Origin of the sequence: Ereboglobus luteus (genome assembly GCF_003096195.1) — a bacterium.
In the GTDB taxonomy this organism is placed as follows: domain Bacteria; phylum Verrucomicrobiota; class Verrucomicrobiia; order Opitutales; family Opitutaceae; genus Ereboglobus; species Ereboglobus luteus.
In genome coordinates, this window is the sequence record NZ_CP023004.1 from 1,239,216 (window position 1) to 1,296,886 (window position 57,671).

31 protein-coding genes (2 of these 31 cut by a window edge) are annotated in these 57,671 nt (G+C 58.8%); 16 read left to right on the plus strand and 15 right to left on the minus strand.

Translation table 11 applies throughout. From position 1 onward, the window contains the following. On the minus strand, window positions 1-4,936 hold the 5' portion of the coding sequence (locus CKA38_RS04545; protein WP_108824432.1) for an immunoglobulin domain-containing protein. The gene continues 3,362 nt to the left of window position 1, outside the view; 4,936 of the gene's 8,298 nt are visible here — the first part of the coding sequence; the start codon lies at window positions 4,934-4,936; its stop codon lies off the left edge, out of view. 371 nt (window positions 4,937-5,307) lie between these two features. On the opposite strand from CKA38_RS04545, the gene CKA38_RS04550 reads away from it, so the two are divergent. Next, complete coding sequence (locus CKA38_RS04550) at window positions 5,308-6,018, plus strand: tRNA-uridine aminocarboxypropyltransferase (protein ID WP_236919253.1); 711 nt, start codon at window positions 5,308-5,310, stop codon at window positions 6,016-6,018. Here the strand turns inward: CKA38_RS04550 and thrH are convergent. From thrH to CKA38_RS04565, 3 genes are all read right to left on the minus strand, one after another. Next, window positions 6,002-6,607 (minus strand): bifunctional phosphoserine phosphatase/homoserine phosphotransferase ThrH, encoded by a 606-nt coding sequence (thrH, locus tag CKA38_RS04555; protein WP_108826412.1) that lies wholly within the window; start codon window positions 6,605-6,607, stop codon window positions 6,002-6,004. The two genes, CKA38_RS04550 and thrH, sit on opposite strands and share 17 nt — an antisense overlap. A gap of 123 nt (window positions 6,608-6,730) precedes the next feature. Further along, a complete protein-coding gene (gene smpB, locus CKA38_RS04560) occupies window positions 6,731-7,207 on the minus strand; it encodes an SsrA-binding protein SmpB (RefSeq protein ID WP_108824434.1) in 477 nt (158 codons plus the stop codon). 115 nt (window positions 7,208-7,322) lie between these two features. Then, window positions 7,323-7,526: a DNA-directed RNA polymerase subunit omega gene (locus tag CKA38_RS04565; protein WP_108824435.1), complete on the minus strand. Its 204-nt coding sequence runs from the start codon at window positions 7,524-7,526 to the stop codon at window positions 7,323-7,325. Between the two features lie 883 nt (window positions 7,527-8,409). On the opposite strand from CKA38_RS04565, the gene CKA38_RS04570 reads away from it, so the two are divergent. Both CKA38_RS04570 and CKA38_RS04575 read left to right on the plus strand, forming a co-directional pair. Further along, complete coding sequence (locus CKA38_RS04570) at window positions 8,410-24,744, plus strand: autotransporter-associated beta strand repeat-containing protein (protein ID WP_161554725.1); 16,335 nt, start codon at window positions 8,410-8,412, stop codon at window positions 24,742-24,744. Window positions 24,745-25,507: 763 nt separating this feature from the next. Continuing rightward, window positions 25,508-34,657: a pertactin-like passenger domain-containing protein gene (locus CKA38_RS04575; protein WP_152032673.1), complete on the plus strand. Its 9,150-nt coding sequence runs from the start codon at window positions 25,508-25,510 to the stop codon at window positions 34,655-34,657. A 68-nt stretch (window positions 34,658-34,725) separates the two neighbouring features. On the opposite strand, the gene CKA38_RS04580 is transcribed toward CKA38_RS04575, so the two are convergent. The 3 genes from CKA38_RS04580 to CKA38_RS04590 form a co-directional block, all read right to left on the minus strand. After that, window positions 34,726-35,796 carry a uroporphyrinogen decarboxylase family protein gene (locus CKA38_RS04580; RefSeq protein WP_108824438.1) on the minus strand — a complete coding sequence of 357 codons (1,071 nt, stop codon included), beginning with the start codon at window positions 35,794-35,796 and terminating at the stop codon, window positions 34,726-34,728. Window positions 35,797-35,887: 91 nt separating this feature from the next. Beyond that, entirely contained in the window at window positions 35,888-36,532 is a 645-nt protein-coding gene (locus CKA38_RS04585) for a cobalamin B12-binding domain-containing protein (RefSeq protein WP_108824439.1), read from the minus strand. 297 nt (window positions 36,533-36,829) lie between these two features. Beyond that, a complete protein-coding gene (locus tag CKA38_RS04590; RefSeq protein WP_108824440.1) occupies window positions 36,830-37,222 on the minus strand; it encodes a hypothetical protein in 393 nt (130 codons plus the stop codon). A gap of 457 nt (window positions 37,223-37,679) precedes the next feature. On the opposite strand from CKA38_RS04590, the gene CKA38_RS15285 reads away from it, so the two are divergent. Then, on the plus strand, window positions 37,680-38,453 hold the full coding sequence (locus CKA38_RS15285) for a hypothetical protein (RefSeq protein WP_152032674.1): 774 nt from the start codon (window positions 37,680-37,682) through the stop codon (window positions 38,451-38,453). Window positions 38,454-38,497: 44 nt separating this feature from the next. On the opposite strand, the gene CKA38_RS15290 is transcribed toward CKA38_RS15285, so the two are convergent. Continuing rightward, window positions 38,498-38,698 (minus strand): hypothetical protein, encoded by a 201-nt coding sequence (locus CKA38_RS15290; protein ID WP_152032675.1) that lies wholly within the window; start codon window positions 38,696-38,698, stop codon window positions 38,498-38,500. Between the two features lie 117 nt (window positions 38,699-38,815). Here CKA38_RS15290 and CKA38_RS15660 point away from each other — a divergent pair, with 117 nt between their 5' ends. Continuing rightward, window positions 38,816-38,971, plus strand: a complete 156-nt coding sequence (locus CKA38_RS15660; protein ID WP_161554726.1) for an IS110 family transposase — start codon at window positions 38,816-38,818, stop codon at window positions 38,969-38,971. Next, entirely contained in the window at window positions 38,971-39,423 is a 453-nt protein-coding gene (locus tag CKA38_RS04595) for an IS110 family transposase (protein WP_108824441.1), read from the plus strand. The genes CKA38_RS15660 and CKA38_RS04595 overlap by 1 nt, the downstream gene beginning before the upstream one ends. Here CKA38_RS04595 and CKA38_RS15295 read toward each other — a convergent pair. Continuing rightward, window positions 39,420-39,848, minus strand: coding sequence for a hypothetical protein (locus CKA38_RS15295; protein WP_152032676.1), 429 nt, complete (start codon window positions 39,846-39,848; stop codon window positions 39,420-39,422). The two genes, CKA38_RS04595 and CKA38_RS15295, sit on opposite strands and share 4 nt — an antisense overlap. A gap of 215 nt (window positions 39,849-40,063) precedes the next feature. After that, entirely contained in the window at window positions 40,064-40,402 is a 339-nt protein-coding gene (locus CKA38_RS15300) for a hypothetical protein (RefSeq protein ID WP_236919154.1), read from the minus strand. A gap of 597 nt (window positions 40,403-40,999) precedes the next feature. Here CKA38_RS15300 and sugE point away from each other — a divergent pair. Then, on the plus strand, window positions 41,000-41,326 hold the full coding sequence (gene sugE / locus CKA38_RS04600; RefSeq protein ID WP_108824442.1) for a quaternary ammonium compound efflux SMR transporter SugE: 327 nt from the start codon (window positions 41,000-41,002) through the stop codon (window positions 41,324-41,326). 29 nt (window positions 41,327-41,355) lie between these two features. Here sugE and CKA38_RS04605 read toward each other — a convergent pair whose 3' ends face one another. Next, the gene (locus tag CKA38_RS04605) at window positions 41,356-41,943 is read right to left on the minus strand and encodes a flavoprotein (RefSeq protein WP_108824443.1); all 588 of its coding nucleotides are present in this window, start codon (window positions 41,941-41,943) and stop codon (window positions 41,356-41,358) included. A 225-nt stretch (window positions 41,944-42,168) separates the two neighbouring features. Between CKA38_RS04605 and CKA38_RS04610 the strand changes: the two genes are divergently transcribed. The 7 genes from CKA38_RS04610 to CKA38_RS04640 all read left to right on the plus strand — a co-directional run bounded on the left by CKA38_RS04610 (window position 42,169) and on the right by CKA38_RS04640 (window position 51,418). Next, window positions 42,169-42,894, plus strand: a complete 726-nt coding sequence (locus CKA38_RS04610) for a hypothetical protein (protein WP_108824444.1) — start codon at window positions 42,169-42,171, stop codon at window positions 42,892-42,894. 371 nt (window positions 42,895-43,265) lie between these two features. Then, the gene (locus CKA38_RS04615) at window positions 43,266-44,171 is read left to right on the plus strand and encodes an SDR family NAD(P)-dependent oxidoreductase (RefSeq protein WP_108824445.1); all 906 of its coding nucleotides are present in this window, start codon (window positions 43,266-43,268) and stop codon (window positions 44,169-44,171) included. Between the two features lie 146 nt (window positions 44,172-44,317). Continuing rightward, a complete protein-coding gene (locus CKA38_RS04620) occupies window positions 44,318-46,036 on the plus strand; it encodes an exosortase/archaeosortase family protein (protein ID WP_108824446.1) in 1,719 nt (572 codons plus the stop codon). Between the two features lie 32 nt (window positions 46,037-46,068). Continuing rightward, complete coding sequence (gene rny / locus CKA38_RS04625) at window positions 46,069-47,661, plus strand: ribonuclease Y (protein ID WP_236919155.1); 1,593 nt, start codon at window positions 46,069-46,071, stop codon at window positions 47,659-47,661. A gap of 251 nt (window positions 47,662-47,912) precedes the next feature. After that, on the plus strand, window positions 47,913-48,287 hold the full coding sequence (locus tag CKA38_RS16290) for a hypothetical protein (RefSeq protein ID WP_236919156.1): 375 nt from the start codon (window positions 47,913-47,915) through the stop codon (window positions 48,285-48,287). A gap of 197 nt (window positions 48,288-48,484) precedes the next feature. Then, complete coding sequence (locus CKA38_RS04635) at window positions 48,485-50,467, plus strand: OPT family oligopeptide transporter (protein WP_108824448.1); 1,983 nt, start codon at window positions 48,485-48,487, stop codon at window positions 50,465-50,467. A 255-nt stretch (window positions 50,468-50,722) separates the two neighbouring features. Continuing rightward, window positions 50,723-51,418: a DUF4412 domain-containing protein gene (locus CKA38_RS04640; RefSeq protein WP_161554727.1), complete on the plus strand. Its 696-nt coding sequence runs from the start codon at window positions 50,723-50,725 to the stop codon at window positions 51,416-51,418. 99 nt (window positions 51,419-51,517) lie between these two features. On the opposite strand, the gene argJ is transcribed toward CKA38_RS04640, so the two are convergent. After that, window positions 51,518-52,840 (minus strand): bifunctional glutamate N-acetyltransferase/amino-acid acetyltransferase ArgJ, encoded by a 1,323-nt coding sequence (argJ, locus tag CKA38_RS04645; protein ID WP_108826414.1) that lies wholly within the window; start codon window positions 52,838-52,840, stop codon window positions 51,518-51,520. 87 nt (window positions 52,841-52,927) lie between these two features. Further along, window positions 52,928-54,074 (minus strand): peptide chain release factor 2 gene (gene prfB, locus CKA38_RS04650; RefSeq protein ID WP_192881149.1). Its coding sequence is split into 2 segments (ribosomal slippage): window positions 52,928-54,001 and window positions 54,003-54,074, totalling 1,146 coding nucleotides; the frame shifts between segments, so codons are not numbered across the junction. On the opposite strand from prfB, the gene CKA38_RS04655 reads away from it, so the two are divergent. After that, entirely contained in the window at window positions 54,018-54,257 is a 240-nt protein-coding gene (locus tag CKA38_RS04655) for a hypothetical protein (protein ID WP_108824451.1), read from the plus strand. The genes prfB and CKA38_RS04655 overlap by 57 nt on opposite strands. Before the next feature lie 95 nt (window positions 54,258-54,352). After that, the gene (locus CKA38_RS04660; protein WP_108824452.1) at window positions 54,353-55,783 is read left to right on the plus strand and encodes a KamA family radical SAM protein; all 1,431 of its coding nucleotides are present in this window, start codon (window positions 54,353-54,355) and stop codon (window positions 55,781-55,783) included. Window positions 55,784-55,838: 55 nt separating this feature from the next. On the opposite strand, the gene pheA is transcribed toward CKA38_RS04660, so the two are convergent. Beyond that, the gene (gene pheA / locus CKA38_RS04665; protein ID WP_236919158.1) at window positions 55,839-56,912 is read right to left on the minus strand and encodes a prephenate dehydratase; all 1,074 of its coding nucleotides are present in this window, start codon (window positions 56,910-56,912) and stop codon (window positions 55,839-55,841) included. Window positions 56,913-56,936: 24 nt separating this feature from the next. After that, window positions 56,937-57,671 carry the 3' portion of an SMC-Scp complex subunit ScpB gene (scpB, locus tag CKA38_RS04670; protein WP_108824454.1) on the minus strand. Its footprint extends 405 nt past the window's final position, so 735 of the gene's 1,140 nt are visible here — the last part of the coding sequence; the start codon falls outside the window, past its right edge; its stop codon occupies window positions 56,937-56,939.

A 57,671-nucleotide genomic window follows, 5' to 3' on the forward strand; every position in this document is an offset into this window, starting at 1 on the left:
TGTTTCCGTGCCCGGATATGCCGAGAACATTATATTGGTTGCCCCCTGCGACCCATAAGGATTTATCCGCTTTCACATACATGCTATGACTGCCTCCAGCGGCGATGGAAACGACATCGGAATCGACTTGTATGGGTGTCGTGCGCAGCCTGACCTTTGGGCTGCTGATTCCCGAGCCGAGCTGTCCCGATGAATCATTTCCGCAAGCGTATACACTTCCATCTTTCATAAACATAAAAAGACAGTTTCCTCCTGCGCTTGCCGAAAGGATGTCCCGCGCCATGCAGACGGGGGTTAAAAAGTCCTTATAGGGCATTCCCGGAAACATACCGTTGCTGTTCGTCCCCATTCCCCACAAGGAACCGTCCGTTTTGACAAAGATACTCGCGCTGGTCGTGGCGAGCACCTGAGCAACGTCAGTTGCCACTTGTTCGTATGTGTATTTATTCCATGTGGATCCCTCCCCAAGCTGCCCCGAATAGTTACAGCCTGAGGAAAAAAGCGCCCCATCGGTTTTAAGGATCACCGAGTGGTTTGCGCTGAGCGAAACGGCGCTTACGTGCGCGGCGGTTTGCCTCGGAGTGGGGTTGGCGTCGGAGTATGATCCGACCGAGCCGTCGCCAAATCCCCCATAATAGTTGTGCCCGAACTGCCAGAGCGTGTCATCATTCTTTATATATGCCGATGTGTATCCGGAAGCGCACACAAATTTGACACCGGATGCAATTTGAACTGGCACGCGGCGCGCCGTTGTCGTGCCATCCCCAAGCTGACCGTAAGTATTTTCTCCCATGCTCCACAATGTGTTGTCTGTCTTGAGAAAGAGAATGTGGGCGTCACCCGCGGCCACGGCCCGCACCGATGTCGCGATCTGCACAGGCACGTTTATCCTGGATACGGCATCCGCGCTTATCTGGCCAGAGCCATTAGACCCCATGCCCCAAAGAGAACCGTCCTCCTTGATAAAGGAGGACCAAGTGCCTGCCGCCGCGATCGTGGCGACCCCCTCGGCTATCTTTACGGGGGTTGCCGTTGATGTGTATGACCCCGTCCCGAGTTGCCCGCTCCCGTTGTTGCCCACAGTCCACAACGTGCCGTCATTCTTTAATATTAATGTATGCAGTCCTCCCGTCGCCACGGCTTTTATGTTATCCGCGATATAAGTCGGAATGTCTGCTTGGAGCAATGCGTTGTCGCCAAGCTGACCCGATGCGTTTGAACCAACAGCCCAAAGTTCGCGTATGGGGGTTCCGGCGGCAGCCTGGGTGATCGTGTGCTCAAGACCCGCTATGCTTATGATGGCAACGCGTTCAATCGGAAGCGGATTGGGGGCCACGGTTACTTCTATCGTGGCCGTAAAGCACCCTTCGTTTTGGGAAAGGGCCAGCCATGTCGAGTCAGTTGACGCAGTCCACTTGGTATTTGTGCGTGCCTGCAATTGATAAACCACCCGCCCGGGGCCAATATGCTTTTTAGACGGAATAAGCGCCACCGCGTTGCCGTTCTCCATCGGTTCGGCGCTTATGACAATCGCACTGCTCGTTGCGGAGCCTGCAATATTGGTGGCAACGACATGATAGGTGCCCGTATTGCCGGGCTGAATGTTCGGCACGGTTAGAGACGAGCGCGTCGCACCATACATTTGCGCGCCGTTTTTGCACCATGAGTATGTCGGCGCTGGATTCCCTTCCGCAACGGCTAACAGTATCGCGTTACCCCCGGCATACACCCGCTGGTTTTCCGGTTGCACGATGATGCGTGGCGGTATTGCTGGTGTCACAACCACGCTCACTTCATTGCTGGTGACGCTTCCTCCAGGATTCGTGACAACAACCTTATATTCACCCGCGTCGGAAAGGGAGGCGATTGTCTTGCCATAGGATATGCCCGTGGCCCCCTGTATGGGCTGGCCGTCCTTGAACCACTGGCAAGTATAGTTGCTCTGGCTGGAAGCACGCGCTTCAATGGATATATATTTTCCTTCGCAGAGGTTTATCGGCGACGGTTGTTGTGTGATAATCGGCACAGGGGGGAGGTTAACTGTGAGCGTAGCGGGAGCGCTAACGAGTGTTCCGCTGGAATTCCAAACTTTGACAGTATATTCCCCGGCGTAAGACATGTCCGGATTCCATATATAATACGTTGCCGAGGTGGCGCCTTCGATATCGACGCCGTCTTTCTGCCATTGATAACGCAAAGCCTGCCCTGTTGCATACACAGACAGGCTTACCCTGCCGCCCCCGTCGAGTGCCGTTGCACTGACCGGCTGGCTTGTAATCATCGGCGGCACTGGCGGCAGGATAGTGATAATGGCGTCGGCGCTGGTAACACTGCCCCCGGCATTGCTGACCGTGACTGCATACGTCCCGCTGTCGGATACAATATACTTCGATATGTTGAGCGCGCCGGATGTTGTGCTTGTGATTCGCTGGTCTGATGGAGTTAAAGCGACGCCATTCTTTTTCCATTGATAGCTTGGCGGAGTTACGCTGCTAGCGGACACAGTCAATGTCACTGATCCATAAGACCAATCGAAGTCGCCTTCCGTTTTTGTGATGTCTTCCGGTTGCGCGGTGATCACCGGCGGCGGCGGAGGGGTCACATCAAGGGTCGCGACGGCACTGGTTGTAGAACCGCCCTGATTTGACACAATCACGCGATATGCCCCCTTGTCTGCATCCGTGGGATTGTATATTTGAAGATATGATGATGCCGTCCCATAGCGTTTACTGGAGATATCGGCGATATTGGAACCGTCCTTTTGCCATTGATACGTGAAGTATCCGGCTCCGGTTGCGCTTACCGAAAAATACACCGAATACGTGTGGTTGGCGATTGCGGTTGCGTTTTGCGGTTGCCCGGTGATCACCGGCGGGGGCGGGGCTGTGACTGTTATGGCCGCCGCGTTGCTCGTGACTTCGCCGCCGGCGTTGCGGACTTTTAGTGTATATTGTCCGGCGTCGGACGCCGTCGGGGAGAGAACGGTGAGCGTCACGCTGGTGACATCCGGATGCTGCGCGTTGGAAACAAGATCGACGCCGTTTTTCTGCCATTGGTAACGGAGCGTGCCACCGCCGCTCGCGGCGGCCGTCAGTGTGAAGCTGGCGTCTTCCGTGGTGGCGGTTTTGGATTGCGGGTGCGTTGTTATCGTTGGCGCGACGATTGCCGGCGCTGTGCGGCCTATGAGTGTGTATTGTCCGATGCTTCCGTAAACCGGATAGCCTTCATATATGCCGTCACCGTATGCCGCGCCTTTTAATTTTATATAATATTTGCCCGCGCTGAGTTTTTTCTCAATGAGCGCGTTAAGCGCGAGCGAGGGATTGTCGGATGCAAGCACCGTGCCAGTGGCGTTTTGGAGCTGCATGGAAATGTCGAACTTGGGCACGACATCGTTCGGCGCGGCGGAAAGGGACACTGTTTTTTCAGCGGTTAGCGTGAAGGTAAACCATGCCTCGTGCGCGCTTGTTGTAATCACACCTTGCTTGGTTGTATTGCCCGATGCGGGAATTGTGATCGCGGTCGCGGTGGCGCGGGTTTTGCCGACACCGTCGTTGTAATAGGTTATGCCGTTTGTCGCGCTGGTGATAATCGCAAGATCGTCCTCGGTGTTGCTGGCGTAGGCGTATTCGCCTTTGCTCCATTGGTTCACGTTTCTATAGGACGGATTGCCCATGATCGGCCCCCAGGACATCGCGCCCGAGCCGTGGCCGCCGAAATATTCCTGACGCCCGCGCGGGCTGGCAGCGCTGAGTCCGTCGTGGCGCAGGCCGAAGGTATGGCCGAGCTCGTGCGCGGTGACGAGCGGGATGTAGGAATACCACGAGGGCACGAATATCCAACAGGGCGTGTCGTTCGCAAACATAACGCCCGCGCGAGTGAAACTGTTGACCAATGCGACGCCGCGCACGCCTGTCGAATTGGTATACCATTGATAGGTCGGCGTGATGATGCAGCGCATGCGTTTACCAACGGGCGTGGAGGCGTAGCGCGCGGGATCGGTTGTGACGTCGATGTTGAAGGGGCTGTAGGCTTCGGCGACGCCCTTCCAAGCTTCCTCGATTTGCGCCTCGGTTAGGTTGGCCGCGGCGGCATAAATTGTGTCGCCTTTATTCCAGTAGGGATCGGTGACGGTGGCGCCGTCGAAGTCCAGATAAAGAACCGCGGGCGCGGATGGGCGGCTGCTGCGGATGGGCACGCTCGCCAACGCCACGGGCGCATCGGCGGGAGCGGCGGCGAATGCTTGCGCACTATCCGGAGCGCGGCCGGCATCATCGGGGCTCTCTGGAGGATCTTCGTAAGGATGGCAGATCACATCGGAGAGGGCGGAGGCTTCGATGTGCGAGAGGCCGCCTTGCGCGCCGGGTTCGATCGTGTAGGCGAGCTCGACATCGCGCAGGAGGATCATGCCCATGAGTTGGGATTGCTGGTTGAGCGTGAGGGCAAAAGAACCATTGGTTTTGTCGGGCAACGAACCGCCGAGGCGAAGCACGCCGTTGTCGTTTTGGACGAGGTTCACATGACCGCGCGTGATTTCCCCATTGGGGAGCGCGAGCTCGATGTCGTCGCCCGCCTTGACGTTGGGGAGCGAAACGGCGGCCGCGCTTGTGTCGAGATCGGCGACGACGACCGAATGCGTTGCGTGCGCATGATGCGCGTCATCCGAATGAACCGCGGGCGCGGGAGGTTCGACATTGCGCGGCGTGAGTTGCCAAAGCGCGTCCGCGGCGAAGGTCTTGGGCTCTTGTTGTGGCGACTGAAAAGCAGACTGCGCCGGTGCCGCGAGATCGGATTGCGCCACCACTCCGGACGCGGACTTCGTTTGCGCTACGGTTGGCGTGGTTCCTTGTTCCCGGCGGGCAAGGAGCAAGACCGCGATGACGATGATGAGCGCACAAACGGCAAGACCGACGATTTTAATGCATACGCGTTTCATGAGAAAATGGCCGCGATTGCGGCATGTTAAGATTAGGGTTTTGGGGCGGTTTTATGGGAGGCCGAAACAAAGATGCTGATACTTTCCGATTCGGGCAGAAAAACTATTGCGCCACCCGCGAAACGGAAGCCTAAAAAAAGTGTGATTGGCGGCCAAAGCACAACCCTTTGAACACATCAAAAAATGCCGAGTCTGTTGCACGTCTGAAGGAATTATATCTTGAACAGGATGCCCGTCTTGCGCGGATCCCGGAGTTTAGACTCAAGCCGCGTTTCTGAAATGCGGGGTGGATGCGGGCCGGAATCGCGCGCCGCAGGTTCCGCTTGCGCCGCGCGGCGTGTTTCGCGCTACTTTGAAACATGTCCCGCGAAATGTGTTACCGCTGCTTCTGGCCGAAGGCGCAATGCTGGTGCCCGAGTATCCAACCAATGGATACACGCACGCGCTTTGTGTTCCTGATGCATCCGAAGGAGTTCAAGACGGAGAAGGCCAACACGGGACGCCTCACGCATCTTTGCCTGCCCAACAGCAAGATATATATGGGGGCCGAGTTCGATTCGCACGAGGAGGTGCGTGAACTTTTGCGCGATCCCCGGTATTATCCCGTTCTCGTTTATCCGGGGCCGGCGGCGGTCAATCTTTCGCAGCCGCAAACCGCCCTCTCCACCGAAACACTCGGCGGCCGCACGCTGCTCGTGCTGTTGCTCGACGCCACTTGGGCGGGCGCGCGCAAGATGCTTCGCCTTTCGACAAGCCTGCAGCGCCTGCCGCGAGTCATGTTCACACCGACCACGCCAAGCCGCTATGTCATCAAACAGCAACCGCAGGAAGGCTGCCTTTCCACGCTTGAGACTGTCCACGAGTTGCTGCTCGCGCTCGAGCGCGCCGGGCTCGACACCTACTCGAAACCCGATCAACTGCTGACGCTTTTCCAGCGCATGCAGGATTTCCAAATCCGTTGCGCCAACGACCCCTCGCTGCCCAGTTATCGCAAAAAACCCTACGGCGATCCGAAGACGCGCACCGTTTCAAAACGGCGGGTGTATATAAAGCAGGAGCGCGACCCTACAGCTCGGCCTTGAACGCGGCGAGCAGTTGCTCGTAAGTGTCGAACGCGCGAAATTGCGGGAAGCGGTCGATTACGTTTTGCGGCGCGTGGAAAAGAAATCCGGTTTCGGCCTCGCCGAGCATCGTGGTGTCGTTGAACGAATCGCCGGCGGCAATCACGCGATAGTTCATCGCCTTGAGCGCGGCGACCGCCTTCTGCTTTTGCTCGGGCGTGCGGATTTGATAATCCACAATGCGGTCGTTCTCAACGATGAGGCGGTGGCAGAGCAGCGTCGGCCAGTTGAGCTGGCGCATCAGGGGCTGCGCAAATTGCTCGAATGTGTCCGACAAAATCAGCACTTGGGAAAGCGTGCGCAGCTCGTCGAGAAATTCCCTGCCGCCGGGAAGCGGGCTGAGCGTGGCGATCACGTTTTGAATGTCGGAAAGTTTCAAGCCGTGGCGGTCGAGGATTTCGAGCCGGCCGCGCATGAGTTTGTCGTAGTCGGGTTCGTCGCGCGTGGTGCGTCGCAGCTCGGGGATTCCGGTTTTTTCGGCAACGGCTATCCAGATTTCGGGAACGAGAACGCCTTCGAGGTCGAGTGTGATGATCGCTTGTTTTTTCACGCGGGGCCGAGTGTTGAAAACGTAACGCGGACTGCCAAGCCTGCTTTGCGCGGTTTGAAAACAAAAAATAGCCGGGGATTTGCGGCCCGTGCCGTAAAAATCATCCCGGATGGACACCCTGCCCTACCTTCTGCGTTTCCAGATTTTTTCCACCTCGCGCATCTCGGCTTTTCGTTTGAGGTCGTCGCGCTTGTCGAAGAGCTTTTTGCCGGAGCAGACGGCCATTTCCACTTTCACGAGGCCTTCCTTAAAATACATGCGCAGCGGCACGAAGGCGCGGCCGGCGACTTGGATCTCCTGCGCGATTTTGCGAACCTGGTGCTTGTGCAAAAGGAGTTTTCGGATGCGGCGCGCGTCGTGATTCCAGATATTGCCGAACGAGTATTCCTCGATGTATGTGTTATGGAGCCAGAGCTCGCCTTTCTCAAACCGGCCGAAGGCGTCGTTGATCTGGGCCTTTCCGGCGCGAATGGATTTCACCTCGGTGCCGCGCAGCGCGATGCCGCACTCGTAGCGTTCCTCGATAAAATAATCGCGCCCCGCCTTGGCATTGCGGATTTCGGTGTAGCGGGAAGTTTCTTTTTTGCGGGCGGCTGACATGGCGCTGTGTGCTTTCCTAATGGTTCACGCCTTTGCCCGACGATGATTTATTGCCGCAGTATGGATGCGGATTGCGCCAAACACGGTGGGTTTGCGCGCGGCGGCAAGGGAGGCGTCAGACGTTTTTGGCGACTTCGTAGCTGATTTTGCCTTCGATAATTTCACGCAGCGCAAGATCCTCGGGTTCGAGTTTTTCGAGCGACTCGACCAGTGGACGGCTGCCGTGCTTGAGCTGTTTCACGCGGCGCGACACCACGTTGATGAGCACGTTGGGATCGGTGATGACCTTTTGGGCGTCTTTTAAATATTCGTCTCTCATGGCTGGACTTTTGCTCTGGTGAAAACCGCCTAGCAGATGGTCAACGCCTTCGTGCGTCAAGGGTTTTATACTGTGCCGACATTTCCGCGCGCCCGATTGCGCAGCCAAGGAACGCGGAACAACTAAGCACGACGCGGCCGCATAACCGCCAAAAGGCGCAAGATGTGCAAGGAAGATGAACGATTAAATGGACTGGTTTTATGCGGAAATCTGCACAATCCGCGTAGCCGCAATCATGGCGTTCATGGGCGGCACGGGTGCCGCAAAACCGCAATTTTGTCTTTTGAACTTATATGGAAATCAACTTTGAACCGCAAATGAACGCGGGATGCGAATGCTTCTCCAAGGTCGACTTCCACCTATCCTACTTTCAGACATAAACTTGGGGATGATCGAATGTTGTCATTTTTTGTAAAAAACAACATAAATCCTTATTGTTGATAATTTACATAAAAAATTGACAGATGGTTGAGCTTTTTGTTTCTTAGACCCCACAATCAATGACGGCAAATAGCTGTCTCAACTCCGGCACAAAACCGAATTAAAGCAGGTGTTACTCATTCGGAATTGTGTGTTATATTTGTAATTAGATATACATCAACAAGATACACATATTAAAATCCGTAAAAATAATATGAAGAGCCATTGGGTCGTCACGATACTGCTCCTGAAAGTGCGAGAGCGTGATTTGGTATTTCATGTCGTTTTAAGTCTTCATTTTCGGATGCTCGCAATTTTCTAATTTATTAATAATCAAATAAAAACGTCGATTTTAACATTAAAAATCATGAATAAAAACCCTGTTGCCATACGTTCGTGTGGGTCCATTGAACTTCGTTTGCCAGTGCTTGCGGTTGGCGTGCTGGCTTGGTTGTCCGCATCCATGCTTCAAGGGCAGGTTTCCGGCACTTTTGCCGGCAGCGGCACAAACTGGGGTGATGCCGCCAACTGGGCCGGGGCCAAGATGCCCGGCTCGACCGCCGGTGATACCGCGTTGTTCAATGCCGCCTCGAACTCCTCGCTCGCGAACAAGACCATTTCGCTCGGCTCGGCGCGCACCATCGGCACGCTCAATGTCATCGGACCCAATTCGGTCGATCTGGCCCGTTCCCTGACCATCGGCTCGGCGGCCTCGCCGTCGCTCATTTTTGACAACGGCGCCTCGTCCGCCGTCATCAATCTGTCAGGTGGCCTTAACCTGAAATTTGGCGCTGACATAATCGCAAACAGCAACCTCGTCATTAATAACAACAGCGCGGTTCTCGGCAAAATCTCCATCCTCGGCGCGCTCAATGCGGGCTCCAAATCCATCACTTTTTATAACGACACCAGCTCGGCCGACATCACCGTGTCCGGCGCACTGGCAGCCGGCTCAATCATAAAGAACGGCGAGGGAAAGCTGATTTTCAACTCCGCGTCACCCGCGTCAATCACCGGCCCGATCGCTCTCAACAATGGCGCCATTGTCATTGGCGGCGACAACGTCCTCGGCTCCGGGGTTTTCACGCTTGGGGCAAATGGCAACGAGAAAATGATTTCCCTCTCCGGCAGCATCAGCCGCACCCTTTCCAATTCGCTGGATATTTCGGCATCCGACCTTGTTGTCAGCCGCGAGGATATCCACACAGCGGAAGGTCTTAGCACGCTCACTTTTGATCCGGCCACCGCTTCGCTCACCAGCATTGGCGCCGGCGCCCGCACGATCACCGTCAACGCCTTTACGGGCCTGGCGTTTGGCGCGAATCAGTCGTTTTCCGGCGGCACGCTCGTCAAGGAGGGCTCGGGCGTGCTCACGCTCGGCGGCGCGAACAGCACGTTTTCAGTGCTCGATGTGCGCGCGGGCACAGTGGTCGGCTATATTGGCGGCACGCCGGTGAACATCGGCGGCGGCTCGGGCCTTTTCGGTTCGGGCACCATTCGCGTTGATGGAGGCAACACCGTGCTTGAGGTTCGCGGCGCCAGTGCATCCGACACGCTCAACATTATCAACGGGGCGCACATCTCGCTCACGGACGAGGCGACTTTCCGTCTCACCAACGCCACACTCGGCCTCATGGGCGGTGTCATCGATCTCGGGAGCAGCGGTATTTTCGATTATCAAGGCAGTGTCATACTCGGCAGCACCTCGATTTTGGGCGCGCCGGCCGCGGGTTTCGATTTCGCGGGCAATGTTGCGTTTGACGCCACGCACACCGGCATCGCAGATAACGCCTCCTATCGCATCAATCTTGCCGGCACGGGCACGCAGGTGATATCGCGCACGGCAGGTGGCGCGGTCACTGTTTCCGGCACGCTCGTCAAGAACGGCTCGGGCGAGGTTGTGCTCGATTCCTCCATCACGTCATTCAACACCACCAACGATTTTCAGCTCGCGAACGGCATGCTCACCCTCACGCAAGCCGGCCAGCTCGCCTCCACCGCCACCCTCGCGTTTTCCGGCTCATCGGCATCGCTCAACATCGGCGGACACAACCAAGTGCTCGGCGGTGTGAAAGTTGGCTCCGGCGCGGCGGCGCTCATTTACATGGGCGGCGCGGCGGACACCGCCACGTCGCTTAATCTCGGCGCGCTGTCCTTTGGCAACACGACTTCGGTTTTGCGCATACGCGATTACACGGACGGGACATTGCTGGCGGGCGCGCATGACATTGTGACGGCGTCCAACGGTGCCTCGCTTACATCGGAGCTCGGTCAGATTTGGTTCTACGGTTACAACAAGGGCGCGAGTTGGAACGGCTCCGAACTCACGCCCGGCAGCGGTCTGCTTGACAGCAACTGGGTCGGCGCGGCGTCGGGCAATTTGCGCTGGTTCGACCCGGCCAATTGGGAGCTTAACGACGAGTATGCCATCCCCAACTCCCCCGGCGCCACGGCGCGCATTATCAGCGCCAACATCCCTGGCGGTTTCCCCAGTTATACAACCATCAATCTCGATGGAAACACGGTCACGCTTGGGCACATTTATTACAACGGCATCCCACGCTCGCGCATCACAAACGGCACCATCGTTTTCGACACCGGCGTCTCCGGCTCGAACGCCACTTATTATACGAACAGCACCCAGGACATGTTCAGCACGACCAGTTCGGCCCTCAAAGTCATACTCAAAAGCAATCTCGAATTTACGGGACCGAACACCGTGTTTATTTACAGCCCCATCACCGGCACCGGCGGCATCATCTTGAAGAACGGCAATTTGCGCTTCTACGCGGCCAGCTCCAACGGCTCTTTTTCCGGCGGCATTGACATCTATAATAGCCGCTCTATCGGCATTGAGGGTGCCAACTCCACCGGTTACACGACCTACTCCGGCTTGGGCAGCGGCACGGTTACCATTCACGGCACGGGAGGCATTTACGGCATGGCGGTGGACGGCGTCCACCGAAACATGGTGCTTATCAACAACCCGATCGCCTTCGATCTGGTTTCGGGGAGCGCGACACTCAATGCGTATGCGATCTATCTCAACGGCACCAGCAACATCGCCCTATCGGCCGGCGAACGGGTCTATATCAATGCCACCGACAGCACCACCTCAACCAGCTATGCCAGTAGCAATTCGGTGATTCTCGGTTCGAACTTCAGCTTTACCGGCGCGGGCGGCGTGACCTTTAGCGGCACTTCGCACAAGCGCATTTACAGTGGCAACAACACCTTCACCGGCGGGTTGACCCTGGCGAATGGCACCCTGTGGGTCGACGCGGGCAGCAACAACATCGTGATCGGCGAGGTGAGCCCCGGCAACAATTACATCGGTGCGGGCAATGTCACGCTCACCGGCGGCTCCCTGTGGATGAGCACCAGCGGCAGCATGTTGATCAACGGCGGCACATTGAATATCGCCAGGGGCACTTTTGGTTACGCGCCGGCAGGCGGCATGTGGCTCAACGCCGGCATTATCACGGGCACGGGCACGCTTCGCTCCGATCGCGACATGATCTTCAACGGCGGCACCCTCTCCCCGGATGTTTCGCTCACATTCCTGGGCGGCGTCACCTCGAGCGTTCGCGCCACAAACAACGACATCCATGCGGGCGTGATCAAGGTCAACAATGTCAGCAAAGGCGAAAGCGGAACCAAGATTTTGGATGCCAGCATCAAAAGCCTGGAGGCCACAGGCCGGGTCTCCGCAAACATGGGCTCGCTGGTCGTCAGCGCATCAAACCAGTTGATCTCGCCCATCCTCAGCCTCAATGGCGGCATGCTGGCCCTCGCGGACAATGTGACCAACAACACCATCAACGCGCTCTATCTCGGAAGCGCCGGCGGCATGCTCTCGCTGGGCACTGACAGCGGCCTGGAGTTTTTAACCACCGGCACCGGCGCGAATTGGTCCACCACCGCCACCCTGCTTCTCCAAAACAGCAACGGCGTTTGGACATTCAACGGCAACGGCTCGTATGTCCGTTTCAGCAACTCCAGCGTCCAAACTTACCTCACTGGCACCTTGTTGGAAAACATCGCCTTCACCGGCTTTGAAAATGGCGCGAGAATCGAGAGCGACGGCACCTATTGGTATTTGATTCCCGATGGGGATGCGACCAACGAATGGTCCGGCACGGGCGGCAACAATAATTGGAGCACCGATGGCAACTGGCTAGGCGATGCGCCCAACGCCACTGGCGCCAGCGCCTCCTTCCGAAACCTTGATGAAAACATCTCCGGCAAAACCATCCTCGTGGACGGCGAACAAACCATCGGAACCCTGAACGTCCAGGCCTCCGTCACCGCCACGATCGGCGGCTCCGGCACGCTCGTATTCAGCAATACCGGCAACGCGAACGCCACCATCACCGCCGCCGGCAACAGCAAGCACTTCACCGCGACATGGCGGCTGAATTCAAACACCGACCTCCGCGTCACCTATCCCACGTATCAATCAACCGTGCGCCTGGCCAACAGCATCACCGGTGATGGCGATCTGCGCATCGTCGGCTCCGGCTATTCGATCAATGCCGCCGGCAACAACTCCGCATGGACCGGCAACCTCATCTGGGACGACACCGTCCGCATCAGACTCGACTCGGGCAACCAAAACGTCCTCACCGGCTCCGGCACCTTCTTCATAGGCGACGCCGGCAGCGCAAAGACCTACACCATCGAAGCCGTGGGTGGAGCACGCACACTCAACCTCGCCGGCGGCTGGGTCCTCAACGGACACCTGGCAACCGGCCTGCAACCAAATACCTCGACTTACTACAACCTAACCATCAACGGCGCGGGTTATCTCAGCACCGGGCAGCACACCATCATATCAAACTGGAACGCCTCCGGCACAAACCCCCTGCTCACCTTTAATGGTGTGATCAGCGGCCCCGGCGGCATCACCACCAGCGGCATCGGACGCCTCGTCTTCAACGCCTCCAACACTTACACCGGCGACTTCGTCTGGGACAGCGGCCTCGCCGTGACATTGGGAGCGGACGACGCGCTCGGCCGCGGCACCTTCCGCATCAACTCCTCGTATGATCCCAAACCCATACAATACTGGTCCGTAACACCCGCCGCCGGCGTCAAGCTTTCCAATCCCCTCGTCGTCTCAGCGGGCAACCATCAAATATACCTCACCGGCAACCCATTGTGGTTTGACGCCAACAGCGGCGACTTGGGTGTCTCCAGCACCTTCACCGGAACCCTGGGAATCCGGGGCGGCACCATCATATTCGGGAAAGACCACGTCATCGAAGGCACCGGCGGTTTCGATAATCAAGGCACGGGGGTCGCCAGCTACCAGTATTGGCTTGGCGGGGAAAACACCTTCTCCGGCAACTTCATCACCAACATAAACACCACCAGCTACACCGTCATCGGCGCCAGCTCCACCCAGGACGGCGGCGGTGTCGTCACCAAGGGTCCCATCGGCACCGGCGCCCTAATCCTCAACGCCCAAGGCCTCGCCGTTTACAGCGACACCGATCTCGTCACCACCCAAACCCTTGGCAACACCATCCTCATCAACACCGCCTACGGCCTTTCCTACTACGGCGGCCGCACCATCGCCGCCCTCGGCACCAACCACGCCGACACCCTCGTTCTCAGCGCCAACACCCTCGGCATGCGCAACGGCGCGGAAACCATCTTCAACATCACCTCCGGCACCCTCGTCGTCGCATCTAAAATCCTCGACGGCTCCGGCACGCCCTATCTCCTCGCCAAAACAGGCGCGAGCGTGCTCGAACTCGCCAACACCGACAACGAAATCTCCGCCGGCATCGATGCGCGCGCCGGCACTGTGCTCATCCGGGCCGCGAGTGACAACGAGCAAGTCGGCACCGGAGCCTCCGCCTTCGGCACCGGACGCCTGCGCACCTCGACCGTCACCAACACCGGCAACGCCGGCGCCTTCGAGGTTGTCGCCGTTGACAGCGGCACCGTTACGCTGAATGGCACGGACCGCATCATCCTCAACAACAACGGCCAGTTCCGCGTCACCGGCAACAACGCCACCACCGTGCTCGCCTCCGGCGCCGCCCTCACAAGCACCGGCGCCGCCGGGCAGGAAGGCTCGCTCGTCGCCGGCCTTTTCCAAACCACCAACGGCACCCTCGGCGTGAAACTCAACACCGTCAACTGGACCCTCGGCGCCGGCACGGTAACCCTTGCGCGCTCAAACCTTCTCGCCGGTGCGCAGGACATCTATTTCACCGACAACAGCCGGCTGAACATCAACAAAACCGCGCAGACCATCAATGGCGCGATCCACGTTTCCGGCAGCGCGATCATCGACGTTTCCGGCGGCTCCGCGCACAACCCCGTCTCAATCCTCACCGGGAACATATCGGTCAATGCCACCGACAGCCTGCTGACATTCCTCGGATGGGATGCCGACCCGATCACCGGGCTTGGCTCCACGCTCATACGCTCGAGCCTGGTTGAAGGCGCGGTGATCAATGGCGTGAAACTCGGAAGCAATGCGGCGACCTCCGTCGTGGTTCAGCGCAACGACAATGGCATCCGTGTGCTCCTGCCCTTCGACCAGATATTCGTGTGGAATGGCACGGCCGGCAACTCCCAGTGGGCCATGAACAACTGGATGAAGCAGGACGGCCTGCACCTGCCCGATGCGCAACCCAATGCAAAAGGCGCGTATGTCACATTCAACACCGAGCTCGCCAATCTCAACGGCGCGACCATCACGCTGCCCTCCTCGCGTTATCTCAACAATTTGGTTTTTGCCGGCGGATCAAACACACCCTACGCAATCGGCGGCCTCGGTGGCGCCTCGTTGGTTTTCCAAGGGCTGACCGCCGACGCATCAGGCTTTATCGTGCAAACCGGAGTGAGCGACGTCACCATCAACGCGGGCATCCAGCTTGAGTATGACACCACGGCCGGCAAGGGGAAGAACCTCTCCATTGAGCAAAACGGCGCCGGCTGGCTCATCTTCAACAGCAAGATCGAGGGCCCCGATTCCATCGTGACGGTGAGCGGCACCGGCGCGGGCGCGGTCGTGTTCAATGCCGCGAACATGTTCAGCAAAGGCTTCGTCGTTGAAAGCGGCGAAGTGCACATCGGCGCCGACAGGCTCAACACCGGGGACGGCGGCCCGCTGGGCGTCGGCGCGATCATGGTCGTGGGCGGCACATTGCGCGCCACCGACGGCGCGGGCAACGACGCGAATCGCACGCTCATCAACGACATCGTGTTCGCCGGCGACCTGACGGTCGCGGGCACGGGCGCGCTGTCGATCACCGGCGCGGGCACGATCGTCGCGGACGCGACTGTGACCGTCACCGAGGCAAGCGGCACCTTTGTCCTCGGCTCCGAGGGCGAAACGCTCTCCGGCACGAACAACCTGTTCTTTGAGGGTGAGGGTCAGACGGTGGTGGTCTCCGAACTGGACCTCGGCGTGGTGAACGTTTCCGGCTCCCTCACGGAGCTCGACGGTGTCATCAGCGGCACGACAAAGATCATAAAAACCGGCACCGGCACGCTGCTGCTGCTCGCGGAAAACACGCACAGTGGCGGTGTGGTAATGCAAGGCGGCATCACCGGCATCAACAACAACTCCGCACTCGGCACCGGCACGGCGATGCTCGGCAGCGGCACGCTGCGCCTCGACGCGAACAACCTCTCGCTCGCCAACAATTTCAGCCTCGACAGCACCGGCGAAGTGAACACGCAAACCCACACCGGCACCCTCACGGGCGTGATCAGCGGCGCGGGCAACATCGCCAAGGCCGGCACAGGCGTGCTCACCCTTACCAACGCCGCCAACACACACAGCGGCACCATGCTCGTGCAAGCGGGCACACTCGCGCTCGTCGCGAACAACGCCGCCGGCGCCTCGACGATCCATGTCGATTCGGCCGCCCGTGTTGACCTTTCCTACACCGGCAGCCTCGCCAATGCGGTGAGCGGCGCGGGCGTGCTCGAAATCAACGGCGACATCCTCGTCAACGGCGGTGCCGCAAGCAACGCCTTCACCGGCACCTGGGCGGTCAACGACACCATGCGAATCACCGGATCGGACGCGCTCGGCACAAACAGCAAAATCGCCCTCCCCGGCCTGCTGCAAACCACCGGCACGGCAGACATCACACTCAACAACGCCCTCACCGGCAGCGGCACGGTGCAGTTCAACGGCAGCGGCACGCACGCGTTCGGCTCCAGCGTCGGCTCCGCCTTCACCGGCCTCGTGGATGCGCGCGAAGGCGTCTTCACCTGGGACACCGATGCGAGCACGGCCCTCGTAAACAACGCGACACTTAAGGCAACCGGCGGTCGCGTTGACATAGCCGGCGGCGCACAAAACGCGGGCACCCTCGTCGCCAACGGCGGCACCTTTGCATTCACCGGCACGGCCAACGTCACCGACTTCGCCATCACCGCGGATAGCGCAGTCCACTTCGACCAGGACAAGCTCTCCGCCAAGTCGCTCCTGCAGCAAGACGACGCCACCACCGAAATCCTCGTCGTTTCCGCCAACACCTGGACCGGAACCATCGACGACCTGCGCCTCGTGAACAACTCCGGCGCGACCCTCGGCGCCAGCTCGACCCTCGCGGCCACCAGCGGCACCGACGCGCTTGCGATTTACAGCAACACCCTCGCCACGAGTGACAACAAAACCCTGACACTCGCCTACCGCCTGACCGAACTTCAGCTCCAAGCCGGCAAAACCCTCGACCTCAACGGCGACACCACAACACCCGACACAGGCGACGAACTCAACGCCCTGATCAGCGGCGTGGGCAGCCTGCAAATCTCGGCCAACAACGCCATCACGATCAAAACCGCCGCCACCCACACCGGCATGACCACAACCGCCACCGGCACACTCAAGGCCGGCGCCGCCGATCTCCTCGCCACCTCGGCAGTCCTCGTCAACAACGCCGTATTCGACGCAAACAACCTCAACCAAACCCTGCAAAACCTCCAGGGCAGCGGCACACTCCTCTATGGAAGCGGCACGCTCACGTTGCAAAGCGGCTCCTACGCCGGCCTGCTCGACGGCACGTCGCTCCTCGACAAAACGACCGACGGCACGCTCACCCTCTCCGGCAGCAACACCCACAGCGGCACCACCCGCGTGAGCGCGGGCATCCTCCGCGCTACAAACGCCGGCGCGCTCGGCGCCTCCGCACTGAACATCGCCGCCCCGGCCACCGCGGAACTCTCCGCGATCACCGGCACGCTCGCCAACACCCTCGCCGGCAGCGGCACCCTGCGCGTCGTTGACAACACCTCGGTGAGCCTCACCGGCAACGCCTCCGCATGGAGCGGCGTCACCAACGCCGATTCGGGCCGCCTCTATGTGAACACAACTCTCGGCGATTCCGCCGCCCGCCTCAATGTTTACGCAAGCGCCACGCTCTCGGGCACCGGCAACATTTACGGCCACACGGTGATCAACGGCGGCGTGCTGGCCCCCGGCAACAGCCCGGGCAAGCTATTCTTCACCGGCACGCTCCAACTCTCCAACGCCACCTTCGAATACGATCTCAGCAACATCACCAACCCCGGACACATCGACCAAGGCGCGTTGAACATCAACGACCGCACGGATGTGACCGGTGATGTGATCCTCACCGGCATGAGCACGATCAACGTCCTGGTGGCTCTCACACCGCTAGCGAAAGGCGAGTATGACCTCGTCTATTACACCGGCACGCTCATTGGCGATGCCTCCAATCTCAAGTTCGGCGCGATGAACGGCATTGCCCCCACGGGCACCGACGCCGCCAAGTATCTGGTGAGCACGGGCGAGGACCACTACATCAAGCTGCTCTACGATTTCGGCTACTTCACCTATTGGGACGGCGGCACCGGCACCAACTGGAACAACAACAAAGTCGACGGTGGCAGCGGCACTTGGTATGCGCCCGCCGGCTCCATGACCTACACCGCATGGAGCGGCTCGGGCGGCTCGCCCAACGGCGAATGGCTCGACGCCGGCTTCGCGATCTTCAAGGGCGACGCGGGCACCGTCACCGTGGACAACAGCACCGGCAGCGGCACGATCGCCTTCTCCGGCGCGCAATTCAAGACGGACGGCTACCTGCTCACCGGCGGCACGCTCACCACCGGCGGCACCGACGCCGTTGTGCTCAACATCGACAGCGCCGTCTCCGCCACCATCGCCACCACGATCACCGGCACGCACAACGTGGAGAAAGATGGCGCCGGCACGCTCGTTCTCGCCGGCACCAACACCTACACCGGCACAACCAGCATCATCGGCGGCGCACTCGTGACGACCAACGAACACGCGCTCGGCGCGAACGCCGTGAACCTCGCCGCCAACGCCACCCTGCGCGTCGCCTCCGGCAGCATGACCTTCGCCACCGCGATCACCGGCGGCGGCCTCCTGGAAGTCGATCTCGCCAGCGCGACGGACGCCTTTGCCTTCGCCGCCACCACCGGCACCGCCTTCACCGGCACGGCGAGCTTCAACAACAGCGCGTATCTCCTGAACAACAACACGCTGGCCAACGCCACCGCGAAACTCAACGCCGGCAACACGACCACCGTGGCCACCGGCACGCAGCACATCGGCAACCTCACCGCCAGCGGCGGCGCGCTCGGCTTCACCTACGCCACCGGCACGCAAGCCGACGGCATCATCCGCACCGGCGCGTTCGACGCGATCAGCGGCACGGTCACCGTTTCGAACACCAACCCGTCCACCGGCACGACCGGTCTGTTCGCAAGCACGCTCCTGCAACAGGACGAGGGACTCTCCGTGCGCCTCCTTAACGCGACGACCGTCAGCAACACCAACCTGACCCTCGCCGGTGGCGCGACCACGACCGCCGACATCCGCGACGGCGTGGTGACGACCGCCACGGCCACCTACACGCAGGCGCTCAACTACACCGGCGGCCTCGCGGTCGATTACGCGCTCACGCAGCTCGACCTCGTCGCCAGCCGCACCACCACGCTCTCCGGCGACACGACCGACACCGCCGCCGCCGAACTGCACGCCCAAATCACCGGCGCGGGCAATCTCGCCATCAACGCCACCAACGCGATCACGCTCAACAACGCCGCCAACACCTACACCGGAAAAACCATCGTCAACACCGGCACCCTCGTGCTCGGCGTTGACAATGCGCTCGGCAACACCAGCGAGCTGACCATCGCCTCCGGCGCCGTTGTCGACACGAATGGCCGCGCGCAAACCATCCGGAACACCAATCCCAACACCAGCATCATAAACGGCTGGCTCAACATCCATGATGGCTCCGTGATCAAATACAGCGGCACCGGCGGCACCGACAATATCCTGTTGAGCATCGGACATCAGTCGGGCGCAAGCGGCACGGTGACAGTGAGCGGCAACGGCTCGCAGCTGAGCCTCAATGAATCGCCGAGTTACATCGTCAACCAATTCGTCATTGGCAACAGCGGCACCGGACTGCTCGACATCAAACAGGGAGGTCTCGTGAATATCAGCGGGGCCAACAGCTCCATCATTGCCGGCTATACCGCCGGTGGCGTGGGCACCATCAACGTGAGCGGCAACGGCTCGGAACTGAACACCGACAACCAAATGCTCCTGGGCTTCGGCGCCAATTCGGCCGGCCACCTCAATATCTCCGACGGCGCCCAAATGACCACCAGCAGTTTCCTTTACATCGGCAAGCACGCCACCGGCACGGGTGCCGTCATGGTGACCGGCCCCGGATCCCGGCTCAATGCGCAGGGAAAAACCATTAGTGTTGGAGACAAAGGCACCGGCACGCTCACCATCGAGAACAGCGCCTTGGTTGAGGCGGGCACTCTAAGAATTGGCGCCGCCGCCACTGCCAATGGCACCCTGAACCTTGACGACGGCGTGCTTTCCCTCGGCAGTTCGCTGATCAAGTCCAGCACCGCCACCGGCACCGCCTTCATCGACAGCGGCACGTTGCGCGCCAGCGGCGCGGCCCTGACAATCAGCGGCTTCGCCGGCGACGAGTTTTACATCAAAAACGGCGGCGCGTGGTTCGACACCAACGGCGCGCGCATAACGGGCTCCAGTGCCATCGCCGGCACCGGCGCGCTGAACAAAGTCAACACCGGCACGCTCACGCTCTCCGCGTCGAACAGCTACGCGGGCGGCACCGAAATCAACGAAGGCACCCTGATCATGGGCAACGAAAACGCCCTTGGCTCCGGAACGGCCAACATCGTCGCCGACGCCGAGCTGCGCATTTCCATATCCAACACCGTCACCCTCGCCAACGCGCTCAAGGGCTCGGGCCTCCTGAATATCAACCTCAATGATGCCGACCGGACCTTTGATTTCGGCGCTACCGGGGCCGCGGCCACCGGCGCCTCCTTCACCGGCACCGTGCGACTCGCCAACGCCACGCTTAACCTCGGCACCGATGCGGCGCACACAAACAACGCCCTCGCCCTCGCCAGCTCGATGCTTGAATTGCGCTCCGGCGCCATCCTCGCCACCAACTCCGAAACCCGCCACCTCGGCGGCCTGGACATGGGCGCGGGAAGCGTGACCCAAATCGACATGACCGCGATCGTGCCGACGCAAGTGCTGCAAACCGGCACGCTCGCCGTGGACAGCGGCGCGAAGATCGCCTTCAACGGCTACACTGGCACCACGCCGGTCATCTCCTCGACCAACCCCGTCAACTTCCTCGACCAGGACGGCCTGACCGCGCACGCCACGCTGCTCATCGCCACCGACAACCTTCTCACAGACAATATTCACGTTGCCATCACGCAGGAAGACGGCGTCACGCCGATTACCTTTGGCCAGCAAATCGACTACGGCGCGGCCATCGCCACCTATAATTACACCGCGCTGACCGGCACCCAGGCACAAGCCCACTCCGGAACAGTCAGCGGCACCGCGGGCCTCTACTACGATTACCTCCTGACGACCCTCGACATCAAGAGCGGCACAACCCTCGTCCTCGACAGCACCGCCGCCACGGACAAAACGCTCTCGGCCCTCATCACCGGCTCGGGCAACCTCGAACTGGTCGCCGGCTCCGGCCACATCATCCTGAGCCATAGCAACAGCTACACCGGCACGACCACGATCACCTCGGGCACGACCATACTCGACGCAACCGACGCGCTCGGCCAGACCGCGCACCTAACCGTCACCGACTCCGCCGCGCTCGACCTGGGTGGCCACAAGCAAACCATCACCAATGGCGCGCAAATCGACGGCGGCCTCTACAACAGCCACACTCACGCCGCCATCACGGGCAGCCTCGGGCTTGGCGGCCTGGTGAGCATCACCAGCACCAACGCCGGCTTCGCGGCGAACGTCGGGGTCACCGGCACGACGACAATCAACAACACGCAGGCGCTGGGCAACAGCGGCACGGCAAACGTGACCGGCGAACTCGTCCTCGACAGCGCCACCGGCACGCTCGCCAAGCAAGTCGCGGGCACGGGCACGGTCTCGCTCATCGCCAGTTCGAGCGTCGCGCTCACCGGCACCAACACGCTCTCGGGCGAATGGAACATCGCGCAAGACACCGCGCTGCGCGCCAGCAGCACCGCGAACCTCGGCCTGGCCGACATCCTCCTGGACGGCCTGCTGAGCTTCGAGAACGCGGCCGACGAAACCCTCGCCAACAACCTTAGCGGCAGCGGCACCTTCGCCAAGGAAAACACCGGCAACCTGACAATCAGCCACTCGAACGCCTTCGCCGGAGCGACGCAAATCGACAGCGGCACGCTCACCCTCGCCGACCTCGGCGGCGTCGGCACAAGCACCGTCGCCAACAACGCGATCCTCGACCTCGCGGGCACGGGCACCTTCGCCAACACGATCTCGGGCACCGGCGTGAACCTCGTCTCCGGCAGTGTGAGCCTGCGCGGAACCAACACCGCCTTCACCGGAACGCTGCGCGTCACCGGCACCGCCGACATCACCGACAACGACCAAGTCGGCGGCGCCACCGCGCACACCGTCATCGCATCCAATGCGAAACTGGCCACCACCGCGACCAGCTTCATCCACGACCTGACCGGCGACGGCATCCTCGCCATCAACTCGGTGAGCGGCACCTTCGACTTCATGGCGACAACCGGCAGCGCCTTCGCGGGCACGGTGACGCTCGACGCGACCGCGCTCACGCTCAACACCAACCACAACACCGAGGCGCTCGCCAGCGCGACGCTCCAGCTCAACACCGGCGGCATCCTCCACTCCAACGGCGAAACCCGCCGCATCCACGGGCTGACGCTCAACGGCGGCGCGCTCTGGCTGCCGATGAACGGCGTGGACCCGGTCGAGGTGCTCAACGTCGGCACGCTCTCCATCGCCGACCTCGGCAGCACGGTGGTCTTTGAAAACTACACCGGGGGCACGACCGCGATCATCGACTCGACCGTCCAGAAGAACTGGCTCGACCAGGACAACCTCACGGACAACGCAACACTGCTCGTCGCCGCCGACACGCTCGCCGAGGCCGCGCCGCGCCAAATCGCCATTTACAAGGCCGACGGCACCGCGCTGTCCAACGGCCAGACAATCGAGCACGACGAAGTTTACGCCATCTACAACTACACCGCGCAAACCACCGGCAGCGCCAGCGCCCACACCAGCGGCAGCCTCGCCCCCGGCCTCTACTACGACTACGTGCTCACCGAGCTCAACGTGAAGCAGGACAAAACCCTGCAACTCACCGACGCCGGCGCGACCGACGACACGCTCTCGGCCGCGATCACCGGCGACGGCAGCGTCACCTTCACGACCGGCTCGGCGATGACCCTCACCGGCTCGAACACCTACACCGGCACCAGCACGCTGATCAGCGGCACGGTGGTCGCCGGCGTGGACAACGCGCTCGGTTCCACAAAACTCATCCTCGTGGAAATCCCCGCCACCTTTGACCTGAACGGCAAGGCGCAAACAATCGCCGAGGGCGGCCGCATCGACGGCCACCTCGCCGGCACGGGCACGCTCACCCTCGCCTCGGGCACCCTCGCCATCAACAGCGCCAACGCCGACTACAGCGCGCAAACCAACATCGGCGCCCCCGCCACCGTGCACGCCACCGACGCCGGGGCGCTTGGCACCTCGCACGTCCAGCTCGACGGCGTGCTCAAGGTTGACGCCACCGGCACGATGCAAAACACCCTCGCCGGCTCCGGCCAGTTCCACGCCTCGAGCGGAGACATCACCCTGGTCAACTCCAGCGCCTCCTTCCACGGCACCGGCACGGTCACTTCCGGGCGCCTCACCGCGACCGAAATCGACGCGCTCGGCGACGCGCCGATCGGCGTGGCCGCCGGCGCGGGCTTCGAGCAACTCAACGTCACCGGCACGCTGCAAAACGCCCTCTCCGGCGAAGGCACGCACCTGGTCACAAACAGCACGCTGCGCCTCAACGATCCGCTCAACTACACAATCGCCAGCACCACGCTCGACTCGAACTCCGCGCTCATCCTCGAGGCAACCGGCTACGCCTTCGGCACCCTCAACATGAACAACGGCGTGCTCGCCTTCGCCAACCTCGCCGACCGCGCCCGCATCGCCACCCTCGGCGCCTCCACCGGCAACATCGTGATGAACGCCGATCTCTCCGCACTAAGCGAAGGCATCAACAACGCCGCCACCATCGCCAACTACCTCGACATCGCCAACGCCGGCGCGGGCACGCACAACGTCTTCATCGAGACAAACGGCACGCTGCCCTCCGCGCTCAACGCCTCCATCGAACTGATCGGCGTGGACGCCGCGAGCAGCGCGACCTTCACCCTCGCGAACAACGCCGCCGGCAAACTTGAGTATGACCTCACTGTCTTCGAACTGGTGCGTGGCGACCTCAGCGACTATACGCCCAATGCGAACATGTGGTATTTGAGCGACCGCAACCTCAGCCACGCCGCCGACGCGATCATCAACACCGCCTCGACCCTGGCGATCGACTGGAACTACTCGCTCGACTCGATCCACCAGCGCCTCGGCGACATCCGCCTCGGCCTCGAGCACGCCTCCCTCGGCAGCGTCTGGATCAAGTCGCGCGGCTACCGCCTCAACGCCACGAACGAACTCTCCGGCATGTCCTTCCGCCAGTATGGCTGGGGAGTGACCGGCGGCGCGGACAAATCCTTCGGCACCCAAACCGGAGTCAGCCTGCTCGGCGGCTTCATCGACGCCGGCGGCATCAACCGCGAGTTCGACAACAACGGCAACGGCCACACCACCAACGTCGGCATCGGCGCCTACCTCACACTCATCAAAAACAACGGCTGGTTCGCCGACATCACGGCCCGCGCCGACCGCTACTCGAACCGCTTCGAGGCGCGCTCCTACGACGGCACGACGACCAAGGGCCGCTACAACAACAACGCCCTCGGCCTCTCGCTCGAAGCCGGCCGCCGCCTGCAGCGCACCGACGGCTGGTGGATCGAGCCGACCGTGCAAATGAGCGTCCTCTGGCTCGACGGCGCGAGCTACACAACCGAGGCCAACGCCACGCACCGCGCGATGAAAGTGAAGATCAACGACTCGATGAACACGCAATACCGCGCGCTGTTGCGCTTCGGCCGCCAGATCAAGGACAGCCGCTGGCACCCCTACGGCAAGCTCGCCGGGGTGGCGGTTGACTCGGATCGCGGCGCGATCAAGGCGCACGGCAAAACCTTCCGCACCGACTACGACGGCCGCCGCGTTGAGTTTGGCCTTGGCACGAGCTACCGCATCGACACTGCCTCGCAACTCTACATCGACTACGAATACGCCAAGGCCCAGGCCTACGAACGCCCCTGGTCCATCAATCTCGGCTACCGCAGACTCTGGTAAGCAAAATCCCGGGATCGCAGGGCATCCTGCCCGCAGGATGCACGCGCCGCGCAAACCGCAAAACCTGCGGGCAAGATGCCCGCGTTCCCGGGCGCGGTGTGATTGAGAAATCACGGGGGGCATTTCGCTATGCTATTGCATTAACAATCAAGCATTAGGCATATATTTGAAACATTTGGTCAGCCCACGTGGAGCGCTATTATGTGTCGGTTTTTTGTTTTATTTCATCCTATTTTTTCAACAAAACAGTAGTCGTTGTTCCTGAAATTGATACGATTTGTTCCAAAATTTTTAATAACATAACTATATTAACGGCAATATATTACATACCCTGCTGTTTATTGATCGATGGTTGATGGAAAATTATTTTTACTGCGATATTTGTGCTTAAATTGATGAAATTTTAAGTTGAAATAGATTTACAGTTTTGTCGTAGTTTTTACTCAAAATTATAAAAGCATGATGATTTCTTGTAAGGGAGGGTTTTCTTGGAAGATTGGGCAAATTGCCAAATCTGTCCGCAATAAGGACGATTTGTCTCGTTTGGTTTGTTTGCCCGCATGCGAAAAATAAGCATTTTTTTGTGATTAACTAATTCTAGTGACGCTATTTGTCACATTTAGATCGTAAAAATACGGTCATTTTCAACCGCAGTCAAAACCTGGCCGTAAACTGAAACAGGCCATCAATTTATATTATGATACACATAAGTCCATTGCGCAGGATCCTCGATAAATCGTCCATTCTGACCAAACATCGCCGCATGCTGATACTGGTGGCGGCGTTTGGCTGTGCTTCCGTCAATGCGCAGCCCAGCAGCTACGATGTCGACAACTCCACGATTCCAATCACGGGCAATGTCACCGGGGATCTTACCCAAAAGGATGCGGTAAAAGTCACGGGAAGTGGCAACACCATCAATGTTGGCTCGGTGAATCTAACCGGAAAGGGCCACCAAAATTGGAGTGAGAACCTATATGAGGGCGGCAATGGCCTTGCGATCAAGGGCGATGGCAATAACCTGACCAACAACGGCTCGATTGGGGGTGGCAGTGTGGTGCAAAGCAATCCCGGTAATTATGGCGGGCATGGCGTCCTTGTTGAAGGTGACGGCGCAACCATAACCAACGAGACCTCCTCGATCATCATAGGCGGCACGGCCCAGTGGGCGCAAAACACGCCCGGCTCCACGGGCGGTGATGCCATCAAGATACAGGGGAGCGCAGGCAACGGCAGCGTTGTCATCTCCAACGGAACCAATGCCCTGGTCCAGGGCGGCAAGGCGTTTGATTCCGCTGCGGATGGGCGTGGCGGAGCCGGCATTAATATTTATCAGGCAGACGCCGTTACCATTGACAATGAAATGGGTGGCGTAATCGCGGGCGGCGAGACGCACGGAATCGGCAGAGGAAGCGCGTTTGGCGGAGCCGGCGTTCATATTGATCAGGGAGGCGTCGTAACCATTAACAATAAAACAGGTGCCGTAATCCGGGGCGGAGCCGCTCACAATAACTCAGCCGCCCATACTTCCACTTCCGGGGATGGCATGCACATCGTGGCGAACAGGGTCACGATAACCAACGAGGCGGGCGCTCTTGTTCAGGGCGGCACCACGCAACATTCCGGATCCTTCGGATATGGCGGGCGCGGCATGCACATAGAAAGCAATGACACAACCGTGTCCAATTCGGGCACCATTGCCGGCGGACTTGCCGGCAACACCAAAAATGCCGCGGGAGGGGATGCCCTGTATATATTGGGAAATGATGCGATTCTGGATAATTCCGGAGTGATCATGGGCGGGGGCGCGACATTCCCACTAGTCGGCACCTCCGAGACAGGCGCCGGCGGGAGTGCGGTCATCATTGAGGGAGATTCATTCAAGAGCATATCCAATACGGGGACCATTGCCGGAGGAAACGGCATTATCTCAAATGCGCGATATTCCAACACGGGCGGACATGGTTTGATGATAACGGCAACCGCGCAAGCGGCCAACCCGGGAAGCATAACGAACTCCGGGCTCATAGCCGGGGGAACTTCCCAAAACGGGACTTATGGCAGCGGCGGTCACGGCGTTTACATGAATGGGAGCATCACCAATTTCGAAAATAGCGACACCGGCCGCATCACCGCGGGCTCGGCCAGCGCGACGGGCACCAGCATGGGTGGAAGCGGCGTGATTATTAATGGCGCGTCGTATGGGAAAATAATAAACGACGGTATAATTACCGGTGGCGCGGCGAACAACGGAACGAACAGGCAGGCAGGGCATGGTCTCTCGATCACGGCAACGAACCAGGCGATCGGTGTTGGCGTTATAAAAAACTCGGGCACGATCACAGCCGGGAGCAGCGCAAGCGGCGTCATCGGCACTGGCGGACATGGTGTTCATCTGGACGGAAATCTCGCGAGCTTCGAAAACGAACTCGGTGGCCGCATCACCGCGGGTTCGGCCAGCGCATCGGGCACGAGCACCGCCGGAAGCGGTGTGACGATCACCACGGATTCCTTCGATGCGATCACCAACGCCGGATACATCTCGGGCGGAAATGCCTACAGCAGCGGCTCGGGAACCGCGCAGGCAGGCCATGGCATTGCCGTGACGGCAACCAGTCAGCTAACAGCTTCCGGAAGCGTGAAGAACTCGGGCACGATCATTGCGGGAAATAATTCCGGTGGGGCGTTTGGCGCCGGCGGCCATGGTGTCTCGATTGAAGGAAACCTTGAATATTTTGAAAACACGGCGGGCGCGCAAATCACCGCGGGCTCGGCCAGCGCGACGGGCACCAGCATGGGTGGAAGCGGCGTGATTATTAATGGCGCGTCGTATGGGAAAATAATAAACGACGGTATAATTACCGGTGGCGCGGCGAACAACGGAACGAACAGGCAGGCAGGGCATGGTCTCTCGATCACGGCAACGAACCAGGCGATCGGTGTTGGCGTTATAAAAAACTCGGGCACGATCACAGCCGGGAGCAGCGCAAGCGGCGTCATCGGCACTGGCGGACATGGTGTTCATCTGGACGGAAATCTCGCGAGCTTCGAAAACGAACTCGGTGGCCGCATCACCGCGGGTTCGGCCAGCGCATCGGGCACGAGCACCGCCGGAAGCGGTGTGACGATCACCACGGATTCCTTCGATGCGATCACCAACGCCGGATACATCTCGGGCGGAAATGCCTACAGCAGCGGCTCGGGAACCGCGCAGGCAGGCCATGGCATTGCCGTGACGGCAACCAGTCAGCTAACGGCTTCCGGAAGCGTGAAGAACTCGGGCACGATCATTGCGGGAAATAATTCCGGCGGGGCGTTTGGCGCCGGCGGCCACGGTGTCTCGATTGAAGGAAACCTTGAATATTTTGAAAACACGGCGGGCGCGCAAATCACCGCTGGAGCGGCCAGCGCGTCAGGCACGAGCACCGGCGGCAGCGGCGTGACGATCACCACGGACTCCTTCGATGCAATCACCAACGCCGGATACATCTCGGGCGGAAATGCCAACAGCAGCGGCTCGGGAACCGCGCAGGCAGGCCACGGCATTGCCGTGACCGCGACCAGTCAACTAACGACTTCCGGAAGCGTGAAGAACTCGGGCACGATCATTGCGGGAAATAATTCCGGCGGGGCGTTTGGCGCCGGCGGCCATGGTGTCTCGATTGAAGGAAGCCTTGAATATTTTGAAAACACGACGGGCGCGCAAATCACCGCTGGCGCGGCCAGCGCATCAGGCACCAGCATGGGCGGAAGCGGCGTGATCATTGATGGCGCATCGTATCGCGAAATAATAAATGCCGGCATGATTACCGGTGGCGCGGCGAACAACGGAACGAACAGGCAGGCAGGGCATGGTCTCTCGATCACGGCGACGAATCAGGCGGCCGGTGTTGGCGTTATAAAAAATTCAGGCACGATCACAGCCGGGAGCAGCGCAGGCGGCGTCATCGGCACTGGCGGACATGGTGTTTATCTGGACGGGAATTTCGCGAGCTTCGAAAATGAACTCGGCGGGCGCATCACCGCGGGTTCGTCCAGCGCATCGGGCACGAGCACCGCCGGAAGCGGCTTATACATCGATGCCGATTCATACGGCGCAATAATAAATGCCGGAATAATAAGCGGCGGAGTCGCGACCAACGGCACTCTCAGGCAGGGAGGCCACGGAGTCACGATGACCGGGGCCGGCATGGCTGTTGCTACGGGAACCGTGAAAAATTCCGGGGCGATTTCCGGAGGTTCCATCTCGGGTGGCATGGAAAATATCGGCGGCGACGGGATCAATGTGACAGGAAACCTCGCCCGTTTTGATAACGAAAGCGGTGCCCGGATTGTCGGAGGCTCAGTCGGCGGTTCGGGGACAAGCACCGCCGGAAGCGGCGTGTCCATTGCCGGGAACATTTTCGGCGAGGTGCTCAACGCCGGCCTCATTGCCGGTGGCACTATAAACGGCGGCAATAATTCCATCGTGCTCAGACAGAGCGGAAACGGGCTGTCGCTGATCGCGACCGATCGGTCTGTCATTTCCGGCACCGTAAAGAACAGCGGCACAATTGCCGCGGGTAATATTTTTGGAGACCCATGGAACACGCGGTTCGGAATCGGAGGCCATGGTGTTTATGTGGACGGAAATCTTGCGCGTTTTGAAAATGACAGCACCGGATTGATCACAGGCGGCTCGTCCGCGACAACGACGGCGGGCAGTGGCGTGCTGATCGTCAGCAGCTCTTTTGGTGAAATGCTCAATAAAGGCGATATCATCGGCGGCAATATTGCAAACGGCGGACAGGCCGGCCACGGTGTTCATATTCAGGGGGATGACGCAACCGTGACAAACATGACTGATGCAAACATATCCGGCGGCGACGCGATGTGGGTTAGCAGCACGGGCGGCCATGGTATTTTTATAGAGGGAAACAATGTCACGGTTTCCAATACTGGAGGTCGCATCGCCGGCGGCGCGGCGCACGACGCCGATCCCATTGCCCGCGGAGGGCATGGCCTGAGCATTGCCGGGGCCGACGCGACGGTGAATAATACGGGGGATATCACGGGCGGCGCCGCGTATAGCGCCCCGGAATCCGCGGCCGGGCATGGATTGCATATTTCGGGCACTGGAGCCATCGTGAATAACAAGGGAAATATCACAGGAGGCATCGCCCGCGGAACGGCTGACGCCGAGGCGGGACACGGTCTGGCTATTGAAGGCGCGCTGACATCGCTGAACAACACGGGCCTCATTATTGGAGGAACCACGATGGATGCCGATAATGGAACAAGCGGCCACGGCCTGCACCTGGAAGCCTCGGCCCCGGATACCACTGAAAAAATAATAACCAACACAGGCACGATTACAGGCGGCCATGCGTTGAGGCTCACATCCGCATTCAGCGGCCACGGCATATACTTGGGCGGCGATTATTATTCGATTATTAACAAGGATGGCGGCCTGATTGAGGGCGGCACGGCAATCGAAGCCCGGACAACCGAAAGCGGCCACGGCATCCATGTTTTAAACAATAATATAGTTATTACAAACACCGGCAATGCCCGCGTCATCGGCGGCGAGGCAGGCTGTTCGGGCGGCGGTTTTGCCAGCACGGCGGGCCATGCCATTAATATAATCGGCGATGCCGTCGCGGTCAAAAATTCGGCGGGAGCCTCGATCTCCGGCGGATTCGCCGGAGGGGGTGAGGATCATGCCGAAAATAACGCGGGAGCCGGCATTCAAGTGCTCGGTGACAACGCCAATATAATAAATGAGCACGGAGCCGTAATAATGGGCGGCAACGCGGATTCCTACATAAAGAATGTCTTCACAAATGAATGGTATGTCACGACAAACAACGCCGGCGCGGGTATTCATATTGGCAAGGACAGCGCCGTCATCGAAAACAAGGAAAGCGCCCTTATTTCCGGCGGAACCGCAACAGGACTGTATAAAAGCGGCACGGCCATCGCACTTGCCATAAACCAAGGCGGACACGGGGTTGATATTGATTTCCAAGCTTCCGGCACGGTTGACGCGGGAATGTTTGTCAATGGCGGCACCGTAAAAGGCGGCGACTCCCTGTGGGCGGCGCAAGGCATCGCGGGCAGCGGCATTAATATAAACGGATACGTAAAGGTTTTCGATACCGGTTCGGGTGCGGTGCATGGCGGCAATGCCGTCGGTGTCATCAATGATTTGGGCGCAAGCGCGTCCGCCATCGGCGGCCACGCATTATATATAAACGACGCCTCAACCTCGGCCTCCGAGGTGAAAAGCACGCATCTGCTCGCCGGCGGCGACGCGACGGGAGCGCAAACAAACGAAGGCGGCGACGGCGTGCGGATCGACGGCGCAAACTACAATATAACAAACTCCGGCACGATCCTCGGCGGCGCGGCCACGGGAGGCACTGCGCACACCGACGGCTACGGCATCAATATTAACGCCGCCACCGACTCCGCCCAAATCACAAACACCGGCGAAGTCTCCGGCGAATCGGGCATCCGCATAACAAACGCCACAAGCGGCACAATATACAACACCGGCACGATCACGGCGACCGGCACGGCCAACCGCGCGATCGAACTGGCCTCCGCAAACATCATCTCGAAGTTCGACACCGGCAGCGTGCTCAACGGCGACGTCCACAGCAGCGGCACCGGCAACAAACTCGTCTTCCAAGGCACCGTGACCGAGGACAGCTACTTCCGCTCCGATGCGACCGCGAACAACTTCGCGCAGCTCACCGTGCAAACCGACGGCACCAGCAACACGCACTGGACGCTGACCGGCAGCACCACGCAACTCGACGGGGTGAACGCCATCGCGATCAACGACGGCGCGAACAACACGACCGCCACGCTGACGATCACGCCCGCCGATGACGCCGATTACAACTTCGCGCACGCCCTGAGCGGCGACGGCACCCTGGAAATCGCCCTCAAGCAAAGCGCCAACATCATCAGCTTCGGCACCGTCACCGGCAACGCCTTCACCGGCACGGTCGCGCTCGGCACCGGCCGGTTTGTCCTCGGCGGCACCGCCAACTCGCAAGGCGCGACCAACCTCGCCACACTCGAAAACGCCACGCTGCGCATCGACGCGGACAACCGCACCGAAGTCGAGGGCACCGGCGCCATCGCCGGCCTCTCATTCAACAGCGGCACGCTCGCCGTGCGCACCTCCAACACCACCGGCGTCAACCACGTCGAGGATCTGCTCACCGTGTCCGGCACGCTCGACACCACGGGCGGCGGCACCGTTGAAGTCGCCCTCTCCGGCACCGCCTTCGGTCCCATCCCCGCCACGCCCCCGAGCGCGCCCGCACTCCTCGACCAGGACGACTACGTCGACAGCGGCACGGCGGGCATGGTGCAAGGCCCGCTCGTTGCCGTGGACGTTGACAACGGCGGCACGGTCACCGGCATCGGCACGCAACTCACCATCGACTTCATTCCGTCCTCGAGCAGCACCGGCACCATCCCCGGCTCGGTCAGCTCGACCAGCGCCTACGTGCAATCCGGCACGCACGTCGCCAACCTCGTCTACGACTACTACGGCGCGGTCACTGGCAGCGGCATCTACCTCAACTACGGCCTCGCGGAAATCGACGCGCTCGACGGTCAAACCGTGGTCGTCTCCAACGACGGCGCGGCCAACGACACCCTCGGCGCGATCCTCTCCGGCGACGGCGGCTACACCTTCACCGCCACCGGCAACAGCAGCATCCGCGTCGGCAACGTGAACAGCAACTACACCGGCACGACCACGATCACCTCCGGCACCGTCATCACGATCACCAACGGAGCCTTCGGCAACACCGACTACCTCGTCATCAACAACGCCGGCGCGCTCGACCTCAACGGCCGCACGCAAACCATCGCCAACGGCGGCCAAATCGACGGCATCCTCCACGGCAGCGGCAGCCTCGGCTTCGGCGGCCTTGTCACAATCACGAGCACCAACACCACCTTCACAGCCGACGTCGGCGTCACCGGCACGGCGGTGCTTCACAACACCAGCGCCCTCGGCGATTCCGGCACCCTCTTCAACGACGGCCTCGCGCAGTTCACCGCCGCCACCGGCACCTTCTCCAAAACGCTCGCCGGCGCCGGAAACACCGAACTCGCCAACAGCAGCACCGTGTCCGTCTCGGGCTCAAACACCGCCTACAGCGGCACCTTCATCATCAACACCGGCAACCGCCTGGTCGCCGAAACCGACGCAAACCTCGGCGCGGCGAACATCACCGGCTCCGGTGTCTTCGAAAAACAAAACGCCGCCACCACGATCACGATCGGCCACGCCAACAACGGCTTCACCGGCACCGCCGCGGTTACCGCCGGCCGCCTCGCAGCCACCACAATCGACGCCCTCGGCACCGCCGAAATCGCCGTCGAAGCCGGCGCGATATTTGAGCACCTCAATGTCACCGGCACGCTGCAAAACAAACTCACCGGCGCGGGCACGCACCACGTGACCAACAGCACCCTCACGATCGACGACGCCGCGAAATACAAAATCACGAACACAACCCTCAACCAACCCTCCACGTTGTGGCTCGCCACCAACGGCGTCACCATCGGCACGCTGAACGCAAACAGCGGCACGCTCGCCTTCGCAAACCCCGTTGACACGGCCACGATCGGAGCACTCGGCAGCGGCACCGCGAACATCGTCATGAACGCCTACCTCGCCCAGGCGACCATTGGCGTCAACCCCGCCGGCACCGTGGCCAACCACCTGACAATCGACGATGCCGGCAACGCGACCCACTCCGTTTACATCAACGCCCTGAGCGAGCCGCCCCTCGCGCTCAACATGGCCATCGAACTGATCACCACCGGCACGGGCGCCGCCACCTTCCTCTTGGCAAACGAAGGCGGCAAACTCGAATACGACCTCACCACCATCGAACTGGTCAAGGGCGACGGCTCGCGCTACACGCCCGACACAAACATCTGGTATCTCTCCGATCGCAACCTCAGCCACGCCGCCGACGCGATCATCAACACCGCCTCGACCCTCTCGCTCGACTGGGCCTCCGCCATGGACTCCCTCCACCTGCGCCTCGGCGACATCCGCGCCGAGTGGCGCGAGCAACCGGCCCGTGACTCCGGCAACATCTGGGTGCGTTCCCGCGGCTACCGCATCAACGCCGCGAACGAACTCTCCGGCATGTCCTTCCGCCAATACGGCTGGGGCGTGACCGGCGGCGCGGACAAATCCTTCGCCGCCGAAAACGGCGTGAACCTCCTCGGCGGCTTCATCGACATGGGCGGAGTTGACCGCAAGTTCGACAACGACGGCACCGGCCGCACCCGCAGCGTGGGAGTCGGCGCCTACATTACCCTGCTCAGGCAAAACGGCTGGTTCCTCGACGGCATCGCCCGCTTCGACCGTTACGACAATGATTTTGACGCGAAAGCGGCGAACGGCCGCGTGACCCGCGGCGAATACACGGCCAAGGGCCAAAGCCTCTCGCTCGAAGCCGGCCGCCGCCTGCAACGCACCGACGGCTGGTGGCTGGAGCCCGGCGTGCAAATGGCGGTCCTCTGGCTCAACGGCGCGAGCTACTCGACGCAAGCCACGTCCGAGCAGCGCGCGCTCAAGGTGAAAGTCGGCGATTCCGACACCTGGCAATACCGCGCGCTCATGCGCTTCGGAAAACAAATCCCCAACAGCCGCTGGACGCCCTACGGCAAACTCGCCGCCGTCGCGGTGGATTCCAACGGCGGCAGGATCAAAGTGCACGGCAAGACCTTTAGCGCCGATTACGACGGCCGCCGGATTGAGTTCGGCCTTGGCACGAGCTACCGCCTCGACGACCTGAGCCAGCTCTACATCGACTACGAATACGCCAAGGCCGCCGCCTACGACCGCCCCTGGTCCCTAAACCTCGGCTACCGCCGCCTCTGGTAAGCAGTCCCTTCCTGCAATCACTCATCCTCCAAAGGCCGTCCCGTTCTGAGACGGCCTTTTTTGTGCCATCACGCCTTCATGAAGGCGGCCACCTTGCTCATGATTTCGGCCTCGCTACCGGGGACGCTGAGGACCTCGCACTCGGTGCCGAGGATGAAGGGGTGCCCCGTGGCGCGCATTTTCTCCAAGAGTTCGCGCGCCATCGCGGCGACGGTTTCGGCGGTGAGTTGCGGCGCGTAGAAATTTTTGCTGGGCAGGTTGCCGTAGATGACGGTGGTTTTCGGAATCAGCGCGGCGTCCTCCCAGAGTTTGCGCGAGCCGCCAAGGCTGATAATCGCCGGGTTGAGCGCGCTGAGGCGGCGCACCATTTCGTCCGTGAGTTCGCCGCAGTCGTGGAAGATCAGGTCGACGTTGTGCTCCGCAAGCAGCGCGGCGAAACGACGCATGGGTTCCATCACGTATTTTTCAAAAACGGCGTAGTTGGTTTCCTCCTGCTGCTTCGGGGAAAAATAAACCAAGTTTGCCGCGGGTTCGCAGACGAAGATCGCCTTGGCGCCGGCGGCGATTTGCGCGCGCAGATATTCATGGATGACGTGCTCGCCGAGCGCGAGAAGACGCTCAACCATGGCGATGTCGGGTTCGTCCCCGGCGGTGATTCCAGTGCCGGCAAGAAATACGGGCATGATCGGGTCGGTGACGAGCTTGGTCATCAGCGAAAAAGGGCCGATGCACATGCCGATGGGGAGGAGGTCCGTGTGCGTTTGCGCGATATGCGTGATCGCGTCACACGTGGCGCGCATGCGCGGGACGAGTGGGATGCCGGGGAGCTCCGTTGCGAGCGGGGGAAGCTTGGGCGGGTTTTCCATCGAGGTCGACGGCGGCTCAAAATGATAACTTTCGATTTCGTCCTCGGGAACATCGCAAGCGCGCAACAGCGCGTCTTTTTCGAGCGTGAGGTCCATGAGCGGAATCGCGAGCGGGCAGTTGAAACGGCGCGCGGTTTCGGCAATCACGTCGCCAAGACGTTTTCCGTCGAGGAGAATGGCGTCATGGTCGATGTGCGCGTGGAGAATGAGGTGCGCGCCGACGGGTGCGCGAAGTCCCCTGGCGGCGAGGTCGGTGTAAAAGGTGCGGTTCATGTGTGTGTTGAAAAATTAGGGCACGCAGTGGCGATAGGCGCGGACAGGAATGTCCGCGCAACATGTCAGAATGGGACACGCGGTTTGGGCGTCAGGCGGTGGCGCCTATGAGCTCGCAGGCTTTGTCAACGGCGGAGCCGGCGTCGGAACTGTAACCGTCCGCGCCGATTTCGTCGGCGAATTGCTGCGTGATCGGCGCGCCGCCGATCATGACCTTGGTCTTCGGGAGATTGGCCTCCTTGATGAGGGCGACGGTCGATTTCATCGCGGGCATCGTGGTGGTGAGAAGCGCGGAAAGCCCGACGAGGTCGGCGTTGTGCTCCTTGGCGGCGGCGAGGAATTTTTCAGGCGTCACATTCACGCCGAGATCGACGACGCGGAAGTTCGCGCCCTTCCACATCATGGCGACGAGATTTTTGCCGATGTCGTGAAGGTCGCCCTGCACGGTCCCGATGACGGCGGTGTATTTCGGAACGATGCCGGCCTTGGCGAGAAGCGGCTCGAGCATGCCCATCGACTCCTTCATGGCGCGAGCGGCAATGAGCATCTCGGGGACGAAGATTTCGTTGCGCTTGAATTTTTCGCCAACGATGCCCATCGCGCTGACGAGGGCGTTGTCCACGATTTCCTGGAGGGGAATGTTTGCGTCCAGCGCCTGCTGCGTGGCGGTCTTTGCGTCTTTGCTTTTGCCGCCAATGACCGCGGCGGAAAGTTGTTCGAGGATTGGGTTGCTCATAATATCAGGGTTTTATTTGCGGTTGAGGGCGCAAACAATACCAGAACCGCCTCCGGTTTGCTTGCACTTAAGTGCGCAAACTTTGGATTTTCGTGCGAAGAGACACGCAAACACACGCCGTCAAGAACGCCAGCAGACGCGAAACTTGCGGGAACACCGCTTGCCGACGAGAGGGCCCTTTAGTTCGCCTGGCGGCGACCAAAAGGGCAAGATCAACAAACATCAACCAGCCCTCTTCGGATGTTCACAATGTCGGATCTTGCGGTGGCAACCCTACATTGTTTGCGGCAGAACAGTTCATTTCTTGGCTTTCTCCCAGCAATAAAACGACCAAACCGTCACGATTAATATAGATATAATAACTGTGATTATTACAGCCAATGCAGTCACCCTCCGTTTCTTATTCCATGTCTCAAATTCGCATGCATATGTTTCGATATTTTTTTTATTAAATATAAAAATCAAATTAATTAATGTTACAATTATGCATACCGGAACCCCGTCCAGCCAAAATTTTGAGCCAAAGATGTTAATTCCGGCATGCATCTCCAGATTTACAAAAATATCAAAAACCAAAAATAATAATATTCCAGTGACTATTATACAAGCCTTAACATCGGCCAGCGAAGGGAGATATTGAGTTTTGTAATATTTTAATAATCGATAGTATAAATATATATATAACTTCATGATAAACTCAATCGTATTGAGACCTTGCACGCCATAGCGCCCCTATAATTGAGCCGATTTATTCGACTGTTTCAAGACGATTAGCTTGATGCGCATAACCGAAAGGGTCAGGACGTTGCTTGGTGATTTTCATAGTCGTTAATTTGATTTCTACTCATGCTACCTGTCCTCCTTTGCTGTCCTGCCAGAACCTTGTAGCAAGGTATGCGAGGCTTACGCATTAAAAAAATAACTCAATAGAATTACAAAACATATTAAGATGAATATTAATTTCACATATCGAAATAGTTTTTTCAACCTTGGAAGCATTCGATGGTATTCGCCGTCTCGCTTACGGTAGGCAATATATGTAAGGATACACCCGGAAACACCTATGGGAAAAGCAACGGAGGAACCCATCAAAAATGAAATTAAATAATAATAATCTACACTCCCTGTGATTTTTCGGGGCGGGAAAATGCACAAGTATAAAATTAACAAAACAGAAGCTGTTAACATGAATATGAAAAAAGACATATATATGATATATCTCTTCCTATCATATTTATCTTCGGGTTCGAATTTCATTTATTATTCAATATTTAAAAATTGTTATCATTATGCCATGAACGATGCTGAAATTGTTTATCACAAGAAACACTGTGTGACGTGTGTGCTGGATGCGCAAGGCCGCAAACCTTTGTGCGGCGCGGCTCGAGGGCCAACTCGCCCGGAGCCGTTGCGCGTTAATTCAGGACGCCTGCCGGCCTTTGCGTCTTTGTTTTTGCCGCCAATGACCGCGGCGGAAAGCTGTTCGAGAATTGGGTTGCTCATAATATCAGGGTTTTATTTGCGGCTGAGGGCGCAAACTTTGGATTTTCGCGCGAAGAGACACGCAAACGCACGCCGTGCCAAACGACAGGCAGCGCGATGCCTGCGGGAACACCGCATGTCGACGAGAGGGTCCTTTTGTTCGCCTAGCGGCGATCAAAAGGGCAAGATCAACAAACATCAATCCACCCCCTTCGGATGTTCCTCTTTATTAGGCGTTTTGACCACTTTGTCTATTGGCCAATTTGTCAACACTTCATGCCCTTTTATTGATGCATTCTTAATAGTTTCTCGGATGGATTCGAAGCTTTTGGCATCCAAGTATTTCATTTCAGATTTTCTATTTTTGTATAATAATTCTAAAACGTATCCAGTTTCGCTTTTCTTGGCACTGCTTAACAATGATTGTAGCTTATTATAGGCGTTAGCATCTATAGAAAATTTAGGGGCAGCGTCATAGCGTGCCTACCAAAAGGCATCATGCTCTTCTTCGACGGCAACCACAGGCAATATTTCACCTTCAAACCATACAATTGTCGGTATATGTGCACGCGGCACGCCTTCATAACTTAACATTATCATGTCAGGTGTTTTTTTATCTGACGTTTGGGCAACGCATCCAGCGGTTATCAGAAATAAACTTATAAAAATGAAAAAAGTTCTCATGGAGGGATAACAGAAGGGGTTAGGTAATATTTTTATAAGTCATTCGGAAGGAAGGGGACAGGTAGCATGAGAAACAGAGTCGAGAACCGAGGGTAATCGGGGTAGACTCTGGCTGTCATGAACTATACCGGGATTGATTATCACAAGCGATACAGTGTGGCGTGCACGCTTGACGCGCAAGGCCGCAAGTTGAGCGAGGCGCGGATCGAGGCCAACTCGCCCGAAGCCTTTGAGCGTTATTTCAAGAACCTTGGCGGGAAAACACGGTGGTGATGGAGGCGTGCTGGAACTGGGCGGTGCTCTACGAGATGCTTGAGGAGATCGAACATGTCGGGCAAGTCGTGCTCTCGCACCCGGCGAAGAACCGCATCATCGCCGAGTCGATGCACAAGAACGACCGCTTCGACGCGCACGCCCTGGCGACACTCTTGCGCGGCGACTTCATCAGCCGCGTGCATGTGCCCGCCAGGGACGTGCGCGAGAAAAAGAACAACATGAGGCAATGCCTGTGGCTGGTTCGCATGCGCACGATGGTGCGCAACCGCATCCACAGCCTCATCGACCGGCATCCGCGGCTGGAGCGGCCCGCCTTCAAGGACGTGTTTTGCAACCAAGGCATTCACTGGATGCGCACCGTCGCGCTACCCGGCAACGAGCGGGCGATGCTCGACGCGGAGCTGCCCCGTTTTCGCCTCCACCGTTTTCGCCTCCCCAAAAGCTTTTAAGGATAATCTTCAAAGAAAAGAACTTCTATGATGCCTGTAGGGAGTGAAGAAATCCTGTATGGCAAATGTTGCCTAAACCTTCCGGTAAAAGTTACATATTTTGCATGAACATCTGTTAAAGGTTTTTTGCCGATTTTATCTTTATATTGCTCGGGAATTTGAAAATTTTTCGGAATGGGGTGAACCCCTATGCTATTTTTTAACAATCCTCCTTTATGATCCTCGATATTATTATATAAAAAATTATAGGATGACGAACTGTGAAAAGAATATCCACGAACTCTTATAAGTTTGTTTTCATAACGCTCGGGGTTAGAGATAAGCGAGATTATTGACACATATTCGGGACGCGCATCTTGGGAGAGGGATATGCTCGCAGATGAGACACTTATAGTAATAAGGAAAAATTTGAATAAAGTTTTCATTGGTCTATTTATAGAAGGGGCGAAAGGGGACGGACCTCAATTCGACACGAAACTTATTTTCAATATGTTTTCCTATTGTTTTTGATATAAAACAATACCAATAAAAATAGTATTTCATGATACTCATAAAATGAAGCGTTTGGTCTCGATCGCCATTCATTGCATATCAAAATATTCCTTAATACTTGATATCGTTAGATTTAGTCTTTCAAATTTTATATTTCTTTCTCCATACAAAGAAATTCAATAACGCCTGTAGGCATTGAACTGGTTTTATATATAATTTCCCTTTTGAACCTCCCAACAATCGTCACGTAACTTCCAGTTGTTCTTGATAATGACGGCCCTTTGCCTACCTTCTCCACATATTTCTTAGGAATTTGCACATCGTCAGGAAGTCCATAAATCCACACACTATTTTTCATTACTCCTCCCTTGTGATCTTCTATGCTATTGTATAAAAATTGTTGAGATGGAGAAAACATAAAATAATATCCGCGAACTTTTATGAATTTCCCATCATAGCGCTCAGGAGATGAAATAAGGGAAAACATGGATACGTATTCGAGCCGTTCCTCTTGGGAGGATGCTGCGCATAAAGGCCCAATGCTAATCAGGAGAATTCTCAATAGAGTTTTCATCATTTTGTAATAATTTTGAAGAAACCAGATCGATGCTTGTTGATTTTCATTAGCAGAGAAAGGGGCCAAGTAGCATGAGAATCAGAGCCGAGTAGCGCGGGTAAGCACAGCGGCGCCTGGTTGCCATGAACGATGCCGGAATTGATTGTCACAAGCGACATTGTGTGACGTGCGCGCTGGATGCGCAAGGCCGCAAACCTTTGTGCGGCGCGGTTTGAGGGCCAACCCGCCCGGAGCCGTTGCGCGTTACTTCAAGACGCGTGGCGGGGAAACTACCGTTGTGATGGAGGCGTGATGAAACTGGGCGGACGCACCTCATCCAATGGCAGCATCCCTTCCTGCCGGTTTTACCCCAGACGCCGGTCTTCCATTTGCTTGCCAAGGGATGTTTGTTTTGCATGTGTTCCCCACAGCCATGCGAGATGCCGATGGCGGGTTTTTGAGCGCAAATCGCGCCCGGCCCGTAGGTGTCATAACTCATCAGTTGAAATTGTTTGGAAAGGAAAAGTTATGGCTTGGGTTTATCTGGTTATCGCGGGGGTTTTTGAAGTTGTCTGGGCGATTGGCATGAAGCAGTCGGACGGGTTTTCTCGGTTTTGGCCGAGTGTCGTCACAATTGTGTTCATGCTCGCCAGTTTCGCCCTGCTCGCGATGGCAATGAAGCAGCTGCCGGTTGGAACGGCTTACGCGATCTGGACCGGCATCGGCGCGGCAGGCGCGGCGATTGTCGGGATGATGTTTCTCGGAGAATCGCGCGACGTGCTGCGCATCCTCTGCGTGTGCCTGATCGTCGGCGGAGTGGTCGGCCTGAAACTGCTGGCAAAACCCGCGGCCTAAAAAACCCGGGCTCGCCCGGGCGCCCTCCCCTATTCCGGTTTGCCACCCGACGCGCCAAGCATCGATTCGACCCGCCCGACGATGTCCTCGACCGGCCAGAGGCGGCCGATGCCTTCGTAGCCGCAGGCGAGCACGCCCTCCTCGGGGCCGATAAATTCGACGCCGCGCGTCTTGAGCGTGGCGACATTGGCGGCGGTCGCCGGGTGCGTCCACATTTTGCAGTTCATGGCGGGCGCGATCAGCACCGGCGCGCGACAAACCAGATACATTGAACTCAAATAATCAGGCGCGAGTCCGTGGGCAAATTGCGCGATCACGTCGGCGGTGGCGGGCGCGACAAGCATGAGGTCGGCCTTGTCGGCGAGCTCGATGTGGCCAGGCTGCCAGCCGTTGCCCTCGTCCCAAAGATCGGCGGCGACGGGTTTGCGCGCGAGCGTTTGCAATGTCAGCGGAGTGATGAACTTTTGCGCGGCGGCGGTCATGACGGGAAAAATCTCCGCGCCGCGCTTGCGCAACTGGCTGGTGATCTCGGCCGCCTTGTAAGCGGCGATCGAGCCTGTGACTCCGAGAATGATTTTTTTGCCTTCGAGCGAGGGAATGGGCGCGGATGTCGTCATGCGGCGTAATCAAACAATGAAAACATGTCTCTGCAAGTGTTGTTGCAAAGGGCGGTTGGAATTCTACAAGGCATACCCCTGCTATACAATAACGTGGCATCCGGATCAGGATCAAAAATAAGAGTTGTCGGGGGTTTTATTTATCTTCACATGTGCCATCTGGCGTTTTTGTATTGCAGTGACACGTTGCTTTTCCCTCACGGTATCGTTAACACAAAAATCACAATGAAAAAAGCCGCCATATTATTACTTGCCAGCTTGTTATCAATCACCGGCTGTCAAGCGCCCAAGAGCGACACCTCCCAGGCCGGCCAACGCGTTCCCAGTAGCATGGGCGTTGTTTCAATACTGGACGATATCACTGTGAAAACCACTGGAGTGAACGCTGTTTGGGGAACCCCGACAGGAATGACGTTTCCCGAGTTTGGTAACAGAGTAAACGCCGAGATCGGCCAATGTCTTGAACTGAAGGGGTATTCAACAACCCTTGTAACATTACCGGAAGATCAGCTTAAACGCATGCACGATGACACCGATCCCGTTGATGTGTTTTTAAAAATGCTCAAAGAGGGCATTGTAAATACGGAAGGCGTGGATGCAATTATACTGATTAGTCCCGCCCGCTCGGTCGATGTTGTTGTTCGCGAAAAATATAGAAATCCCATTGGCGCTTGGGCGACATTTTACAAGGTGAAATCAAATCCAAATAGAATTAATGTTGAGTTATGTCTCAGGGCTTGTGCCATCGATGCGAAAACTCATAAAATATTATCGCATAATATATCATATGGACCGTCTTCCATTATGCTACCCAAAATACAATTATCCACTCCTATGAATGCCGCGCAACCAACCGATGCGCAAAAGACTGAAATGCTTGAACAATTGGAGGGGCTCATAATCAAAACGGTTCCGATTTTATTGAAAAAAGTGCCATCGGTGGCAAAATAAATAACAGTGTTAATTATCAAACAATCTTGCAGTAATCCGAAAGAATCATGCCACTAAAAACAGCAAAAAACGCCTATTAAACGTTACGCAAGCTTGGCAAATAGGGAATCAAGCGGCGTAACCAAACAGCGCGAGCCCGCACCCGTAAGTTTTGAAGGGACGGCGTGGTCGGGGGGGGGGGGGGGGGGGGGGGGGGCAATTCAAGGTGATGTCACGAATTTATGCATGCGGCCGGAGTGGCGGCTTTCCTGCCGCCGAACGCGACGAAGTCGCGCCGGTTTGAAAAACAGAAGCAGGATGGGCGAGACACCTTGCACAAGGTGCCGCAATGAGTTCTGGAACTTTGCGCCGCGAAATGTATCCTTTGCATCATGCCAAAAAACAAAACTGTCATCGTCACGGGCGCGTCTTCGGGAATCGTCACGGGCGCGTCTTCGGGAATCGGCGGGGCCGTGGCACGGCGGATGGCGCAGGCGGGCGCGAACGTCGTCGTGTTTGCGAGGCGCGCGGAACGACTTGAGGCGCTTTGCGCGGAGATTGATCCGGCGGGGACGCGCACGCTCGCCGTCGCGGGCGATGTGAATGTGGCAATAGATCGCGAGCGGTTGGTGCGCGTGGCGGTGGAGCGATTCGGACGCATCGACGCGCTTGTGAACAACGCCGGCTACGGGCAGCGCGGCCCGATCGAGCGAATTCCACTTGAGGCGTTGCGCGCGAATTTCGAGACCAATGTGTTTTCGCTCGTCGCGCTCACGCAACTCGTCGCGCCGGTCATGCGCACGCAGGCACGACTCGGCAAGGACGGCACGGGGAAAGACGGCGGGCGCATCATCAACATCGGCTCGGTGGCGGGACGCATCACGCGCCCGATGTCGGCGGCGTATGATTCGACGAAGTTTGCGCTCGAGGGAATAACCGACGGACTGCGCGGCGAACTAAAGCCGTTTGGAATCGGCGTGGTGCTGGTGCGTCCGGGCTTCATCCGCACGGAGTTCGGGCAAGTCGCGGATGCGGTGTCGAATCGCGTGCTTTCCGGTGACGGCGCGGGACCGTATGCGCCCTATGTGGGGGATTTTCAAACAAAGCGCGTGAAGCTGCGGCGCATGGCGGGCGTGCCGGACGACATCGCGCGACTCGTGGAAAAGGCGCTCACGGCACGAAGACCGCGCGCGCATTACAACGGACCGGCTCACGCAAAATTGTTTTTATTTTTGAAATGGCTGCTGCCCGTGCGCGCAATGGACTGGGCGTTGCGAATGAAACGTCATGTGAAATAAATCCGTGAACCGGCGGCGCACGCCCGCTCAGTGCGGGCGAGTAAAACGATGCCGCAATGCCGTTTTGCCCCGCCGCAATAACAATGGTTTGAAAAACATCCGGCTGTTGCAAAGCGCGGCGGCCTTTGCGAGAATGGGCGGCGTCAATGAAACAATCGTTGCGCATCAATTGCGTTCCGCCGTGGCTGCCCGTGCTTGTTTGCGCGCTGGCGGGCGCGGTTGTGTTTCAGTTTTTCGGCAATGCGACGCGCGGCTACATCCACACACAATCGCTCTTCTGGTGGTGGGGCTGGCAATGGTTTGATCCGGCCTCGGAAACACAGCACGGCCCGCTCGTCGTCGTCGTGGCCGCGTGGCTGTTCCGGCGAAACACGCGAAATGCGGAAAGCGCGCAAATTGACGGCGCAAGGCGCGCCCCCGTGATCGCCATGCTTGGCGCGCTCGCGCTGCACGTCGCCGGTTACGCAATGCAGCAGACGCGCGTGTCGATTGTTGCGTTCCTGGTGTTCACGTGGGGAGTGCTCGCGCTTGCCGATTGTTGCAAAAAACAAGACGGGCGCGGCGCGGTTTTGTCGTGGTCGCGCGCGGCGGTTTTTCCGCTCGGGTTTCTGATGCTTGCGATTCCGTTTGGATTTCTCGACACGCTTGGTTTTTACCTGCGGCTCGGCGTGGTGGGCACGGTCAGCGCGCTTGCGCACGGCGCCGGCATCGACGTGGTGCGCAATGGCACGCAGCTGTTTTCTCCGGATGGAAATTTTCAATATGATGTCGCCGCGGCGTGCTCCGGAGTGCGGTCGTTTGTGGCGCTGCTCGCGATGGCGTTGCTCGTCGGGTATCTCGGATTTCGCTCGTGGTGGCAGCGCGCGGCGCTGGCGGTGTTGTGCGTGCCGTTTGTGTTTGTCGGCAACGTGGCGCGCATCGGCGTGATCGTGCTGGCCGGCGAATGGTTCGGACACGCGGCGGGCGGGCGCGTGCACGACTGGTCGGGCTGGGTGGTGTTTTTGATTGTGCTCGCGCTGCTGCTCGGCGCGGCGCGGTTGATGCGCGAATCTAAAAAACGCGATTTTGATAAATCATATCATAATGATAATGAACAAGAAAAAGGACGGTGTAACCCAATGGATCGCACCGCATTAAAAGCGGCGGGCTCGCGCGGGATGTCTGTTGCGGCGGTCTGGGTGGTGGCGGTGTGTGTGTGTGTGGCGGCGGCGGGCGCGGCGTTTGCGACGGCGCGACTGGACACGGTCGCGGTGCGCGGGACGGCCGGCGTGCGGCTTGCGTCCGACGGGGTGAACCCGGCGCCGTTGCCGGTGTTTTTGGGAACCAAGTGGGGCGGACGCGATGTCGAGGTCAGCGCGGTCGAGCGCGAATTGCTCCCGCCGGACACGGGTTTTGCGCGCAAAAATTACGCGCGTCTTTCCAATCCGCAACGCGAGCAGGTTTTTTTCTCGATTGTTCTCAGCGAACGCGACCGCACGTCGATTCACCGTCCCGAGGTCTGCCTTGTCGGCCAGGGATGGCGAATCAAGGGGCGCGGCAGGGAGCGATTCGCGCTACCCGATGGCGGAACGCTCGACGCCACGCTGCTGCGCATCGAGCGCGAGGTGGTTTTGGCGGATTCAAAAACCACCGCGACCATACCGGCCGTGTTTGCCTATTGGTTTGCCGGAAGCGACGGCACGGAGGCGTCTCACGCCGGAATGCTTTTGCGCGGCGCGACCGACCGGTTGCTGCATTTGCGCGCGGATCGCTGGGCGTATGTGGTCGCGCAATCGCTCGCCTTGGACGGCGAGGAGGCGGCGCGCGCGCGCATTGCCGAAGTGATCGCGCTGAGCTGGCCCGAAACCCGCGCAAGAAATGATTGAACTTTCCCGCCGCCGTTTTACCTTCCGCCACCTTGAAACTACAAAGCGCGATATTTGCCGACGTCGCAACAGCCACGACATTCTGGGACGAATACGGCCCCGTTTGGGTATTTGTCGTGGCTGGCGTCGCGGGCATTTTACTCGGGCTGGTGGGGTCCTGGATGGTCACGCGCTACTCGCGCCGCATGGCCGCGCACCAGGCAAACCAGCTTGTCGAGGTGGCGCGCCGCGAGGCGGCGGTCGAGGCCCATGAACTGCGGCAAAAAGTCGAGGAGGAGATGCAGGAAAAACGCTCCGAAATGACGCGCGAGTTTGACCGGCGCGAAATCGAGGCCGATCTCAAATTGCGCGAAATCCGCGCGCACGAGGAATCACTCGCGTTGCTCGACCATCAACTGGAGCAAAAACAGGAGCGCCTTTCGCGCGAAAACGCCGCCGCCAAGCAGGCGCGCGACGTGCTTCGGGAAACGTCGAAAAACCTGCGCAAGCGCCTCGAGGGCATGTCGCAAATGGACGCCGAGGAGATAAAGAAAATTTTGCGCGAGGAGGTCGAAATGGAATGCCAGGACGAGTTGCGCCTTCTCCGCCGCGAAACACTCGACCGCTCCGAGCACGACCTCGAAATGCAGGCGCGCCGCATTCTCATCGCCACGATGCAGCGCATGGCGTCAAAACCCAACGCCGACATCACCGCGACGATTGTCCAGCTGCCCAACGACGAAATGAAAGGCCGCATCATCGGCCGCGAAGGGCGCAACATCAAGGCCTTCGAGGCCGTCACGGGCGTCACACTGCTCATCGATGAAACGCCGCAGATGGTGCTCATCTCGTCGTTCGATCCCGTGCGCCGCGAAATCGCGCGCATTGCGCTCGACAGCCTCGTGAAGGACGGACGCATCCATCCGGCAAGCATTGAGGAAAGCGTCAACCGCGCCGCCGAGGAGGTGAACATCAACGTGCAGCAAGCCGGTGAATCCGCAGTCGAATATCTCGGCGTGACGGGACTGCATCCCGAGATCATAAAACTGCTCGGCAAACTGAAATACCGTTTTTCCTACACGCAAAACGTGCTCGACCACTCGATCGAAGTGGGCTTCCTCGCCTCAATGATCGCCAGCGAAGTCGGCCTCGACCCGAACATCGCAAAACGCGCCGGCCTGCTTCACGACATCGGCAAGGCGGTTGATGGCGAATACGAGGGCAGCCACGCGACAATCGGCGCCGAGTTTGTGAAGCGCCACGACGAGACACCCATCGTGGTCAACGCCATCGCCGCGCACCACGAGGAGGTGAAACCCGAGACCGTTTATGCGGGCCTGGTGATTCTGGCCGACACGATCTCCGCGATCCGCCCGGGCGCGCGCGCCGAGGCGATGACCAATTACATCCAGCGCCTTGGCCGTCTCGAAAAACTCGCGCTCAGCATCGACGGCGTGCAGCAGGCCTACGCGATCCAGGCGGGCCGCGAAATCCGCGTGCTCGTCTCGCCGCAACACGTCTCGGACGACCAAGCCCGCGAACTCGCCCGCGAACTCCGCCGCAAAATCGAAAGCGAGCTCCAATACCCGAGCACAATCAAGGTGACCGTAATCCGCGAATCGCGGTTCACCGAAACGGCGACATGAGGTTGCGCGCGCAAGCCGCCCAAACTTCATGAACAAAAGATAATTCCATGAGGCATGCGCTGGCAGTTTTGGTGTTATTCATTGGAATACTCCTTGTTTGCGCCGGTTGCAGAAAGAACCCCTACGATCAAAAAATCTCGGCGGCGAACCAGGAGGAGTTGAACCGCTGGCTTTCGTTCAACACACACCGCCTCAGTGTCCGGGAAATTGAGGAGATAAACAACAGCATGAGGGAGATAAGAATCTCATTCATGCTGCAGGATGCCAAAAAATCGAAAAGCAACGAAACCCTGAACCGGCTGCTTTGCGAAAAAATCAACGGCCTGCCCCTGAAAGAAATGGTGGTGATGGGCTACGAATTGCAAATCGGGCGTTATGAAGTCGAGCGATTGCGGCTGGTGGGGGACCTCCATCATAAAAACAAATTGAAAACACGCCCCGGCGACCTGGACTCGGAACGCTTTTTGCGGGAGCAAAAGGAAATGGTGAGCGAGCAAATAGGAACATTCGACTCGCGCATTGAACGGTGCAAAACGCGAATCAAAGAACTTTGCGAAAAATTCGCCATGCCCGATCCGGCAACCGACTACACCCCGCCGGAACGAATCAGCACCGGGGAATCTTGATTTTTTGGGGCAGGGATTGCCGCGTCGCGAGGGGTGCGAGCCCTGTGTATGCGGTTCCATCCGCCAATCAAACCCGTCTTCCCGGTGCCTACGGGAAAACGAATTTGAAAAGTGTGCTCGCCCTCGGGCGGCAATTCCGGCAAACGCAAACCTTTTCACATTCAGACCAAACGCACTCCACTATCCCTCACCAAGCCATGGCAATCCATCAACTAAACGAAGAACAAATCCGCACCTGGACTCGCGAGCAAAAGGACCATTGGTGGTTCACAAACATCTTTCGCGGCAACATGCCGCAGCTCACGCTTCGCTCCGGCATCACGGGTTTTGTTCTCGGCGGCATCCTCGCCTCGACCAACCTCTACGTCGGCGCCAAGACCGGCTCGACGCTCGGCGTGGGGCTCACGTCGGTGATTTTGGCGTTTGCGCTGTTCCGCGTCATGTCGCGCATGGGGCTGGCAAAGGATTTCACGATTCTGGAAAACAACGCCATGCAGTCCATCGCCACGGCGGCGGGTTACATGACCTCGCCGTTCATCTCGTCGCTCGCGGCCTACATGCTCGTCACGGGAAACATCGTTCCCTGGTGGCAAATGCTGTTGTGGAACGTGGTTATTTCGATCACCGGCGTGCTGGTGGCATTTCCGATGAAGCGGCGCTTTATCAACGAGGACCAGCTTCCGTTTCCCGAGGGGCGCGCGTGCGGTGTCGTGCTCGACACACTTTACACGGGCGAGGGCGCGAGCGGCTTGTTCAAGGCGAAGGTGCTAGCGATCGCAGCGGTGCTGGCGGCGGGCATGCAAATGGTCATGGGCGAGGGCTGGATGAAGTTGATCCAGTTCAAGTTGCTCCGCCTTTCCGGCGATCCAAAGGAAGGGCCGCTCTGGCACTTCAACGAAATGGTCGACCAGTATTATTACAACATCGCCACCTGGGTCCCGAAAATCATGGGAACCGACATCCGCGAGCTCGGCCTGCGCGTGAGTTTCGACTTGAGCATGATCGGCGTCGGCGGGCTCATGGGCATCCGCATCGCGACAAGCATGCTGATCGGCATGATAATCAATTATGTGTGGCTCGCGCCGTGGATGATCCAGCTCGGCGACATCACGCGCAAGGTCGGCCCCGACGGCACGCTGCTTCCGCTCAATCGCGGCGAAATCGTGAACCAATGGTCGCTCTGGTGGGCGATCGCAATGATGGTGGTCGGCTCGATGGTGGGCCTGTTTGGCAAACCGAAGATGATCATCAACGCGTTCACCAACCTGTTTAAAAAGAAGGAAAAGACGAAAAAGGGTCACGACGTGCTCAAGCACATCGAGGTGCCGTTGTGGATATCATTCGTCGGCGTGCCGTTGTTCGCGCTGCTCGGCGCGAGCATGGCGCATTGGTTTTTCGGCGCGAGCTGGGTGCTGTCGCTCGTGGCGGTGCCGCTCATCTGCGTGCTCTCGATCATCGCGACCAACTCGATGGCGCTCACCTCGTGGACGCCCGTCGGCGCGCTTTCCAAGATCACGCAATTCACCATGGGCGCGCTCCAGCCGCACAACGCGGCGACAAACCTTACAACCGCCGGCATGACCGCCGAGGTCGCGGGCAACGCGGCCAACCTGCTCTCCGACATCAAACCCGGCTACATGCTCGGCGCAAAACCGCGCCAGCAGGCGATCGGCCACGTGATCGGCATCACCGCCGGCGCGCTCGCCTCGACGCCGCTGTTCTTCGCGCTTTTCCTGCCAAAAAATTCAGAGGGCGTGCGCAGCATCTCAACGCTGGTGTCGGACACCTTCGGAATGCCCGCCGCGCTTCAATGGAAAGGCGTGGCCGACCTGATTGCGAAGGGGCTTTCCAGCCTGCCGGCGACGGCGGTCATGGCGATGGTGATCGCCGCGGTGGCGGCGCTGCTCTTCGAGGTTATCCGCATAGTGACCAAAAACAAATTCCCCCTCTCGGCCGTTTCGATCGGCCTCGGCGTGGTGCTGCCGCCAAACGCGACCATTTGCATGTGGTGCGGCGCGCTGTTTTTCGAGATCATGCGCCGCAAATACAAAACGCCAAACACCAAGGGAAACACGATCTGGGTCGAGTGCCTGGAGCCGATTTGCGCGGGCCTGATCACTGGCGCGGCACTAATCGGCATCGGCGACGCGCTGATACAAAACGTGCTTCCGATTTGGTGAAGACCAGCGCGGTGCTGATTTATTAGAAACCGCCGCGCCTGCCCCTTGCATTCCCGGCGCGCCCTTTGGGCGCGCTCCTGCCTGCAAATAGCATCCCGTTTATATTATATAAAGTGATGCACCGGCATTGTGCCGCCTGTTTACATTCAATTAACATTAAACATGAAAAATAATGTTAATTGAGCGCAAGCCGGATGACTGGGTTTGAACACGCATGCATTCGGACATAGTTTGAACATGAAATCATTTATTATCATGAAAACTAAAAGGATTTTTTTCATATTCACGCTTGCGAGCCTCTCATTTCTCACATGCGGGCTTTTCGCATTTGAGGGCAAGATAAACATGCGATTCACCGATTTGGCCCGTGACACCGAACCGCAAAATATCACGCTTTACTCCAAGGGCGAGCTCTTGCGTTTTGAGTCGGCGGCGCAGAACCGGAAGGACAAACACGCAGTTACGATCATTGATCACAGCCAGCGCAAAAAGACCGTGCTCATGCCCGGCAGGAAGGCCTACACGATAAACTGGTTTAACGGCCAGGTTGCGGAGCAAATAGCGGTTGATTTCAGCCAGACCCAGTTCAAGGCCGCGGACGATGCGGAAAAAATCGCCGGAATTGATGCCGAGAAATACACGGGCACGGCGCAGGACGGTAAATACACGGAGCTTTGGGTGACGAAATCGCTGGGAAAATTCCTGCTCAAATATCCCGGCATGGGCGTGGTTGACGCCGTTGGCAGCAACATTGAACAAGCCGCGTGGTCGAAGTTCGCCTATTCGCAGGATTTCTTTGTGCTTCGCGCGGTTGAATACGACCGGAAGGGTGGCGCGGAAAAATCCCGTTTTGAGGTGACTGAAATCACGCAGGAAAAACAAAAGGACTCACTTTTTAAAATCCCGAGAGGTTATAAAAAAATCGACGCGACCGATGTGAAGGACAAATAAATTCCGGCAACGTCAGTCGCGTCAAAAGCACAAAGAGCGAAAGACGTCTCCGGGGCAACTGTTCCGCTTATACACACCAATGTTGATATAAATATTGTATCAACTCCGGTAGTCCGCGTTTTCGCTCACATATTCGTGCGTGAGATCGCCGCCCAAGACCGCGCACTCACATCCGCCGCTTGCGAGGTCGATTTCAATTTCGACGCTGCGCTCGTGCGGCGGGTAATGAATCGGCGGCGCAAACACGCCGTCCGCGGTCGGCGCGCTTCTGTAAAGCTCGGCCTCGCGCAAATGCGCCACAAGCGCGGTTTCCTTTTCCGGATCGAGCCTGAACGCGCCATTCGCAAAAATCTCGATGCCGCCCATGCGCGCGCTCATGCGAGAGACATCGAGCGAGGGCATGTGCGCGCCGACATGTTTTCCAACGGCCTGCACAAGACGGCCCACATTCGGGTCGTTCCCCGCAACGGCGCACTTGAAGAGCGGCGCGTTGACGATCGCTTTTCCAAGCGCGCGCGCGGTTTCGAGGTCGGACGCGCCTTTCACGATGACGCGCATCACATGGCGCACACCCTCGCCATTGCGCACCACATCCTCCGCAAGGTCGCGGCAAACTTGCGCAAGCGCCGCCTCGAACGCGGCATACTGGCCCGGCTCGCAGGGAACTTTTCCGGACGAGACAAGCGCGACGGTGTCCGATGTGCTCGTGTCGCTGTCGATGCTGATCGTGTTGAAACTCGAATCGACGGCGCGCGCGAGCATGGCGCGCAGTGTGTCGCGCGGCACGGCGAGGTCGGTCAAAATATAAACGAGCATCGTGGCCATGTTCGGCTCGATCATGCCGGCGCCCTTGGCGATGCCGACAATGCTGCCCGCGCCGACGGAGGCGCGGCGGATTTTCGGATAAAGATCGGTCGTAACGATGCCTTCCGCTGCGGGCAAAATCGAGTCGCCCGAGAGCGCTGCAACGGCATCGGGCAGCGCGGCCATCATCGCATCGGCGGGAAGCGCCCAGCCGATGACGCCGGTCGAACTGGGCAGCACTTGCTCCGGCGAAATGCCGAGATGCCGGGCGGTTTCCGCGCAAACGCGCTCCGCGGTTTCCACGCCGCCGGGCGCGCAGACATTGGAAATTTTGTTGTTAACGATGATCGCGCCGAGCGCGGGTTCGGCGAGGCGTTTGCGTCCGATGATGACGGGCGCGCCGGGAAAGGCGTTGCGCGTAAACATCGCGGCAAAATCCGGCGTCGGTTTGTCGAGCACGATAAGCGTGAGCGTCATGCGCGCGGGTTTCGGCGCCTCGACGGGGGTGAACTCAAAACGGGCGGTGCCGGCGCGAAATCCGGCGGGCAGCGCGGCTTGCGAGGCGAGCCATGCGCGATGGGCGTCCTGGTTGGCAAAAATAAGATTGGTCGATGGCACGGCGAAGAAAACGCGAAGGGTGAGGAGGGAAGAGTGAAACGTCAAAAAAAGAAAGCGACCCCGGAGGATCGCTTCCCTTTTTATGAATCACTCGTCGTCCACCTTGATGTCCTTGTTGCGGTGGCGCGGGCTGCCGGCGCGGAGCCAGCCGTTGATGAAGCGGTCGATGTCACCGTCGAGCACGCCCTGCGTGTCGCTGGTTTCGACGCCGGTGCGCAAGTCCTTCACCATTTGGTAGGGTTGCAAAACGTAGCTGCGGATCTGGCTGCCCCAGCCGATTTCACCTTTCTCGCCGTAGAATCTTTCCATCTCGCTGCGCTGCTCGTCGAGCCGGCGCTCGTAGAGGCGCGCTTTCAGGACGCTCATCGCGCTGGCGCGGTTCTTGATTTGCGAGCGCTCGTTTTGGCAGACCACGACCATGCCCGTCGGGATGTGCGTGATGCGCACGGCGGAATCGGTCGTGTTGACGCCCTGGCCGCCCTTGCCGGAGGAACGATAAACGTCCACGCGGATTTCGGTTTCGGGAATATCGATTTTGATGTCGTCATCGATTTCCGCGACGACGTCCACCGCGCAAAAGGAGGTGTGTCGGCGCTTGTTTGAATCGAACGGGCTGATGCGCACGAGGCGGTGCACGCCGCGCTCGGCGTTCACGTAACCGTAGGCGTTTTCGCCCTTGATGAGGAGCGTGGCGCGGCTGATGCCGGCCTGGTCGCCGGGCTGCACGTCCTGCACCTCGACCTCGAAGCCGCGGCGCTCGGCCCAGCGCGAATACATGCGGAAAAGCATGTCGGCCCAATCGTTCGACTCGGTGCCGCCCGCGCCGGCCTGGATGGAGAGGATGGCGTTGTTTTTGTCGAACTGGCCGGTGAGGTAGGAGGCGATTTCGAGCTTGTCGAGCTCCCCGACCATCGCGGCGGCGGTGGTTTCGAGCTCCTTTTCAAACTCGGCCTGCTCGGCGCCCTCGGAGGCTTCGGCAAGCTCGACCATCACGTCGAGATCGTCCGCCCTTTTCTTAAAGGCGACGACGGGCACGACCGCGCTTTTGAGCCGGTTGAGATTGGCGATGTGTTTTTGTGCGCGCTCGTTGTTGTCCCAAAAATCGGGCGCGCCCATTTGCGCTTCGAGCGCCTCTATTTCGCGGGTCTTTTGGTCGACGTCAAAGAAACCTCCATAAATGACCGGCTCGCTTTTTTATGTATTCGATATGGGAAAATGTTTCTGGTGTGATCATGATGTTGTTTGTGAGCCGCACATGGCGGCACGCGGGCGCGCAAGGCGCAAGGGGAAATTTGATTCGGAAAAAATCTTCGCAAAAACGAAATGCGGGCTTGGCAACCGGTTCTCGCGCGCCGCAAAATGTGTGTTACTCGAAGGCAAAGCCGCTTTTCGCCCACGGCGAAAGACAGTCGTTTGAAATTACACGCAGCGACGTTTGTTTTGCCACTAGAGTCCTTACGCGGGACGCAGCGCGTGTCGCCCAACAGCAATTATCAAAAGAAAGGACATTGTATGACGCCGCCCAACATCACGACAAAAAGGCCCTCCGGCCGGGGCATTCAACCGCGCAAATATCGGGCTATTCAACGCCGGGACCTCGACTCCCTGCCGCAACTCAGCGGCCTCTCTACGGAAGAGCTTCTCGGCATGAAGGCCGTCGCCGCGGTGCTTCCATTTCGTGTCAACGAATACGTGATCGAGGAACTCATCGATTGGGACGCGATTCCGCAGGACCCGATGTTCCAGCTCAGTTTTCCACAGCCCGACATGCTCGCGACCGACGACCTCGCCGCCATGCGCCAGCTCATCGCCGATGACGCGCCCGCCGCGGAACAATCCGCGCTCGCGCACGCCATCCAGCTCAAGATGAACCCCCACCCCGCCGGCCAGATGGAGGTCAACGTGCCTCGTCTTGAGGACGGCACGCCGCTCCCCGGCATGCAGCACAAATATCGCGAAACCGTGCTCTTTTTCCCGAGCCAGGGGCAGACCTGCCACACCTATTGCTCGTATTGTTTTCGCTGGGCGCAGTTCGTCGGGATGGACGACCTGAAATTCGCCAGCCGCGAAGCCGACAGCCTCCGCCGCTACGTCACGCAGCACTCCGAGGTAAACAGCATCCTTTTCACCGGCGGCGATCCGATGGTGATGAACGCCTCGCTGCTCTCGCGCTATATCGAACCGCTTCTCGAGCTCGACCACGTGTTGAGCGTGCGCATCGGCACCAAGTCGCTCGCATGGTGGCCGTATCGCTTCGTGACCGACAACGACGCGGACGACGTGCTGAAACTTTTCGAGCGCGTCGTGAAAAGCGGGCGCCACCTCGCGCTCATGGCGCACTTCTCGCACCCGCGCGAACTCGAAACACGCGTCGTGCAAACCGCCATCCGCCGCATTCGCGACACCGGCGCGATCATCCGTTGCCAGGCCCCGCTCGTGCGCAACATCAACGACGATCCACTGGTTTGGACGAATCTCTGGAAACGCCAGATCGTGCTCGGCATGGTGCCGTATTACATGTTTGTCGAGCGCGACACCGGCCCGAAAAACTACTTCGAGGTGCCGCTCGCCCGCGCGTATGAAATTTTCAACAAGGCCTATCGCCGCATGTCCGGCCTTGGCCGCACCGTGCGCGGCCCGTCAATGTCCGCGCTTCCCGGCAAGGTGCTCATCGACGGCATCGCCGAGGTTCGCGGCGAAAAGGTTTTTGTGCTGAAGTTCATCCAAGGCCGCGAACCCTCGTGGGCCGGTCGCGTCTTCTTCGCGCAGTTCGATGAAAAGGCCACCTGGCTCGACCACCTCAAGCCGGCGTTCGGCGAAAAGGAGTTTTTCTTCGAGCCCGCGATGCGCGACATCAAGACGCACCACCGCGCGCCCGCATGGGGCGACCGCTCAAAGTTCGTGAAACGCCTTTCCGAATTCGGCCACGTCGAGTGGATGTGATTTGGAGACGCGCGGGGCGTTGCGCGGCAACGCTCCCGCGGGCGGCAACGGAACTTTACCGCGGATAGCTGCCAAGCCATTTGACCATCGTGCAATACTGGCGCATCTCGGCGATGGCTTCGCGCATCTCGGGGTCGTCAATATGGCCGCCCGTGTCGATGTAGAAATAATAATCCCATGCCTTGCGGCGGCTCGGGCGCGATTCGATTTTTGAAAGGTTGATTCCGCGCTTCGACAGGGGCTCGACCATTTTCAAGAGCGTCCCCGAGTGCAGGGCGGCGTTTTCGTCGAGCAAAACCAGCAGGCTTGTCATGTCGCGACCTCCGCCAACCGCGCCCGACGGCTCGCGGCCGATCACGAAGAAGCGCGTCATATTGTTCGCCTTGTCCTCAATGTTGCGCGCCAGGATCGGAACGCCATAGCGCACGGACGCGAGCTCGTTGGCGACGGCCGCCGCGCCGGGTTGCTCGGACGCGATTTGAACAGCGCGCGCGGTGCTCGACGCATCGCACAACTCGACATTCGGCAGGTGGCGTTGCAACCAGAGCCGGCATTGCGCAAGCGCCTGGTCTTTTGAGTAAACTTTTTTGATTTGGTCGAGCGGCTCGTTTGTGATCAGGCAGTAGGAAATTTCCATGTAGAGCTGCGCGACGATTTTCAGCTCCGAGGATACAAATTGGTCGATCGCGTCGCGCACGGAACCGTCGGTTGAGTTTTCAATCGGGATGATGCCGTAATCGACCTCCTTTTTTTCCACCGCGGTGAAAATATCCGCAAACGAAGTCATGGCGTGGTAATCCACGCTCGATCCGAATTTCTTGATGGCGGCTTGGTGGCTGTTTGTTGATTCGGGGCCGAGGTAGGCAATCTGCAACGGCTTTTCGAGCGCGATGGCCGCCGACATGATTTCGCAGTAAATCGCCTTCAGCGCGTCGTTTTTAATCGGCCCCTTGCTGAGCGATGTGACTTTGCGCAGCACTTCCGCCTCGCGCTCGGCCACGTAGATTTTGCCGCCGACGCTGCGCTTGGCCTTGCCGATCTCGGCGGCCAGGGCGAGGCGTTCGTTGATCAATTCAACAAGCTGGCGATCAATGACGTCGATTTTTTCGCGAAACGGGGTGAGGTCCATGATTGTGGGTTGTTTGCGGAAAAACTATTCCGTTTTTTCGGGCTCCCCGGATTCGGGCTGGTCTGCCGGAGCGGGTTGTTGATCATCCGTCTGATCGGGCTGGGACGCCGCCTCTTCGGCGGATGCCTCCTCAAACGGAGGAGTCGATTGGTCCCCGACGCTCACTTCCGCGAGATTCGGCGACTCACCCTCACCCTCTTCGAGCGGCAGGCCCATGTCGGCGTCGGATGGCGGCGTGATCTTCGTCGAGTTTTGCAACCACGCATCGATCTGGCGCGGCGAGAGCACATCGGACGCGGGCAGCTCGACGAGCGACTTCACGCCGACGAATTCGAGAAACTTGTCCGTCGTGCCATATTGCAACGGACGGCCGGGCAAATCAGCGCGACCCGTGATGTAAGCGAGTTCGCGCTCGATTAGTTTGTTCAGGCCGGCGTCGGCGGACACGCCGCGGATCGACTCGATTTCGCTGCGCGTCACAGGCTGGCGGTAGGCGACGATCGCGAGTGTTTCGAGGGCCGACTGGGAAAGCCTCACCGGGGGCGGTTCGTCGCGCATAATGCGAATCCAGCGCGCAAAGCGCGGATGCGTCATGAGCCGGTAACCGGCGGGACCCTCAACGAGAATGTAGATGTCGTTTGCCGCCTGCAGTTCAACGGCGATGGCGTCCATCGCCTCGCGAATTTGCGCCGCGGTGATGAGCGACGGCACGCCTTTGTAAAGCTCCTCGTCCGAGTCCTCCGGGGATTGCACGACAAC

Excerpts from the sequence above, each read along its gene's own strand:
- CKA38_RS04550 (WP_236919253.1), top strand. The coding sequence starts at position 5,308 with ATGTGTTACCGCTGCTTCTGGCCGAAGGCGCAATGCTGGTGCCCGAGT.
- smpB (WP_108824434.1), bottom strand. The coding sequence starts at position 7,207 with ATGTCAGCCGCCCGCAAAAAAGAAACTTCCCGCTACACCGAAATCCGC.
- CKA38_RS04565 (WP_108824435.1), bottom strand. The coding sequence starts at position 7,526 with ATGAGAGACGAATATTTAAAAGACGCCCAAAAGGTCATCACCGATCCC.
- CKA38_RS04570 (WP_161554725.1), top strand. The coding sequence starts at position 8,410 with ATGCTTCAAGGGCAGGTTTCCGGCACTTTTGCCGGCAGCGGCACAAAC.
- CKA38_RS04575 (WP_152032673.1), top strand. The coding sequence starts at position 25,508 with ATGCTGATACTGGTGGCGGCGTTTGGCTGTGCTTCCGTCAATGCGCAG.
- CKA38_RS04580 (WP_108824438.1), bottom strand. The coding sequence starts at position 35,796 with ATGAACCGCACCTTTTACACCGACCTCGCCGCCAGGGGACTTCGCGCA.
- CKA38_RS04585 (WP_108824439.1), bottom strand. The coding sequence starts at position 36,532 with ATGAGCAACCCAATCCTCGAACAACTTTCCGCCGCGGTCATTGGCGGC.
- CKA38_RS04590 (WP_108824440.1), bottom strand. The coding sequence starts at position 37,222 with ATGAAGTTATATATATATTTATACTATCGATTATTAAAATATTACAAA.
- CKA38_RS15285 (WP_152032674.1), top strand. The coding sequence starts at position 37,680 with ATGCACAAGTATAAAATTAACAAAACAGAAGCTGTTAACATGAATATG.
- CKA38_RS15290 (WP_152032675.1), bottom strand. The coding sequence starts at position 38,698 with ATGAGAACTTTTTTCATTTTTATAAGTTTATTTCTGATAACCGCTGGA.
- CKA38_RS15660 (WP_161554726.1), top strand. The coding sequence starts at position 38,816 with ATGAACTATACCGGGATTGATTATCACAAGCGATACAGTGTGGCGTGC.
- CKA38_RS04595 (WP_108824441.1), top strand. The coding sequence starts at position 38,971 with ATGGAGGCGTGCTGGAACTGGGCGGTGCTCTACGAGATGCTTGAGGAG.
- CKA38_RS15295 (WP_152032676.1), bottom strand. The coding sequence starts at position 39,848 with ATGAAAACTTTATTCAAATTTTTCCTTATTACTATAAGTGTCTCATCT.
- CKA38_RS15300 (WP_236919154.1), bottom strand. The coding sequence starts at position 40,402 with ATGTTTTCCCTTATTTCATCTCCTGAGCGCTATGATGGGAAATTCATA.
- sugE (WP_108824442.1), top strand. The coding sequence starts at position 41,000 with ATGGCTTGGGTTTATCTGGTTATCGCGGGGGTTTTTGAAGTTGTCTGG.
- CKA38_RS04605 (WP_108824443.1), bottom strand. The coding sequence starts at position 41,943 with ATGACGACATCCGCGCCCATTCCCTCGCTCGAAGGCAAAAAAATCATT.
- CKA38_RS04610 (WP_108824444.1), top strand. The coding sequence starts at position 42,169 with ATGAAAAAAGCCGCCATATTATTACTTGCCAGCTTGTTATCAATCACC.
- CKA38_RS04615 (WP_108824445.1), top strand. The coding sequence starts at position 43,266 with ATGCCAAAAAACAAAACTGTCATCGTCACGGGCGCGTCTTCGGGAATC.
- CKA38_RS04620 (WP_108824446.1), top strand. The coding sequence starts at position 44,318 with ATGAAACAATCGTTGCGCATCAATTGCGTTCCGCCGTGGCTGCCCGTG.
- CKA38_RS16290 (WP_236919156.1), top strand. The coding sequence starts at position 47,913 with ATGCTGCAGGATGCCAAAAAATCGAAAAGCAACGAAACCCTGAACCGG.
- CKA38_RS04635 (WP_108824448.1), top strand. The coding sequence starts at position 48,485 with ATGGCAATCCATCAACTAAACGAAGAACAAATCCGCACCTGGACTCGC.
- CKA38_RS04640 (WP_161554727.1), top strand. The coding sequence starts at position 50,723 with ATGAAAACTAAAAGGATTTTTTTCATATTCACGCTTGCGAGCCTCTCA.
- CKA38_RS04655 (WP_108824451.1), top strand. The coding sequence starts at position 54,018 with ATGACCGGCTCGCTTTTTTATGTATTCGATATGGGAAAATGTTTCTGG.
- CKA38_RS04660 (WP_108824452.1), top strand. The coding sequence starts at position 54,353 with ATGACGCCGCCCAACATCACGACAAAAAGGCCCTCCGGCCGGGGCATT.
- pheA (WP_236919158.1), bottom strand. The coding sequence starts at position 56,912 with ATGGACCTCACCCCGTTTCGCGAAAAAATCGACGTCATTGATCGCCAG.